The organism is Hyalangium gracile (assembly GCF_020103725.1).
Lineage (GTDB): Bacteria > Myxococcota > Myxococcia > Myxococcales > Myxococcaceae > Hyalangium > Hyalangium gracile.
Genome location: NZ_JAHXBG010000044.1, coordinates 1 through 55,388 on the forward strand (window position 1 = coordinate 1; position 55,388 = coordinate 55,388).

Genomic DNA, 55,388 nt, shown 5'->3' on the forward strand with positions numbered 1-55,388 from the left:
GAGACGCCCCGCAGCGCGGGCACCACCACCTTTCCCAGGTGGTAGTCCTTGGTCACTTCATTGATGGAGACGATGGGATCTGAAGAGGGAGACATGGAAGGTGGCCTCTGGGTGAGGGAAGAGCGGGGGAGGAAGTGGGCTCAGCGCGTGTCCACGGTGATGTGGCTGGCTCCGCCGTCGACCCGGATCTCGTAGCGGGACGGCCGGTCCTCGAGGGCCGCGCTCGTCAGCCGGGTGAACCCGCCGACCGCGCCGAGCCGGTTCTCGTCGAAGGTCAGCCAGGCCGCGCCTCCGTCGATCTCCATGCGCGCCGCGGTGCCCAGGGGGCGGTGCAGCGCCACGTGACTGACGCCGCCATGGATGTGGATGGGGATGATGCCCGAGGGCCGAGGCAGCCGAAGGGTGAGCTTGCTCGCCCCGCCCTCCATGTCGATCGCGCCGAGCTTCAGCCCGCTCAGGTCCCCCGTGACGTCCGACACGCCCCCGCTGAACTCGAGCTGCCAGGGAATCGAGCCATTGAGCGTGAGGTCCACCCCGTGGTGCCCCCAGGGCATCGCGTACTTGAAGAGGTCCGACCAAGAGAAGTGGTACCGGAAGGTGACCGTCCCCTCGTGCACCTGGAGATGAGGTGCCGGGCCGACGAACCGCGCTCGGAACAGCTCCGGCATCGTCGGATCCACGTGCAGGGTGACGCGCGAGGCTCCCCCCGCGAACCTGAGCAGGCCCTGCGTCACCGTCCCCAGCGGCGCCGAGAGGTTTCCAGCCTCCTGGGAGGAACTCCCACCTCGTCCTTCATAGGGGATGTGGGTCTCACCTGACACCGAACCTTCGTGGCTGGATGCGTTCATATCGGTTTCCTCTGGGTTTTCTTGGAGAGTGGTTGTGTGTAATCTGCCGTTGTGGCTGGTCCCGAATGCTCAGTGGGAAGATGTCTTAGTGACTAAGATGTTCTGAGGGTAAGAGGACGGGTGCGTCATGTCAAGCGTTCAGGGCGCGCGATCGGCCATGTTCGAGGCCGTGCGCCGGGAGCTGAGGGACTTCAGCGACCAGGACATCCTTTTCAGTCAGGCGATCGCGGACCGGCTGGGCGTCACGCTGACGGACCTGAAGTGCCTGAGCATCCTGGAGCGCACCGGAGCGGTGACGGCGGGGCGGCTGGCCGAGCTCACGGGGCTGACGTCCGGCGCCATCACCGGGCTCATCGACCGGCTGGAGAAGGGCGGGTGGGTGCGGCGGGTGCGAGATCCGAAGGATCGGCGGCACGTCATCATCGAGGCGGTGCCCGACAAGGGTGATGCCTTCGATGCGGCGTTCGGCACCTCGCGCGGTGCGCTGGACGAGCTCATCTCCAGCTACACCCCCGAGCAGCTGGAGTGCATCCTGGACTTCCTCCACCGGGGCGCGGAGATGCTGCGCGAGGAGACGGCGAGGATGCGGGCCGAGGCCGGGGCTCGGAGTGCGAGCACGCCCGGTGAGGTCTCGCTCCCGCTGCGCGGATTGACGAGCGCGCGCCTGAGGTTCGTCTCGGGCGCCTCGCAGGTCACGCTCCGGGCCAGCGCGGAGCTGACGGAGCTGATGGTGGCCCGCTTCGAGGGACGGCCGCCGGTCGTGCGGGAGGAGGCGGGCACCGTCTCCATCCAGTATCAGCGCTTCTCGCTGCTGGACTGGCGCAAGCTGGGTGCGGACATCGCGCTCAATGCCTCCATCCCCTGGAGGATCGAGCTGAAGGGCGGTGCATCGAAGCTGGATGCGAGACTGGAGGAGCTGCGGCTGGAGTCGCTCGAGCTGTCCTCGGGCGCCAGTCAGCTCACGCTGGCGCTACCGCCGCCCTCGGGGACCGTCCCCATTCGCATCGTGGGAGGCGCCAGCGACGTCACCTTCACCCTCCCTGCGAGGACCGCCGCGCGCATGCAGGTGAAGGGCGGCGCCAGCGCGCTGGCCTTCAACGAGCAGTACCTGGGAGCCGCCGGTGGACAGACGAGCCTGGAGACCTCGGACTACAGGAGCGTGGCGGACCGGTACGACTTCGAGGTGATGGGCGGCGCCAGCAACCTGTCCATCAAGAGCCGCTGAGCGAGCCGAGCGCCTCCACCACCTGGGGCCACTCGCGGGCCAGCGGGTTGATGACCTCGAAGTGGCCGGCGCCCGGCAGCGGGATGAGCCGGACGTCATCTCCGAGCGCCCTGGCCCGCGCGTGGTAGTCGGTGCTGAGGGAGACCGGGACGGTGTCGTCCTCGGTGCCGTGGATGAGCACCTGCCTCACGCCGATGGGCGCCAGGGCCGACGGAGAGGCCAGGCGGTAGCGCTCGGGGACCTGGGCGGGCGTGCCTCCGAGGAACTCCGTCACGATGTCATCGCTGAGCCGCAGCTCGTGAGCGCGCACCAGGTCCACCACGCCGGCGAGCACCACCACCCCGCGAGGGATGAACGGGTCCGCGCTGGAGAGGGGTGAACCGGAAGGCTGGCGCCTTCGCCCGGCCAGCCAGAGGGCCAGGTGGCCGCCCGCGGAGTGCCCCATGGCCACCACGCGAGACAGGTCCAGGGGTTGGCTCTTTCCGAGCGTGCGCAGGAAGTCCATGCCGCGCGCGACATCCTCGAAGGTGCCCGGCCAGCCTCCGCCCTCGTGGCCTACGCGGCGGTACTCCAGGCTCCACGTGGCGTAGCCGCGCCGCGCGAGGTCCGCGCACAGGTGGCCCGCGTGCTCGAGGTTGTACCGGGCGCGCCAGAAGCCCCCGTGCACCATGACGACGACGGGGTGGGGGCCCGGGCCCGGAGGCAGGCGCAGATCACCGAACTGAAAGGTGAGCTCCCCGTACGGGAGGCGGGCATCCGCGGGCGGGGAGGGCGTCTCGAGCATCCAGAGCGGGTTCATGGAGCGCCCTCAGCTGGTGGCTCCCTCGAGCCCCGAGAGCCTGCGGTCCTTGACCTTCAGCCAGGCCTGCTGCCGGAAGAGGTACGTGGACTGGACGCGGCGCCAGGTCCACACGTCCTCCAGGGTCCACCACTTCGCGGGCGGCTGGATGCCCTTGTCTCGCAGCATGCCGATGCCGCGGTAGCCCACGCCGTTCAGGCCGTAGGCGGAGTTGGACTCCAGCATGAGGACCTTGTCCGTCGCGGCGTGGTGGTCGACGATCAGGAAGGTGTGGCCGGAGCGCCACTGGTTGCGCCAGCCCTGGATGATCGTCCACGGGTGCGGAGGCACGTCCGGAGACGGGGTGTGGAGCCCCATCCCGCTCTCGATGGCGGCCGTCACCGGCGAGAAGTAGTCCTCCGTGGAGACGATCATCATCTGCCGGTGGCGGCTGGCGTTCCACTCGAACGCCGCGCCGTGCTCGTCGGCGAAGGCCTTCACGATCAGCGCCTCGACGAAGGTGCAGCAGTTGTTCACCTTCGGGGGCGCCAGCGGCAGGCGGATGCCCGGCAGCTCCCAGGGGTAGCGACCCTGGTCGGGATCATAGTGGTAGTCGAAGAAGGCCTCGAGCAGGCCCGTCAGTCGGCTCTCGGGGATGGCGAGCGGGTCGTCATCGAAGGGGAGCCGCGGGGTGGGCGGGGGCGTCTCCTCGTCGACGAGCTCCGCGTACTTCTGGGTGCGCCAGCGCACGCAGATCCACGTGTCCATGGCGCCCAGGGTGGGCACCTCGAGCCTCGCGTAGTCCGTGTCCGAATTGGGGTAGTTCCGCTTCTCCTCGAGCACGAAGTAGTCACCGGCCTCGACATAGCCCTCGAACTGGGAGCTGGTGCTGGGGAGGATGAAGCCACGCAGGCGGATGGGGAGCCGAGCGACGCGATAGGTTTCAGCCATGGAGCCCTCCGGGGCGGACGGACCCCGCAGCATGGCACGTCACCCGGACGCTGACATGCTTCCGGAGCGCCCCCTCCAGGGCCGCAGGACTGCTCAGAAGCGGGAGATGGCGAAGAAGGCCTTGATCTTGTCGCCTGTCTCGCGAAGCCGCCCGGAGAGCGTGCGGACGAACGTCCAGAGCAGCACGTAGGCCAGCTCCTTGTCCGTGAACATCAGCTGGTCCAGCTTCGTGCGCTCGATGGCCCACAGGGTACACGGGGTGTGCGCGATGGCATCCGCCGAGCGTGGGTGGTCGTCGATGACGGCCATCTCCCCGAAATACTGGCCCTTTTCGAGGATCGCGAGCGCCTCCTCGCCGATTCCCGGCACGTTCTTGGAGATGCGCACCCGCCCCTCGGCGATGACATACATCTCCTGACCTCCGTCTCCCTCCCGGAAGATGAAGGCCCCTCCCTCGAACTGCTTCGGCTGGGCGATGGAGGCCACCTTGGCGAGCTGGCCCTGGGTCAGGCCCTCGAAGAGCGCAACCTTTTTGAGGAAGGAAGCATCCATGCAATGAGCTTCGTACCACGCGCCCGAGGCGCTCTGGTACTTTCCGGCCCCCTTCCGACAGGAGTACCGCCGTGGCGGACGAGAAGATCAACAAGGTGACCATCATCGGCTCTGGGCCCGCGGGCTACACCGCGGCCATCTATGCGGCCCGTGCCAACCTGGAGCCCGTGATGTTCGCGGGCGGCCCCACGCTCGAGGACCCTCAGCGCGTGCCGGGCGGCCAGCTCATGATCACCACTGATGTCGAGAACTACCCGGGTTTCCCCGAGGGCATCACCGGCCCGGAGATGATGGAGCGCTTCCAGAAGCAGGCCGAGCGCTTCGGCACCCGCATCCACATGGAGAACGTCGTCAAGGTGGACCTCTCCTCGCGCCCCTTCCTCATCCAGGGCGAGAGCGTGAGCTACCGCTCGGAGACGGTCATCATCGCCACGGGCGCCAGCGCCAAGTGGCTGGGCGTCAAGGGCGAGGACACCTTCAAGAACCGGGGCGTGTCCGCGTGCGCCACCTGTGACGGGGCCTTCTTCAAGAAGCAGAACGTGCTGGTGGTGGGCGGCGGCGACACCGCCATGGAGGAGGCCACCTACTTGGCGAAGATCGTCGGCCACGTCACCCTGCTGCACCGCCGGGACACCTTCCGCGCCTCGAAGATCATGCAGGAGCGCGTGCTGAAGAACCCGAAGATCTCCGTCATGTGGAACAGCGTGGTGGACGAGGTGGTGGGCAACGAGAAGGGGATGACGGGCGCGGTGGTGCGCAACGTGAAGACGAACGACACCCAGCTGCTCAACGCCACGGGCCTGTTCGTCGCCATCGGGCACGTGCCCAACACCCAGCTCTTCCAGGGCGTGCTGGAGACGCACCAGAGCGGCTACCTGAAGACGGAGCCGGGCACCACCCGCACCAACGTGGCGGGCGTGTTCGCCTGCGGCGACGTGCAGGACAGCTACTACCGGCAGGCCATCACCGCGGCGGGCACCGGCTGCATGGCGGCCATCGAGGCCGAGCGGTGGCTCATCGAGCAGGGCCAGTGAGCGCGGGCGCCCTCCCTTCCAGAAGAGAGACATGAGCCAGAAGCGGCTGAGTCCCAGGACCGTGGCGGTGCACGCGGGCAGCCGGCTGGAGGGCAGCACCTCCCAGCCGCTCGTGCCCGCCATCCACATGTCGACCGTGGGCTGGTTCGACAGCAGCGAGGAGCTGGACGGAGCGCTGGACGGCAAGGACTACGTCTACTCGCGCATCAGCGCCCAGAACACCACGCTGCTGGAGGAGTCCGTCGCGGCGCTCGAGGGCGCGGAGGCGTGCGTCTCCTACGCCAGCGGCATGGCGGCGCTCCGGGCCGTCCTCGAGGCGCAGAACCTGAAGCCGGGGGACTCCATCGTCATGCCCGCGGACGGGTATGGGGTGTCTCGCCTGCTGTTCAAGACGCTCTGCGCGCGCACCGGCGTGGAGCTGCACCCGGTGGTGCTCAGTGAGCCCACGGCGCCCGAGCGCATCCTCGAGCTGCGGCCGAAGTTCGTGCTCGCCGAGAGCATCACCAACCCGCTGCTCTCCGTGCCGGACCTCCGCGCGCTGGCGAAGGCCTGCAGGCAGGTGGGCGCGGCGCTCGCGGTGGATGCCACCTTCCCGTCGCCGTACGGGCAGCGCGCTCTCTCGCTCGGGGCGGACTACGCGGTCCAGTCGGCGACGAAGTGGATCAACGGGCACAGCGACGCGCTGGCCGGCACGGTGAGCGGCTCTCACGAGCGGCTGGCTCCGCTGCGCTCCATGCGGCTGATGGCCGGAGACGTGCTCGGCCCCTTCGAGGCGTGGCTCACCCAGCGGGGCCTGCGCACCCTGCACGTGCGGATGAAGGCCCACTTCGAGAACGCCGCCCAGGTAGCCCGGCGGCTCGCGGAGTCTCCGCTGCTGGAGCGCGTCCTCTATCCAGGGCTGCCCTCGCATCCGCAGCATGCCATCGCCCGCGAGGTGCTGGAGGGGGGCTTCGGTCCCATGGTGGCCTTCGAGATCAAGGGCGCGGGCCGGCCGGAGGGCTACCGCTTCCTGGAGGCGCTGAAGGTGGCTCGGCCGGGGCCGTCGCTCGGGGACGTGTGCACGCTGGTGATGCACGCGGCCAGCGCCAGCGCCCGCCGGATGACGCCCGAGGAGCGCGCCGCGGCGGGCATCCGTGAGAGTCTCATCCGTGTCTCCGTGGGCCTGGAGGATCCCGACGACATCGTCGAGGACCTGCTCTCGGCCGTGGCGCAGGGGGTGAAGCGGTGAAGATGGTGGACGTCGGAGGCAAGCGGAAGACGGAGCGCGTGGCGGTGGCCACCGCGCGGCTGCACATGCTCCCCGCGACGCTCGAGCGTATCCAGCAGGGCAAGGTGGAGAAGGGCGACGTGCTCGCCGCGGCCCGGCTCGCTGGGATCATGGCCGCCAAGCGCACCCCGGACGTGGTGCCGCTCTGCCACCCCATCGCGCTGTCCGGCGTGGAGGTGACGCTGGCTCCCTTCGAGGCCGGGCTGGAGGTCCGCGCCGAGGTGCGCACCGTGGACCGCACCGGCGTGGAGATGGAGGCCCTCACCGCGGCGTGCGCGGCGGCCCTCACCGTCTATGACATGTGCAAGAGCGTGGACCGGGGCATGGTCATCGAGCAGGTTCAGCTCGAGCACAAGTCCGGTGGCCGCTCCGGCACCTGGAACCGCCAGGGCTCCAAGGGGGCCAAGGGCTCCAAGCGCTCCAAGCGCTGAGCGCGGCTACTCCTCCCACTGCACGCGGAAGCTGGCGCTGCCGCCCGAGCACGAGAGCAGCTCCACCCGGCCGCCCTGCGCTCCCGTCATGGAGAGGCACGCCTCCAGGATGCCCTGGTAGTAGGTGGGCTGGCCCATCACCTCGTTGATCCACACCTCGACGCACGTCGGGGAGCGCTCGGTGACGCGCGCCTCCACGTAGTTGTCCGCGCTCTGCAGGGTGTGCTCCAGCCGGCGCAGCGCGCGCAGCGGCCCGAGCAGCCGGGCCACTCCCACCGTGGCCTTGCCGATCACCGTCCGCGCCATGCCCTCCACCATCGCGCGGCCGATCTCCTGCCAGGCCTGGGGCCGGGTCAGGTGCGGGTAGAGGTCCGTGGCGACGATCTCCAGGCAGTGCTTCCACGTCTCGAACGGGTAGGCCGGCAGGAGCTTCTTCGAGAGATCCAGCCCGGCCCGGCGCAGGCTCGACTCCGCCGTCACCGACAGCCGTCCGCGCAGGGCCACCAGGAAGAGCCCCTCGACGGTGTGATCGAAGACGACCCGGCGCCGCTCCGCTCGAAGGGGCAGGGTCCCGCTCATGGAGTGTGTCTCGGCGAGACCGGTCATGACGCTTGGCTCCGGGGGGGTTCCTGAGACTCAACCTAAGGATGGGGCTCCCGCCTGCCGACCCCTGGATCAGCGAGCTGGCCGCGCACTGCTCGCTTCCCGACATCTGGCGGAGCTGTCCAGTGGTGGGCAGTGCAAGGCCCCGGAGGTGTCCACCTCACACGGCCCGGGGCCGCGCGGGCTCCCGCCCATCCACGTCAGACTTCGTTGAGGTGCTCGAGAATCTCTCCCGCCCGACGGGATTCGCCTGGGAGTATGGCGATGTCATCCAGGCTGATGATGCCTACCACCCTGCGCCAGGAGTCGAGCACCACGAGGCGCCGCACGGCCTTCTCCTCCATCAGCCGCTCGGCCTCCGCGACGGGGGCGTCCTCGCGGCAGGTGACGACGCTGCTCGTCATCGCCTCCTGCACGGGGGTCACCGTGGGGTCCTTGCCCAGCGCGGTGGCGCGCACGGTGATGTCACGGTCCGTGATCATCCCCACGAGCTGGCCCCCATCGATGACCGGGAGGGCGCCGATGCCGTAGCTGCGCATGCGCCCCGCCGCGGCCTGCAGGGTTGCCCCAGGCTCGATGGTCTCGACACTCCGGTTCATCAAATCGCTGATCAGCATGGCTTCCTCCGCGGGTCTTGCGCGCCCGCCCGTGCGTCCCGTGATTGAGCAAGCCTCATGCCGGAGCGGGAGCCGCGGCGGCCTGGAGCCAGTCGAAGTCTGGCAGGCGGTGGCGGAGGAACTCCCGGAGGCGCGCGATCAGGTCGGCCTCCACCTGGCGGGCTCGCTCGCGGCTGACGCCGAAGTGCTGACCGACGGCCTCCAGCGAGAGCGGGGCCTCGGACAGCAGCCGGTGCTCGAGGATGAAGCGTCCGCGCGGGTCCTCGAGCTGCCGGGTGAAGCTGGCGAGCTCGGTGCGCAGCAGCTGGGTGAGCTCGCTCTTCGCGAGCTGGTCGTCCACCGCCGGGGCGCCCGAGGGCAGCGCGTGGACTCGGGAGGACATCGTGCCTCCGGAGGGGAGGGCCGGTGCGTCGAGCCGGAGATCATCCTGCCGCAGCCGCTGATCCATCTCGATGACGTCCTGCTCGGGGACCTGGAGTCGCTCGGCCAGCAGGCGAGGCGAAGGCTCGACGCCCGAGGCGAGCAGGCGCTGCTGCTCTCCGCGCAGCCGGAAGAAGAGCTTTCGCTGCACGTCCGTGGTGCCGACCTTCACGAGTTTCCAGTTCTCCATGATGAAGCGCAGCAGGTAGGCGCGGATCCACCAGGCGGCATAGGCGCTGAGCGTCACGCCCCGCTCGGGATCGAACCGCTCCACGGCCTGCACGAGGCCCAGGTTGCCCTCCTGGATGAGATCCATCAGGGCCAGGGGGGGACGCAGGTGCTCGCGGGCCAGCTTCACCACGAGGCGGAGGTGTGAGCCCACCAGTCGGACCCTGGCGGCGCGATCTCCGTCCCTGCGCGCGCGGCGGGCCAGGGTCACCTCCTCGTCCCGGGTGAGGAACGGTTGGCGCCGGACCTCGGCGAGATAGCTCGCGAGCAGCTCGGTCTGGGCCGAGTCCATCGTGAGCGAGGCGGCGGGCCTTCGCGCACGCCGAGGGGGAGTCCTGGAGGGAAGGCGCCGCGAGGGCTGGCCTCGGGGACGTCCCGGGGCAGGCAGGACTCGAGGCGTTCGGGCAGGGAGGGTGGAGAGCTGCTCTAGCGGAGGCATGGGCACTCCAGGAGGGCGCGGCGATGGAACGCGCCGGCGTGCCTTTGCAGCGACGGTGCCAGCGGGGGAGCAGGCGCGCGCCCACCGTGGCGGGAATGGAGCGGAAGGCAGGAGGAGGGGCAGGTCACCGGAAAAATCTGCGTTGTGCGCCCTCCAGCCGAAAGCTTTGCGCGGGGACGCGGCAGACGGGCGCACCCGCGGTGGTTCTTCGAGGCTCCATGCCGCCGGCCGCAGGGGCTGGTGCGCCGAGCGATGAGAGAGCCGCACGGGCTCCGCGAACCGACCGGACCAGGGGCTTCCGGAGGGTGGTCTGCCCGCCTGCCTGCCCCCTTCCCTCTGACATCCTGGGGGGCCATCTCCCGGGCTGAAAGGGGGAGTCATGTCCATCAGATTACTGATGCTGGGACTGCTGAGCCTGGGGGCTGTCGGGCAGCTGGCGTGTTCCGCGAATGCCGAGGCTGCTCAAGAGAGCACCACCTCCGACTCCGAGACGGAGAAGAAGAGCGACACGCCGGCGGGAGGGCAGTTCTGCGGCGGCTTCGCGGCCATCCAGTGCCCGGCGGGGCTCATCTGCGTGGATGCTCCCAATGACGACTGCGATCCGAACGCGGGCGGGCGCGACTGTGGAGGCATCTGCGCCGACCCGGACAGCGGGAAGAAGCCCAAGTGTGACTACAACGATCCACAGCTGAGCTACGTCTCGCGCAACCCCGACGAGTGCCCGGCGATCCTCTTCCGCTGTCCCGAGGGCGCCACGGCGTTCTTCAACGACTGTGGCTGCGGGTGCCAGGCGTCGTCGGGCGCCTGCACGTATGACGACCCGAACAAGCGCTACATCTCGCAGGACCCCGCGCAGTGCGCGGCCATCCGGTTCACGTGCAACAGCGGGGAGCAGCCGTTCTTCGACACGTGCGGCTGCGGCTGCGAGCTCGCTCCGACGCCATAGGCGTGTGTACGCCCGAGGGTCGTGGCCTTCTGTCGGCCAGGCCACCATTCCACTCCCAGGGCCCACCGGCCCTCTCCTGATGGGGAGCCGGTGGGCGTGCTAGCGTCCGGAGGGATCGGAGCGCTCAACCTGCGGAGGGAGGAGCCATGGCCGGCAGCACCCATGCGAGTACGGCCCTCATCACCCGCCACCGAGGGGGGTTCCCGCGAGGGCTCACCTGGGTGACGCGAGAGGGTGAGGCCGAGTTGGATACGGGGCTCGATCTGGGCATCCATCGGATGGTCCGCGGAGAGCGCATCCAGGACAGCCCCTCCAAGGAGACGGCCTGGATCCTGTTCTCGGGCCAGGCGGAGGTGGAGCTCGAAGGCGCGCGGGCCTCCGTCACGCGGGCCTCGCTCTTCGAGGAAGCGCCGACGGTGGTTCATGTGCCGGCTGGCGCCCGTGTCCGGATCGAGGCCACGAGCGAAGAGGTGGAGTGGGCCGTGGTGAGCGCGACGAACCCGAAGGCGTTCGCGCCGCGCATCTTCTTCCCCCAGGACATCCAGGACGAGCTACGCGGCAAGGGGCTGGTGCAGGACGCGGCGGTGCGCACGGTGCGTCTGGCGTTCGATGCCAACAACCGCCCCGAGGGCGCGTTCGTCGTCGGCGAGGTGATCAACTACCCCGGGCGCTGGTCGAGCTATCCGCCGCACCACCACGCCCAGACGGAGCTCTACCACTACCGGTTCACGCTGCCGCAGGGCTACGGCCACGCGGAGCTCGGTGACGACGTCTACAAGGTGAAGCAGTACGACACGGTGAAGATCCTCGGGGGAGTGGACCACCCGCAGGTCTCCGCGCCCGGGTACGGCATGTATTACCTGTGGGTGGTGCGGCACCAGCCGAGCAACCCCTACCGGGGGTTCGAGTTCACCGAGGAGCACCGCTGGGTGCTCGATGCACAGCAGCAGGGGTGGAAGCCCGGCAACGCGGGAGGGCGGTGACATGGCTCGGACCGTTCGCATCACCCTGGCGCAGGCGGTGGTCCGGTTCCTCGATGCGCAGCGCGTCTCGAGGGATGGCGAGGTGCACCGCTTCTTCCGAGGCGTCTTCGGCATCTTCGGCCACGGCAACGTGACGGGGATCGGCCAGGCCCTCGAGGAGCATGAGGGCGGGCTGCCCTACTTCCAGCCCAAGAACGAGCAGGGCATGGTCCACACCGCCATCGCCTATGCGAAGTCCCGGCGGAGGCTGTCGACCTTCGCGTGCACGAGCTCCATCGGACCGGGCGCCACCAACATGGTGACGGGCGCGGCCACGGCCACCATCAACCGGCTGCCGGTGCTGCTGCTGCCCGGGGACATCTTCGCCAACCGCGCGCCTCAGCCGGTGCTGCAGCAGCTCGAGTTTCCCCACTCGATGGACGTGAGCGTCAACGACTGCTTCCGGCCGGTGTCGCGGTACTGGGACCGCATCCAGCGCCCCGAGCAGCTCCTCTCCGCGCTCCCCGAGGCGATGCGCGTGCTCGCCGATCCCGCCGAGACCGGGGCCGTGACGCTCTGCCTGCCTCAGGACGTGCAGTCCGAGGCCTTCGACTGTCCGGAGCTCTTTCTCCAGGAGCGCGTCCACGTCGTCGAGCGCCGGCCGTGCTCCCGCGAGCGTCTGGAGGAGGCCGTGGCGCTGCTGCGGAAGGCTCGGCGCCCGTTCTGCATCGCGGGCGGTGGGGTGCACTACGCCGCGGCCGAGGAGGCCCTCCGCCGCTTCTGCGACGCGACGGGCATTCCTGTCGGTGTCACGCAGGCGGGCATGGGCGCGCTGCCGGATGCGCATGGGGCGTGTCTCGGGGCGGTGGGCGTCACCGGGACGGGCGCCGCCAACCGCATCGCCCTGGACGCGGACGTCATCCTCACGGTGGGCACGCGCCTGTCGGACTTCACGACGGCGTCGAAGACCCAGTTCCAGGCGGAGGGCGTGCGCTTCATCGCGCTCAACGTGAACGCGTTCGATGCCGCCAAGCACGGGGCGGTGCCACTGGTGGCGGATGCGCGGGTGGGGCTCGAGGAGCTGACCCGGGCCCTGGAGGGGTGGCGCATTCCGGCCAGCTACGGGGCTGAGATCTCCACGGCTCGCGAGGAGTGGGCGAAGACCCGGGATGTGTTGACGCGCTCGACGGACGGCCGGCTCACGCAGGCCGAGGTCATCCGCGTCCTCAATGAGGAGGCGGGGCCGGGGTCCACGGTCGTTCACGCGGCGGGCGGCATCCCCGGCGACATCCACAAGCTCTGGCGCGCGAAGGAGCCGGACGACTACCACTCCGAATACGGCTACTCGTGCATGGGCTACGAGGTGGCGGGCGCGCTGGGCGTCAAGCTCGCGCACCCGGAGCGCGAGGTGTACGCGCTGCTGGGAGACGGCAGCTACCTCATGCTGAGCCAGGAGCTGCTGACGTCCATCCAGGAGGGGGCGAAGATCACGCTCGTCCTCCTGGACAACCATGGCTACCAGTGCATCCACAACCTGCAGCGAGGGTCGGGGAGCCGGGGCTTCGGCAACGAGTTCCGCGCCAGGCGGGGAGGGCGCCTGGAGGGAGAGCCGCTCGCCGTGGACTTCGTCCAGAACGCCCGGAGCCTGGGCGCCAGCACGTTCACCGCGACGACGGCCGCCGAGCTCTCCCGGGCGCTCCGGGATGCGCGAGCCGTGCCGACGAGCTGCCTCATCTACATCCCGCTGGAGAGCAGCGCGGGCCTGCCCGGGACATCCTGGTGGGATGTGCCCATCGCCGAGGTGAGCCCCTCCGCCTCGGTGCAGGAGAAGCGGGCGGCTTACGAGGAAGCGAAGAAGAAGCAGCGGTTCTACTACTGACGGAGCGCCCGCGGAGGACGAGCCATGCGCAGCGGTCTCGAGGTGGAGGTGGGCTCCCAGCCCATCAACTGGTGCAACGACGACTTCCGGGACCTCGGAGCGTCGATCACCCTGGAGCAGTGCCTGAGCGAGATGCGGCAGGCGGGCTACGTGGGCACGGAGCTGGGGCACCGGTTCCCTCAGGACGGCACCGCGGTCCGTGCGCTGCTCGAGAAGTACGGGCTGAAGCTGGCCTCCGGGTGGCACAGTACGTTCCTGGCCTCCAGGCCCTACGCCGAGGAGGAGAAGTCCTTCGACGCGCACGTGGCTCGGCTCCGGGCCGCGGGCAGCCGGGTGGTCATCGTCGCCGAGTGCACTGGCGCCATCCACTCGGACGGCTCGAAGCCGCTGCGCTTTGCGTCGGGTGTGGAACTGCTGGATGAAGGGGCCTGGACGCGCGTCTACGAGGGGCTCGACCGGTTGGCCGAGCGGGCCGCCGTCGCGGGGATGAAGGTGGCCTATCACCCCCATATGGGCACGGTGATCCAGGACCAGCGCGACGTGGATCGGCTGATGGAGCGGACGAAGGTGCTCTCGCTGCTGCTCGACACGGGACACCTGGCGTTCGCGGGCGCGGATCCGCTCGCGCTCCTGCGCGCTCACGGGCCGCGCGTCGCGCATGTCCACCTGAAGAACATCCGCCCGGCGGTGGTGGAGGAGGTGCGAGCGAAGCGGCTCAGCTTCGAGGCCGCCGTGCGCGCGGGCGCCTTCACCGTGCCGGGCGATGGAGGCATCGACTACAAGCCGATCTTCGAGCACCTGGCCTCGCTGCGGTACTCGGGCTGGTGGATCGTGGAGGCCGAGCAGGATCCCGCCAAGGCGAACCCGCTCGAGTACGCGATCCGGGGTCGGCGCTACATCCGGGAGACCGCGGGCGTTTGAGCCCTGCGGGTTCCCCTGGCATGGTGGAAGGAGGAGCCGTGTCCTCATCCCGGATGCAGCAGACCGTCGCGCTTGGGACCGAGTTCTGGAATGACTCCTGCGCGCTCCAGGAGCTGGCGGAGGCCATCGAGAACGGCGCGGTCGGCGCCACCTCGAACCCGGTCATCGTCGGCGCCGCCGTGAGTGGTGACAAGGCACGGTGGCTGCCCGTGCTGGAGCGGCTCCTGCGCGAGCACCCCGGCGACACGGAGGACGATGCGGCCTGGAGGCTCATCGAGGCCGTGGCTCGGGAGGCTGCCGCCCTGCTGGCGCCCATCCACGAGGCGACGAAGGGGCGTCAGGGCTACCTCTGCGTCCAGGTGAGCCCGAAGATCTACCGGTCCACGGAGCGGATGATCGAGCACGGGGTGGCGCTCGCCGCGCTCGCGCCGAACATCGCCATCAAGTGTCCCTCGACGAGGGAGGGCATCGCCGCGATGGAGGAGCTCACGGCTCGGGGGATCAACATCAACGCGACCGTGAGCTTCAGCGTGCCGCAGGCGCTCGCCACGGCGGAGGCGGTCGAGCGAGGCATGGACCGGGCGCTGCGGACGGGCGTATCCCGGGAGCGGCTGCACCCCTACGTGACGATCATGGTGGGGCGGGTGGATGACCACATGAAGCGGGTGGCGGAGCGGGACTCCGTGATGCTCGATCCTGGGTACCTGAACTGGGCGGGGATCGCCGTGTTCAAGAAGGCCCATCAGCTCTTCGTCCAGCGGAAGTTCCGGAGCACGCTGCTGGCCGCCGCTTACCGTCATCACCTGCACTGGTCGGAGCTGATTGGCGAGGGCGCGATCCAGAGCATCCCGTACGGGTGGTGGAAGCAGTTCAACGCCTCGGACATCACGCCGCGCAAGACGCTGAGCGAGCCCGTGGCGTCCGAGATCGTCGACACGCTCCGCCGGAAGCTCCCGGACTTCCGGCGGGCCTACGACGAGGAGGGGATGCGGCCCGAGGAGTTCGCCGGCTACGGAGCCTCGGTCCACACGCTGCGCCAGTTCCTGGGCGGCTACCAGCAGCTCGTGGAGTGGGTGCGGGACCGGATGCTCGCTTGAGCCGTGCGGCCGGAGAGCCGGCTCACTGTGGGATCGGAACGGGCTTGCCGAGCTTCAGGGACTGGAGCGCGGCATCCGCCAGGACGAGCGCCGCCCGGCCATCCCGGCCCGTCACGAGGGGCTCGGCGCCGGAGGTGGCCACCTCGAGGAAGTGCTCCAGCTCGGCGCGGTAGGCCTCTGGGTAGCGGTCGAGGAAGAAGTGGTACGGCTTGTCGGAGAGCACGGCCTCGCGCGTGTAGCGCGTGACGGTGGTGGGCAGCGGGTTGGCCGCCTGGAGCATCCCCTTCGAGCCGAAGACCTCGATGCGCTGGTCGTAGCCATAGGCGGCGCGGCGGCTGTTGTCGATGTGGCAGAGCGCGCCACGCCGGGTCTTGAGGATCACCATCGCCGTGTCGATGTCGCCCGCCTCGGCGATGCCGGGATCGACCAGACAGGAGCCGGTGGCGAAGACCTCGACGGGCTCCTCGCCGAGGAGGAAGCGCGCCATGTCGAGGTCATGGATCATCATGTCGCGGAAGATGCCGCCGGAGCCGCGGATATAGGCGAGCGGAGGCGGGGCCGGGTCGCGGCTGGTGATCTTGACGATCTCGACGTCACCGGCCTCTCCGCGACGGACCGCGTCGCGCAGGGCGCGGAAGTGAGGATCGAAGCGGCGGTTGAAGCCGAGCACGAGAGGCACTGCCGTGCGCGTGACTTCGGCCAGACAGGCATCCACCTTGGAGAGGTCCAGATCGATGGGCTTCTCGCAGAAGATGGGGAGCTTGCGACGGGCGGCCTTGAGGATGATCTCCACATGGGTGTCGGTGGAGGTGCAGATGAAGACGCCCTCCACGGCCGGGTCGGCGAGCACGGCGTCCACGTCGGTCGAGGACTTCGCGCCGAAGCGATCGGCCAGGGACTTGGCGGCCTCGGCGTTCACGTCGACCACGGCATGGAGCCGCGCGCGAGGATGGTGGTGGATGTTGGCGGCGTGAATCTGCCCAATGCGTCCTGCACCCAGCAGAGCGATCTTCATGGGGAAACCATACCACCGGGCTTCACTGGCAGGCTCAGTGACGGTCGCGGAGTGTCCGCGCGGCGTCACGGAAGACCTTGGCCAGCGTCGGGTATTCGGGGGAGTGGGCCTCCAGGAAGGGGGCGTCCTCGTGACGCCCGATGATCCCCAGCACGACCGCCGCCGAGATGGACGGGTTGGGGAAGGTGGCTCGAATGAGTCTCAGGGCTACGGTGCGCAAGGCCAGACGGGCATCTTCCGGAAGCGCAGGCAGCAGGCGCTCTCGATCACTGAGATGCATGCTGAGCAGGCACTCACAGTAATAGGCGGCGTCACGATCGTGACTCAACGCTTGTTCGTCGAGTGCCTCTGCCGAGGCGATGAACGCAGGGAGGACCGGTACCAGCTCATCAGGAACATCTTCCTCGAGCACCACGAGCACTCGAGTCTTGTGCCTGGTGGAAATCGTGGGGTCGCGAGCCCATGTGTCCAACTCAGGTGGAGTCTTTTCCAGCAATGGAACCAACCCGTGCAAGCCATGGGGGGCAGGCAGCGAAATCCTTTCCAGGCTGCGCCGCACGGCGGGAAGCAGATCCGGATGTCGTCGTCTCCAGAGGGCACGTGCCAGAGCGATGACATCCGCTGCATCGGGCTGACCTGCGGCAGCCAGACGCTCGAGTCTGCGGATCAGAGGGGCACGCGCACTGGCTTCCGCGATTCGTCCGAGTGCCCTGACGATGTCTTCCACGACTGCTTCGCCGTCGTAGCTCCTGCGTGCTTCTTCAATGGCGAGTTGTTCCTCCAGGCGTCTGGCGCTGGCTGCTCCACCCAGCTCACCGAGCCCAAACGCCGCTGCTTGTCGTACGAGCGAGTCCTCGCAGTTCAACATGGCCTCCAGCTCAGCCCTCACCTGCTTGGGACTCAAGCCGAGCTGCGGCAGCAAGGCGCGTACGCGATCCTCCTCGCCCCATTTGAAGGCCTGCACCAGCTCATCGCGAATCCGGGCCGTATCAATCGTGCGTGCCATCTTCCGTTGGTTCCTTGCTGCTACGAGCTCACGCTTGAGATCACGCACGTTGGAGACATAGTTGGTGTTGTGCCGTACCCCATCTGGCCGTAAGGACGCTGCGTCAGGCCGGCGGAAGCGAGGCCCCTCTCCCGGGGCCTTGTCGAGGGCGGGTTTGTTGTCAGCATCCAGCTGCGCTTTGTTCTTCAGTAGCTGGGTGTGCCTTGCTGACTCTCGGGAGGCGAGCTCCTCCTCGATGGCCTCGTTGTGTAGTGGGTTCTGCCGGGTATGAGGCGGGCCATAACGAGTGGAGAGCTTGGGGCCTGGGGGTGGGCCTGCCGTGCCGTCGTCCATGGTGGAGCAGAGGGTCAGGCCGCCACAGAGGCGTGTGGCCATTTCCCCCGTCGCCACTCCGCTGAGGATGAGGCTGCCATCGCCTGCCACCTGGGCGGTCGCCGCGGCCTCCACGGCCAGTCCGCCCCTTACGGTGTACAGGGGCTTGCCCAGCAGCGCTCCCAGGCCACCGGGGGGCAGCGTGGGCGCAGTCCTGGCCACCCCCATGCTCGCCACCATCACCAGCACCCGCAGCATTGTGCCGCCCATGGCTCTGCCGAAGTGCTCCGAGGCCGCCTCCACCTCCTTCTGCGTCCTGGCCGACTCGGACTCGCGGTAGAGCCGCAGGCACGCCAGGGCCAGGTTCACTACCTCCATCAATCCCACGGTGATGGCCAGCGCTGCCGTGAGCGTCACGGCGAAGGCCTTGGAGAAGAGGGGCTCGGGTACCAGCCACGCGCCGAAGTAGACGGCCACCGAGAGGAACACGCTGGCCACGAACACCGGGGAGCTGAACAGCTCCTGCGCGGCCTCGCGCACCCCCGCGCCCATGTAGCGCGGGGACAGCTTCAAGGCCTGGTAGAAGCGGCTCTGCCCCAGCACCTTCGGCAGCGGCAGCAGCGCCCCGCCAAAGCGGGACAGGAACTGTTCGCGTAGGTGCTGCTCCCACTGCCCACCATCATCCTCCTCCAGCAGCCGGAGCCGGGCCGGTGGGAGGACGCGAATCTCGGGCCGTTCCACCAGCAAGGCCGAGTGGAAGACGGTGAGCGCCGCCTGGGCTTCCGCCACGCTCAACACGTCGAGGCTGGGGTCGGCCGCCACCGGCTCGAAGGAGAGCCGGACGCGGCCTCCCGGCAGCTCGCTCACGCTCACCGCGCGAGGCTCTCCCTCGGATGCGCGAGAGGTGGCGCACGCCGTCAGCAAGCCGAGGCACAGCACCCAGGCCATGCGCACCCATGAACGGGCTTCGCTCATGGCCCGAGCATGCAGGATTGCCTCGCTACTTGGCAGCCTCGGCCCGCAGCCGCTCCAGGAAGAAGGCCACCACCACCAGCGAGTGGGTGATCTTCCCCTCCAGGATGAGCCGCGGCACCTCCGCTCGCGGGAACAGCTCCACGGTGATGTCCTCGCCGTGGTCCTGCCGTCCCTCGTGCCGCTTCACGCAGTCCAGCGCCAGGAACGAGTGGCACCGGTTACCCTGCAGCGCCGGGTTCGGATGCACCGAGCCCAATGGCACCATACGCCCCGCCTCATAGCCCGTCTCCTCCTCCAACTCCCGCGCCGCCGCCAGGGCCGGATCCTCGCCGTGATCCACCAGCCCGCCGGGGATCTCCAGCGTCGTCTCCTGCACCCCGAAGCGGTACTGCCGGATCAGCACCAGCTGATCCTCCGTCGTCACCGCGATGATGTTGCACCACTCCGGCGTGTCGAGGAACACGCGCGGGTGCTCCTGATTCGTGCGCGGATCCGCGTAGAGGTCCTCACGGACCTTCAGGATGGTGTAGTCATGCTCGAGCCCCCGGCGCAGCCGCGGCCAGGGACGGGGGGACTGGGACACGAGGCCTCCAGGGTCAGTTCAGGTTCGCCAGCCGCTCGCGCAGCTCCTTCGACATCAGCTCCAGCCGCTCGCGATCCGGTGCCTCCGGCGACAGCTCCAGGCACCGCTCCACGTCCTTGAGCGCCGCCCGGAACGCCCCCACCTTCGTCAGCAGCACCGCCCGCGTGCGCAGCTCGCCCGGGTGGTCCGGCGCCAGCAGGAGCAGCAGATCCACCACCGCCAGCGCCCGCTCCGCGTCCTCGCGCTCCAGGTACACCCGCTTGAGGTTGGACAGCATCCGGTAGGTGATGAGCTCCACCGGCGCCGGCGTCAGCTTGGCCGGATCGAACCGCAGCTGCGGCGCCACCCGCTTGAGCAGCTCCTCGCAGCCCGTCTCCGTGAGGATGTCCCCGTTGTGGAACGGATCGATGACCAGCTTGTGGTCCCCCGTGTTGCACGCCACCAGGAAGTGCCCCGGGAAGGCCACCCCGTACAGCGGAATCCCCGCCCGCCGCGCCACCTCCAGGTACACCACCGAGAGCGTGATGGGCAGCCCCACCTTGTGCTCCAGCACGTGGTCCAGGAAGCTGTTCTCCGGCGCGTAGTACTCCTTCTCGTTGCCGCGGAAGCCCTCGATGTCCGCCAGCACGTGGCGCAGGGCTCGCAGCCGCGCCAGCGAGGGGCCTTCCTCCAGGTGGCGCTCCACCTCCACCTGCACCCGGACCGCCAGGGCATCCAGGGTGTGCAGGCAGGCGGGCGCGTCCAGGGAGGGGTTGGCCAGCGTGGCGATGGCCAGCGCGGCGAGATCCAGCCGAGGCGGATCCGCAGCCAGCGCCGACACGAGCCGTTCCCGAGCAAGCGGGGAGCCGAATCCGGAGGGAAAGTTCACGTGCATGGACTAACCCACCCGAGGCCGAACGGCAAAGGCAGGCGACCGCTCGTCAGAATGCCGGCGGTGGATGGTTGGGAAGACGGCCCTTGATTTCCGCTCGGAGTGCGATCTGCGCCGAGATGAGTCCCGCCAGGATTCCATCCTCATATTCGAAGGTAGGATGCTCCTTGAGTTCCGGGAAGTCATGTGCGTTGCGCAGATCCTCCGGGCCGATGTTGGGCACCGCCTCGCGGGCCAGGCGGAGCACCTTGGCCTGCTGCTGGGTAATCATCCGCTCGAAGAGCGAGTGAGCCAGCTCCAGCATCTCCTGGGCTGTCTGTTCCGTCATGGGGCCTGCCTCGGCGTCTCCAGCTACTGCTGGGCGATGTCCCACTTCATCCGCTGGTAGCTGCGGCGGAAGGTGAGCGCATCCCTCTCGATAGCACCCTCCTTGTCCTCGCGCCCGTCCAGGAACGCCACGAAGTCCAGCTGCCGGTCCGCCTTGTCGTACTCCTGGTCGAACAGCTTGACGATCTCGTTGGCGGGCAGCGTGCGCCGGCCGGCCACGTTCACCAGATCGATCTTCAGCCCCTTCAGGTCCTTGGACGGGGCGTAGGACTTGTAGACGAGCTCCGTGCACACCAGCGTCTGGTCCGAGAAGAAGTCGAAGTTGAAGTCGTACGGACGGCCCTGGTAGGTGAACGCGCGCACGATGGCCTGCGCCTTGTCCTTCTTGGACAGCCGCGGCCGCATGACGCCCAGGTAGTCCACGCGCATGCCGTGCTCGGGGCCGGTGAAGGACACGCCCTCGCTGATGGACTCGATGATGCGGATGGGCTCGCCGTGCTCGTCCTTGCCCATGTACTGGGTCCACTTGGCGGGGAAGCTGCGCGACAGGTGCTCGGAGAGCGTCTTCGGCTGGCCGGGCAGGGTGGCCAGCCACGCCTTCACCTCCGCGTCCCCGTCGAAGTAGCCCGCGAGCATGTCCGGCGTGCCCACGTACAGCTCGGCGTGCGGCCAGAACCCCGGCAGGCCGATGTTGGACAGGTACCAGTTCTGCCGGGCGACGATGACGTCCCCGGGCTCCATCTTCTGGAGCACCTGGTCGACCTGCGCGCGGGAGATGAGCGGCTTGCCGATGCGCTTGACGCGGGTGTCGCCCATCCACTCGGCCACGGACTTCTGCACCGGGAAGATGGCGCGCGAGGTGGTGTCCTGGACGATGTCCTTGGCCGCGGTGGTGAAGAAGGAGGGCCCGCGCTTGAGCAGCTTGCCCCGGGCCACCTTGGAGTTCAGCTTCATCTCCTGGAGCACCCAGGCCGTCAGCTTGGAGTTCATCGCCCCCGACTTCGACAGCACCGGACGCAGCTGATCCCGGTAGGTGTCCCCGGTGAAGAGCTGGGTGGCGGTGGAGACGTGGATGACCTTCTCCTTGAAGTGGGCGAAAGCCCGCGCGGGGATGCCGTAGTCCGGGGCCGGCTCGTCCAGGAGCACCTCGAGCTGCTTGCGGCCGTTGGTGAGCTCCGCGTAGGTGAGCCCGTGCGACAGGATGGTGGTGAGCGCCCCGTGCGTGAGCAGGAAGCCCCAGGCGTGCTTCTTCGGCTGGGTGAGCGCCGGCACCTTCACGAAGTCCCAGTAGCGCTGGCGGATGACCTCGGTGGAGGCGAAGTAGTCGAAGAACGCCGCCCACGTGGTGAGCAGCGTCTGCTTCTGCTCGGGCGTGTAGGGGATGTCCTGCTTCTGGTTGTAGAGCGACAGGTTCTGCCGGATCCGCTCCTGCAGGCCGCGCAGGCCGTTGGCGTAGCGCTGGAGCGACTCCAAGTCCCTCTGGGCCTGGGCCACGAAGGCCTCGTCCTCCCAGTCATAGATGCCGGTGGCGGGCGCCTCGGGCGCGGGGGCCGGCGTGGCGACGGCGGGCGCGGCGGGAGCCTGAGCTTGGGGGGGAGGCGAGCTTGCGAGCGTGAGCTGGGCCAGGAGCAGGGAGGTGGCGAGCATCAGGTCTCCAGGAGGGAGCGGTACAGCGGGGCGCAATCTACCTCGGACCGGGGCGGGCATGGTTGCTTGGCTGGCCTGTGAGCGGTGCGGGCCGTGCCGCCCCGGGTGGTCCGAAGCCCCTTCCATCCCCAGGTTCATGAAAAGCGCCCGGACCGGAAACCCGGGCAGAAAGGCAGAGAGACGATGGCTTACGGACAGGCGGAGAACCCGGCGCTGTCGATCCCCACGCACCTGGACGCCGTGGACTATCCGGTGTGGCGTGAGCAGCTCGTGAGGGCGGCGGAGGACAATGGCGCCGACGTCGACGTCATCAACGTCCTCAAGTTCCTGCCGCGCTCGCGCTACGAGTCCAAGGAAGAGGTGATGAGGGACCTGGCCGAGGCGGCCCGGCGGTTCGCCAGCGGCGGCTTCCCGGGCGATGACGGGGTGGAGAGAGACCGGCGGAACATCGGCCGGGACATGGTGGAGAACGCCCCTCCGGGGCACAGCCGTCATCCTTGAACGGGGATGGTGGAAGAGGCTCGCGAGCGCTGGCGGTTTCTGCCAGCGTTCGCGGCCCTATGCGCGCTCGAAGACTGACCTGGCTCTGCTGTGCCGTGGCGCTGGCTGCCTGCACCAAGCCCGCCTCCTCGCTGGTGCCCGAGGCGGGGACTCCGCCACCGGTGCGGCTCGACTTCCGACCCCCGGTGGACCGAGCCATCACGGAGCGGGTGCAGAGCACGCGGACGATGGAGCGCGGCGGCACGCGGCAGTCCGAGGAGGTGGAGATGACCACCGTGACGCGCTTCACGCCGGCCGAGAACGGGTGGCAGCTCGTCCAGACGGTGTCGCAGGCGCGGATGACGCGCGGCGGCACGCCGGTGGAGACGGTGGTGGACGAGGTGCTCTCGCGCTTTGCGCTCCGGGTGCGGCTGGCGGCGGATGGAGCCTTCGTGAAGGTGCTCAACGCGGACGAGGGGCTGAAGGCGCTGCGCCAGGTGGCGGCGGGGCCGCAGGCCGGGGCGCTGGAGGCCTTCTTCGCGCCCGAGTCCGTGGAGTCGCGGACCCGCCGCGAGTGGGAGGCGAAGTACGGCGGGCTGCTCCAGCGCAACCTCACGGTGGGGCAGCACACCTGGGCGGTGGAGGCGTTCTCCACGGCCGAGGGCGAGGTGCGGTACGTGCTGCAGCGGACGGTGACGGGGACGGAGCTGACGGACCAGGGTAATGCGCTGGTGCTGGGCTTGAGGTGCCTGGACGCGCTGCCCGACGACGCGCCCCCGGAGCTGCGCGAGGTGCTGGAGGAGGCGGGCAGTCCGGAGCTGACGGAAGGCGTGACGTGTGAGGGCGAGCAGGTGGTGGCGCGGGGCTACTTCGTGCCGATGCGGCGCAATCTGACCGTGCGCGCGAAGGTGGGAGACGCTACATGGACGCTCGCGACGCAGACGAAGCTGGAGATGCTGGAGGAGGCGCGACGATGAACTTCCAGGAAAACCTGATCGAGAACGAGCGGGGCGTGGAGCGGGTGGTGAAGGGCTCGAAGCGGGTGGCGGTGCTGGGCATCAAGACGGAGCAGCAGGCGGGGCAGCCGGCCTTCTATGTGGCGGACTACCTGGCGAAGGCGGGGGTGGAGGTGGTGCCGGTGCCCGTCTACTACCCGGACGTGACGCACATCCTTGGCAAGCCGGTGTACCGGAGGCTGGTGGACATCCCGGGGGACATCGATCTGGTGGATGTGTTCCGGCGGCCGCAGGACATCGACCAGCACGTGGACGACATCATCGCGAAGAAGCCGAAGGCGGTGTGGTTCCAGTCCGGCATCCGCAACGACGCGGCGGCCGAGAAGCTGGCGAAGGCGGGCATCCAGGTGGTCCAGGACCGGTGCCTGATGGTGGAGCACCGGCGCTACTCGATCCTGGGGTGAGCGGGGGAGGGGTTATCCGCGCACGGTGGCTGCCGCTACGACCTTGCGTGCCCACTGGCGTTGCTCGTCTGAGGGCATGAACGAGTCGAAGTGTCCGGCCTGTATTCGCGCGACCAGCTTCGTATCGCGGCTGATGATTCCGGCGCATCCCAGGGGGAAAGCCAGCTTCGAAGAAGCGATCCACGTTGGATGCGATGGGGATCGCGTAGGGCTCCTCGTAGACGTCTACCCAGGCGACAGGCTGCCAGCCCTGCTCATCCGCAAGACCCGGAATCGTGGCGTAGTGGTAGGCCAGATGCGGCTCGCCCGCGAAGACGAGGGTCGGCAGGGCGAGTTGCTTCTGGGTGCTCTCGCTCCACCACCTGTTCTGTTTCTCGAACTGGCGGTCGTCGTCCTCCAATGGATGGAGCACGATGCCTGCCACGTCCGTGGCGAACGCGGCGAAGCCAAAGCGGGCATAGACGGCGGCGAGCACTGGATCGAAGGGGAGTCCCTCTACCAGTGCCCCAGCTTCCAGCGGGGCGCTCGCGGGGGGAGAGGTGCGCAGGTGCAATCCCAGGCGACGGCAGACCTCCCTCAGGCGCTCCAATCCTGGCAGTTCCATGCGCATCTACTCCAGGCCGGGAAAGAGTCGCTGCAGTCGAGCCAAGGCACCTTCCTCGGCCTCCTTCAGTGAGTATGGCACGTGGCCGGGTTCACTGGCCTGGCGGAAGCGGGTCCAGAGTGCGTCAATGCGCTTGTGCACGTTCTGGGTCACCATGGCCAGATTCTCCGCAGCGTTGATGTCCTTTTCAGGGAAGAGGTGTGCGTACTCCAGCGGGCATCGATGGTGGATGGGTAGGAGTGCGCCTCGTTGCTCCAGCAGTTCGGCGAGCTCGGGGTGAAGGGTCTTGTACGCCTGGCGGGCTTTCGCCCGAAGCTTGATCTTGGTCTCCCTGTCCAAGGGCTCCTGGATGAGCCGCTCGATGCCCACCATGAGCTCGCGCAGCTCCGTGCGCTCGGCGGTGATGAGCGAGCCTTTTCCCTCCAGCTGAACCTTCGTCCACAGCCGCTCGAAGGCCAGGCGCTCCTCCGCTGACAGCCGCGTCAGCGTCGTGCGCAGCCAGCTTGTGGCCTGAGCCCCGCCGCGCATCAGTGCGCGCACCACCGTGGGAGCCACCTTCCCACCCAGCCAGCCCAGGCCTCGCAGGGTGATGCCCCCCGCGTACCAGAGCGCCAGTTCCTCGGCGCCACGCCGTGCCACCCACTCTGCACCGGCCTTCGACTCCTCGCGCCAGCGCCGAAAGATGTCCTCGTGCATCGCGCGGTACTCGGCGACGAATCCGGCATCGAGCTCGACGGGCGGCAGGGGCCGCTCCACGACGGCCTCCTCTACCCACCCATGGGCCTGCCGGGCTCCGGGTGGGAGCGTGAGTCTCAAGCGCAGGCGCACCGTCCGTTCGCCGAGGCCCTGGGTGAAGAGCAGGAGGACCGCGGTGGCTTCGCCCCTCGCGGAGGGAGCCAGCCCCCGAGGAGCGCCTCCCGTCCCAAACGCTCGGATTTCAGCCTTGCGCTGATCCTGCGACACCACCCCACCGGAAATCGTGCAAAAGGGCCAGGGGGGCAGGCCTGAAAAAGTTACGCCCTTTCTGCCTTAATCATGCAGGGCTGCAGAGGCAAGTGGCTGTAATTCCTGGGAGTTAGCCCGTATCGAGCGTTGGCTTCCCCCTTGCTTAAGGGTCAGGGCACGCGGTTTCGGCGAAGTTCCCCTGTCGTCCTTGCCCCCGAGGATCACCATGCAGGCCTCCAACTCCCTGTCCTCCCCTGACTCTCTCTCCACCTACCTCGCTGAGATCAGCAAGTACCCGCTGCTCACCGTGCAGCAGGAGCAGGAGCTGGCTCGGCGCTTCCGCAATGGCGACTACCAGGCCGGTCACCAGCTCGTGACGGCCAACCTGCGCTTCGCCGTGAAGGTCTCCTACGAGTACCGCTCCTACGGCATCAAGGTGAGCGACCTCATCCAGGAGGCCAACATCGGGCTGATGAAGGCCGTGCAGAAGTTCGACCCCGACAAGGGCATCCGCCTCATCTCCTACGCGGTGTGGTGGATCCGCGCCTACATCCAGAACTACATCCTCAAGTCCTGGTCGCTGGTGAAGCTCGGCACGACCCAGGCCCAGCGCAAGCTGTTCTTCGCTCTGGCCCGTACGCGCCGTGAGCTCGAGAAGCTCGGCGGCGAGGGCAACATCGTCGACGCCGAGGAGATCGCTCGCAAGCTGAACGTGAAGGCCTCGGACGTGCGTGAGATGGAGCAGCGCATGGGCGGGCGGGACCTGTCCCTCGACGCTCCCATCGGCGAGGAGGGTGACTCCACCCACCTGGACTTCGTGGAGTCCGAGAGCGTCTCCCAGGTCGACGAGGTGGCCGACCGTCAGGAGGCCGACATGACCCGCGCCCGCGTCCGCCAGGCCCTGCAGCGGCTGGACCCGCGCGAGCGCTTCATCATCGAGCAGCGCATCATGGGCGACTCGGAGATGACCCTCAGCGAGCTGGGCGAGCACTTCGGCTTCTCGCGTGAGCGCGCCCGTCAGCTGGAGATCCGCGCCAAGGACAAGCTCAAGGCCGCCCTGGCCGAGCTGATGGCCCAGGAGAACGAGGGCCTGACCGCCGTCGCCTAGGCCCTCGCGGCGTCCCCGCCTTGCCTCAACCCTCCTCGAATCGCTGGGGAGGCCGTGCCAGCGCGCGCTCCGCGGAGAGCCGCGCCTGATCGAGCGCGTCGAAGCCGCGCTCCAGCGTCGTCGGCGTCACCGGCGGCAGGTTCGAGGTGACGACGTACACAGGCACCTTCCGCGCCTCCAGGATGTTGAGCTGCAGCCGGAAGTGATCGTGCCGCAGCGCTGCGGAGGCCGTCGCCAGCCCCTGCGCGTACACCAGCGGGCCGCCCAGCACCTTGCGCGTGCGGCTGGGCAGGTAGTGCACCAGGATGGCATCCAGGTCCTTGCCGATGGCGCTGTCGCTCAGCGCCAGCGCCGGCGCCTTGTCCACCAGCCCTCCGTCCCAGTAGTGGCTGTTGTCGATGGGCACCGCCCGGAACAGCCCCGGGTACGCGCACGTGGCGTGGACGCGCGGCGCCAGCTCGCCCGAGGTGAAGACGTCGTGCGTGCCCTCGGTGAGGTTGGCCGCCACCAGCAGCAGCGGGTGCGGCAGCTCCTCGAAGGTGGGCACCGGCAGGTAGTCCTCCAGCAGCTTGCGGAAGCGCTCGCCCTTCAGCAGGCCCGTGAAGCCGTGGCCGCGCCGCACATCCTTCACCGCGCCGATCGGATCCGGATCCCAGAAGTTCTTCCGCGTCTGCTTCAGCAGCAGCTCTTCCAGCTTGGCCAGCGGCATACCCGCCGCCGCGAACGCCGCCACCATGCCACCCGCTGAGGTCCCCGCGTACGCCGTCGGCTGAATCCCCGCGGCCGTCAGCCCCTTGAGGAAGCCGGCGTGGCCGTAGAAGCCGAAGTAGCCGGCGGAGAGAACGAGCCCGATGCGTTTGCCTTCGAGGTGCTGGATCAGAGTGGGTGGGGGCATGGCGCCCCCATAGACGAGGAGCGAGCGAGGGGCAACGCAATGCGTCGGGAAACCCCTTGGCTGCCGGTCCGGAATCGACATATGTTGATTCACCGATATGGACACTCTCTCCCAGTCCTTTCGCGTCCTTGGGGATGCGACACGGCTGCGGATCCTCCGCCTCGTGGCGCAGGCCCCGCTGAACGTGACGGAGCTGGTGTCCCTGGTGGGCGTGGCCCAATCCTCCGTGTCCCATCACCTGGGCAAGCTCAAGGGCCTGGGCCTCATTCGCGAGGAGCGGCAGGCCGGCTACAGCTACTACTCGCTCGCGCTGGACGGAGACGACTCGCGCTGGCCGCTCATCCGCCTGGCCCAGGAGGCCGATGACGAGTCGGGAGACTCGGCGCGGCTCAAGGATCTGCTGCGCGCGCGCGAGGATCGCCAGGCCCTCAACGAGCGCCTGCTCGAGCCTGGCCAGTCCTGGTTCCTCTGGGCCGGGGCGCTCGCGTCGCTGCTGCCTCCGCTGGACGTGGCGGACTTCGGCTGCGGCACCGGCACCCTGTCGGTGGCCATCGCCCGCTGGGCCCGCCGCGTCTGGGCCATCGATCAGAACCCCGAGGCGCTCGCGCAGGCCCGGGAGCGCGCCGCGCGCGAGGGCCGCACCAACATCCAGTTCCTGCGCGAGGACCTGCACCGGCTGTCGCTGCCGAGCGGCGAGAGGGATCTCGTCGTCATCTCGCAGAGCCTGCACCACGTGGAGTCCCCGGCGGCGGTGCTGACGGAGGCCGCGCGGCTGCTCAAGCCGGGCGGCAAGGTGGTGGTGCTCGAGCTGATGCCGCACGAGGAGCGCTGGGTGCTCGAGCGGCTGGGCCACAAGCACCTGGGCTTCGCGCCCGAGTTCCTCGAGGCCGCGCTCAAAGAGGCCGGCTTCCAGTCCATCACCCGCGAGGCCCACGCTCGCGACGGTGCCAGTCCCTTCCGTGTCTTCCTCCTCACCGGAGTCAAACCCGCATGAGCCACCTGCCTGCCCCCCTGCCGCCGCCCTCCGGTGAAAACGGCCGCCGTGTCGAGGCCCTCCGCTCCTCCATGCGCGAGCGCATCCTCGTGCTCGACGGCGCCATGGGCACCCTCATCCAGGCGCGCGACCTCAAGGCCGCGGACTTCGGCGGCGCCGAGTACGAGGGCTGCAACGAGCACCTGGTGCTCACCCGCCCGGACGTCATCGAGAAGATCCACGCGGACTACTTCGCCGCGGGCGCGGACGTGACGGAGACGGACAGCTTCGGCGGCACGCCGCTGGTGCTCAACGAGTTCGGCCTGGGCCACAAGGCGCTGGAGATCAACGCGGCGGCCTCGCGCGTGGCGCGCAAGGCGGCGGAGGACGCCGAGGCCCGGGACGGGCGGATGCGCTGGGTGGCGGGCTCCATCGGCCCCACCACCAAGGCCATCTCGGTGACGGGCGGCATCACCTTCGAGGAGCTGGTCGACAACTTCGCGGTGCAGGCCGAGGGGCTCACCATCGGCGGCTCGGACTACCTGCTGGTGGAGACGTGCCAGGACACGCGCAACATCAAGGCGGCGCTGCTGGGCATCCAGCAGGCGTTCCGCAAGCTGGGCTGGGCCATCCCCGTGGCGGTGTCCGGCACCATCGAGCCCATGGGCACCATGCTGGCCGGCCAGTCCGTGGAGAGCCTCGCCGCGTCCCTGGAGCACGTGGAGTTGCTCTACCTGGGGCTCAACTGCGCCACCGGCCCCGAGTTCATGACGGACCACATCCGCTCGCTGGCCAGCATGAGCTCCTTCGCGGTGTCCTGCGTGCCCAACGCGGGCCTGCCGGACGAGAACGGGCACTACCTGGAGTCGCCGGAGATGCTGGCCCGCTCGCTGCGGCGCTTCTGTGAGCACGGCTGGCTCAACGTGGTGGGCGGCTGTTGTGGCACGCAGATGGGCCACATCCGCGCCATCGCCGACGCGGTGAAGGGCGTCAGGCCGCGCAGCGCCACCGCGCGCCCGCGCTCCACGCTGTCCGGCGTGGACTACCTGGAGGTGAAGGAGGACGAGCGTCCCGTCATCGTCGGCGAGCGCACCAACGTCATCGGCAGCAAGAAGTTCAAGGAGCTCATCGTCGCCGGGAAGTTCGACGACGCCTCCGAGGTGGCTCGCGCCCAGGTGAAGCGCGGCGCCCAGGTCATCGACGTGTGTCTGGCCAACCCGGACCGCGACGAGCTGGAGGACATGCGCCAGTTCCTGGAGGTGGTCGTCAAGAAGGTGCGCGTGCCGCTGATGATCGACTCGACGGACGAGAAGGTCATCGCCATGGCGCTCACCTACAGCCAGGGCAAGGCCATCATCAACTCCGTCAACCTGGAGGACGGCGAGGAGCGCTTCGAGAAGGTGGTGCCGCTGGCCCGCCAGTTCGGCGCCGCGCTGGTGGTGGGCTGCATCGACGAGAAGGGCATGGCCGTCACCCGCCAGCGCAAGCTGGAGGTGGCCGAGCGCTCCTTCGAGCTGCTCACCAGGAAGTACGGGATGAAGGCGGAGGACCTGTACTTCGATCCGCTGGTGTTCCCGTGCGCCTCGGGCGACGCGCAGTACACCGGCAGCGGCGTGGAGACCATCGAGGGCGTGCGCCTCATCAAGCAGCGCTTCCCGCAGTGCAAGACGGTGCTGGGCATCTCCAACGTGTCCTTCGGCCTGCCCACCGCGGGCCGCGAGGTGCTCAACTCCGTGTTCCTGTACCACTGCGTCCAGGCGGGCCTGGACATGGCGCTGGTGAACTCGGAGAAGCTGGAGCGCTACCCGTCGCTGCCGCTGGAGGAGCGCAAGCTGTCCGAGGATCTGCTCTACAACCGGGGCGCGGATCCGGTGACGCCCTTCGCGGCGCACTTCCGCGAGCGCAAGGCGCAGAAGGCGGCCACCTCTTCGCTGCCGCTGGAGGAGCGGCTGCAGCGCTACATCATCGAGGGCACGCGTGACGGCCTCTTCGCGGACCTGGACCTGGCGCTGGAGAAGTACACGCCGCTGGAGATCATCAACGGCCCGCTGATGAAGGGCATGGACGAGGTGGGCCGCCTCTTCGGCGCCAACGAGCTCATCGTCGCGGAGGTGCTCCAGAGCGCCGAGTCCATGAAGGCGGCCGTCACCCACCTGGAGCCGAGGATGAGCAAGGCCCAGGCGGCCTCGCGCGGCAAGGTGGTGCTCGCCACGGTGAAGGGAGACGTGCACGACATCGGCAAGAACCTGGTGGAGATCATCCTCGCCAACAACGGCTTCCAGGTGGTGAACCTGGGCATCAAGGTGCCGCCCGAGCAGCTGGTGCAGGCCGTCAAGGAGCACCGGCCGGACATCCTCGGGCTGTCCGGCCTGCTGGTGAAGAGTGCCCACCAGATGGTGGCCACCGCGGAGGACTTGAAGCGCGCCGGCGTGGACCTGCCCATCCTGGTGGGCGGCGCCGCCCTCAGCCGCAACTTCGTGGACCGGCAGATCGCCCCCGCGTACCAGGGCACCGTGGCCTACGCGCAGGACGCCATGAGCGGCCTGGAGCTGGCCAAGCAGATCGTCGATCCGTCCGGCCACGAGAAGCTCAAGGAGGACCTGTCCGCCCGCCGCCTGAAGCTCGCGCAGGAGGTGAAGGAGCGTCCCAAGTCCGCGGCTCCCGTGGCGCCGTCCACGCGCAGCAAGGAAGTCCAGGTGCTGGCGCAGGTGCCGCCCGCGCCGGACTACGAGCGGCACGTGCTGACGAACACGCCGCTGGACCACATCTGGAAGTTCATCAACCCCGTCATGCTGTACGGGCGCCACCTGGGCCTGCGCACGGCGTCTCGCCAGCTGGGTACGCCCGCCGAGGCGGAGCTGGCGAAGACGGAGGAGGGCCGCAAGGCGCTGGAGCTGAAGGAGGCGGTGGAGGGCATCAAGGCCTTCCTGCGCGGCGGAGCCATGCAGGCGCGCTCCGTCTTCCAGTTCTTCAAGGCGGGCAGCGACGGCAACAAGGTGCTGCTCTTCGACGGGCTCACCGGCCAGCAGGCCGCCGTCTTCGAGTTCCCGCGCCAGGAGAAGGAGGACGGCCTGTGCCTGGCGGACTACGTGCTGCCACTGGAGGGCGGGGTGCCTCGGGACAGCCTGGCCATGTTCGTCACCACGGCGGGCAAGGGCATCCGCGAGCTGTCCGAGGAGTTCAAGGCCAAGGGCGAGTTCCTCAAGATGCACGCGGTGCAGGCGCTGGCGCTGGAGACGGCCGAGGCCTACGCGGAGCTGCTCCACACGCAGCTGCGCAGCATGTGGGGCTTCCCGGACAAGCCGGACATCACCATGCTGGAGCGCTTCCGCGCGGAGTACCAGGGCAAGCGCTACTCGTTCGGCTACCCCGCGTGCCCGCGGCTGGAGGACCAGGCGGGGCTGTTCGCCGCACTGCGTCCAGAGGAGATCGGCGTGCAGCTGACAGATGGCTGCATGATGGAGCCCGAGGCCTCGGTGTCCGCCGTCGTCTTCCATCATCCTCAGGCGCACTACTTCTCGGTGACGTAGAGTACGGGGCCCTATGAGCGCGCCGATCATCCGCCGTGCCGTTCAGCTCCTGCCCGCCTGTGCCTCCACCGGAATCGGGAGCATGCCCCACACCCAGGTGGAGCTGGGGCTCCAGGCCGCGCTGGCGCTGGACATTCCCTTCCTGCCCCAGCTGCCGCTGCGCCACCCCTCCGAGTTCATGATTCCCTCGGCCATCGAGGGCCTGCCGGGCCTCAGCTACGACGAGGAGGGCATGTGCACGGTGGACCTCGGCCAGTGGGAGGCCGGGCGAAAGGCCTTCGAGGCGAAGCTCGACGAGGCGCTCTCCTCCGGCCAGCTCGAGGCCTTCGAGCCCTCGCCCGAGGGCTGCCGCGCGTGGCGGCCCTTCCTCTGGGAGGTGGAGAACCGGAAGCTGGCGCTGTCCAAGGCGCAGATCGCCGGCCCCTTCACGGTGCTCTCGGTGGCGCGCACCAGCCAGGGCACGCCCACCATGGACGTGCCGGGGCTGGACAAGGCCCTGTACCGGCTGGTGATGGCGCGCTCGCTGGCGATGGTGAAGGCGCTGCGGCGCACGGGCACCACGCCCCTGTTCTTCCTGGATGAGCCGGGGCTGTTCGCCTTCCAGCGCTCCCAGCCGCGCCACCTGCTGGCGCTGCAGGAGGTGAAGCTGCTGGTGCTGGCGCTGCAGCGCGAGGGCGCCCTGGTGGGCATCCACTGCTGCGGCAACACGGACTGGGGCGCGCTGCTGGACGTTCAGCCGGATGTGCTGTCGCTGGACGTGCGCCTGTCCCTGGACGCGATGCTCGAGGAGACGGACGCGCTGGCGCGCTTCCTGGCCTCGGGCGCCACGCTGAGCCTGGGCATCGTCCCCACGGATCTCACCTCCACGTACGACGTGGGGGAGCTGACCGACTCGGTGGAGGCCTCGCTCAAGGCGGCGCTGCCCAGGGGGCGCACCTTCACGCAGGTGCTGGCGCACGTGCTGCTCACGCCCGCCTGCGGGCTGGCCATGCGCACGGTGCAGGACGCGGAGCGGGTGCTCGGGGAGTTGCGGACCGCGCAGCGGCGTCTGCACGAGACGCTCGACACCGAGCGCGGTCCGGAGTTCTACGTCATCTGAGACTGGCTACTGCCGGCCGAGCAGAAGCTCGCGCTCGGCCTGGTGCCAGTCGTGCTCGGGGTTACCGGGCTGGCCACCGCGCGCGAGGAAGATCTCATAGGCGCGGCGGGCGATCTGCTCATGGGTCGGGCCAGTGCGCGTCTGGTTGGGGGCCGGCGTGCTCGGAGCCTTCCCAGTCTCCTTCTCGGTGGGGGTCGAGGTCTTGGCGCTGGTGCGGGCCATGCGTGCTCCTGAATGGTTCCTGCGTGAGAGGGGAGAACAGCCGGCGAACCATCGGCTGAACCTCCGGCTCGATGGAATCGCACGTCGGTCCAGAGGTCCTGATGTGAACAGGACAGATCAGGCGATGTTCACGGCGCCACATTCGCCAGTTCGGGTGGCAGCCAGTCGTGCTCGAGCCGTGTGGCTGCTCCCTCAGGAGTCGAGCACGCCGGAGTCGAGCACGCCGGAGCCGAGCACTACGTCGAGCGCGCGCTGCATGGCGGTGCTCATGCCCAGCTCCTCGGCCTGAGCGGGCGTGCACCAGCGCAGCTCATGGAAGCCCGGAGCACGGGTGGGGCGCTGCCGGCCGGCCACGCGCAGCAGCCTCAGGGTGAGGGTGCGGTGGGTGAGCTGGCGCTGCACCGTCCCGAGCGCGGCCCTCGCGGTGACGGACACGCCGAGTGCGTCCGAGAGCCGCGTGGCGGCGGTGGCGTCGGGAGCCTCGGGCTCCACCTCCGCGGCGGGCAGCTCCCACAGCCCGCCGAACAGCCCCTTCTCCGCGCGCCGGGCGAAGAGGAGCGTGTCCTGGTGAGTCCACACCGCCAGTGCCAGCGTCAGGCGCTTGGGGGCAGCCCGCACCTTGGCGGGAGGCAGCTCCGCCACCCGGCCATGCTGGAAGGCCAGACACGCGCCGCGCACGGGGCACAGCAGACACAGCGGGCTCTCCGGTCGGCAGACCGTGGCGCCGTGCTCCATGAGGGCCTGGTTGAGGTCCCCCGGCCGCTCTCCCTTCACCAGCGCGTCGGCCAGCTCCCACAGGCGGGCCTCGCGGGCCCGGTCCCCCGGAGCGCCCTCCACCTCGAAGAGGCGGGAGAGGACGCGGGCCACGTTGCCATCCACCAGCGGGGCCTCTTCTCCGAAGGCGATGGAGGCCACGGCCCCCGCGGTGTAGCGCCCGAAGCCGGGCAGGGTGAGCAGGGCGTGCGCGGAGGAGGGGAGCCGTCCACCGAAGCGAGCCACCACCTCCTGGGCGGCGCGGTGCAGGTTGCGCGCGCGAGAGTAGTACCCGAGCCCCTTCCACGCGGCGAGCACGTCATCCAGCGGAGCCCGGGCCAGCGCCTCCACGGTGGGAAAGCGCGCGAGGAACCGCTCCCAGTAGGGGATGACGGTGCTCACCTGGGTCTGCTGGAGCATCACCTCGCTCAGCCAGATGGCGTACGGGTCCTTCGTGCGGCGCCAGGGCAGATCCCTTCGCTCGCGGTCGTACCAGGCCAGCAGGGGCTCACGGATGGAAGTCAGTCGCCTGGCGTCGGGCGCGGGCTCCGGCGCCGGCACGGCGGATGCGCGCTTCCTCATGACTCCTGCCGCTTGACCATCTTGCCGATCATTCGCCGCGCCACGCGATCGAACAGGCCCGGCGCGAGGCGGTTGGCGAGCACCATCACCCGCCCTGGCAGGGTGAGGATGGTGTCCCGGCGCTGTCGGCGGCTGGCCTTCACCATGGCCGCGGCCACCTCGTCCGCGCTCATCTGCTTCAAGGGCGGTGCGCTCTGCCTCCAGCCCTCCGCGTTGAGCCGGTGCTCGCGGAACTCCGTCTCCGTGAAGCCCGGGGACACGAGGAGCACGGAGATGTTCTCGGCCGCCAGTTCCGCGCGCAGGGACTCGGTGAGCGCGTTCACCGCCGCCTTGGCCGCGCCGTAGCCCCCGAGCAGCGGCAGCCCCCGGTGCCCCAGCACGGAGCTGACGTTGACGATCTGCGCTCCCGGGCGCCTGCGCAGCAGCGGCAGGGCGGCGCGCGTGACGCGCACCAGGGCGAAGAAGTTCACCTCGAACACCTGGCGGAGCTGCTCCTCGGCCAGCGCCTCCACCGGGCCGAACAGCCCGATGCCCGCGTTGTTGATGAGGATGTCCAGGCCCCCGTGCGACGCCTGCGTCTCGCGCATCAGCCGCTCCACGTCCTCCGGGCGGGTGATGTCACAGCGCACCGCGAGCGCTCGGGCGCCCAGGCCCTCCACCTCGCGCACCACCTCTCGCAACAACTCCTCGCGACGCGCGGCGAGGACCAGGTGGGCTCCCTGGGCGGCATAGGCACGCGCGGCGGCCCGGCCAATCCCGCTCGACGCTCCGGTGATGAGGACGACGCGTCCGACGAAGGCTCCAGAAGGCATGGTGAGGTGTACCTTACCTGCCTGGTAGGCCCTGGCGCATCTCCTTCCTCATGTCGGATTCGTCGGCGCGGTGGCGGCGGTCTCCGCCTGCTCGCTCTCGGGCAGCGCGAGCAGCCGCACCCGGAAGCACGTGCCGCGGCCCACGGTGCTCTCCGCGGAGATCTCCCCGCCCATGTTGTGGATGATGCCGTGGCTGATGGACAGCCCCAGCCCCGTTCCGGCTCCCACCGGCCGGGTGGAGAAGAAGGGCTCGAACACGTGCTTCAGCATCTCCTCGGACATGCCGGCGCCGGTGTCCCGGATCTCCACCACCACCTTCCCCTGCTCCGTGAACAGGCGCACCCGCACCTCGTTCCGCTCCGGCGCTCCCTCCGGAATGGCCTGGACCGCGTTGATGAGCAGGTTGAGGAACACCTGCTCCAGGCGAGCCTCGCTCCCGCTCACCTCGGGCACTTCCTCCAGATGCCGCACCAGGCGCGCCCGGTAGCTCAGCTCCCGCTGGGTGATGCCCAGCGACGCCTCGAGCGCTCGCCGCACGTTGGCCCGTCCTCGGGCCTCGGTGTTGCCGCGCGCGAAGGTCCTCAGGTTGCCGGTGAGGCGCTGGATGCGCGAGGCACCCTCCTGCGCCTCGGAGAGCGCCTCCACGCAGTCCTCCATCGTCTCCTTCAGCCGCGCCAGCTCCGCCGCGCCGAGCGGCCCCTTCAGGCCCTGCCGGAGCAAGGCCACTCCCTCCGCGATGAAGTTGAGGTTGGAGGAGATGTAGCTCAGCGGGTTGTTCACCTCGTGCGCCACCCCGGACGCCAGCGTGCCCATGGCCGCCAGCCGGTCCGCCTGGAGCAGCCGCTGCTCCATGAGCTTGTGCTGGGTGATGTCGCGAATGAGGAACACCACCGTCCGCCGGTTCGGCACCCGGACCGCGTCCGCGCTGAACCAGCGCAGCCCCATGGCCACCTGCAGGTTGTATTCGAAGCGATCGGGCTTCCCCGTCTCCAGGACGCCCCGCAGCCGCTCCATGAAGGGCTCGGCGGCCTGGGGACCGAACACCTCGGCCAGGGTGCGCCCCAGCGTCAGCTCCCGAGGCGCCGCCAGCAGCTCCTCGGAGCGCGTCCAGATCTCCAGGTACCTGCCGTCCGCATCCAGCTCGAAGACGATGCCGTCCGTGAGCGCGACGGCGAAGCCCAGGCGCGCCTCGGCGGCCTCCAGCAGGGTGTCCAGGGATTCGGCGATGTGCGAGGGCCTCCACCCCCAATCATGGGCCAGCCACGTGGGGCTCGGGCAGCTGGGTCGGCTTCTACCCTAGGGTGGGGAAGGAGGCGGAGGAGGAGGCGGCTCCTTCCTGCTCACGTCTCCCACGTCGACCGTCTGGCCTTCACCGACGGTGAAGGGAATCCGCTTGCCCTCGAGCTCGATGCTCAAGTGCTCGGGTCTGGGAACCGTGAGCCCCAGCTCCTTGCTGGCGTGGCCCGGGGCGTCGACCTGGAGCCGGTAGGTGCCCGGTTCGAGCTCCGTGGTGCGGAAGGCTCCCTGGTCGTCGGTGGTGAGGGTCGTCCCGTCCTGGAATGGGAGTTCTTGTCCAGGACGTGGCCGATGAGCGGATGGCCGGGCTGCAGCTGGAACCGGGCCAGTGGTGGGGCGCCAGACTCGGGCTCGATGATCTCCAGGATCGCGCACCGGCCTGGACACACCGCCAGTGTACCGCTCCCTGGGCGTGGAGTGCCCGGGCCGGGGCTCCTCCTGGGAAGGTCGGAGGGGCTACTTCTTGCTGGAGCGGCTCCGGCCGCCGCTGCTGCGCTTGCCACCCTTGCGGCTCGCGGACTTGCCGGAGTTGGCGATCTTCGCGGCGCGGGCCTTGGGCATCCCCTTGCGCTTGAGCGCCTTGTACTGGCGCGGGTTCTTGGTCGCGGCGCCGCCCTTGCGGCTGCTGCTGCTCTTGCTGCGGCTGCTGCTCTTGCTGCTGCTGCTGCTGCTGCTCTTGCTCCGGCTCGATGCCATGGGCTCTCCTCTCAGGGAGTGCTGCCCGAAAGCGGGCAACATCCTCAACCAAGCTAGGGAGCGCCTCTGTGGGTGGAAAGTCCCTGCACTTCGCTCCAGGTATGCAATCGGACACCTGTCCAGACGTAGCTCCCGGTCGTCGTCCGGGAGGAAGGTGTCATGCAGCGATCATTGAGCTGGTGGGGAGTCCTCGCGTTGGCCTGCGCGGGGTGCGCGCATGTCGAGGCGCGGGAGCGGTTCGAGCAGTCCTTCGAGCAGACCGTGGAGGGGCCCATCTCGCGCGTCGAGGTGGATACCTCCTCGGGGGATGTGCGCATCCGGGGTGTCCCGGGGGCGAGGCTCACGGTGACGGGGCAGATCTCCGCTCGCGCGGGCAGCACGGAGAAGGCGCGCGCCATCGCCGAGCAGATCGTGCGGGCACCGCCCGTGGAGCGCTCGGGGGATGTGCTGTACGTGGGCCGGCATCTGGAGGTGGACTCGGGCCTGCTCCAGTGGGTGTCCATCGACTATGAGGTGGTCGTGCCCCCCGAGGTGGCGGCGTCCATCGACAGCGCCTCGGGGGATGTCGAGGTTCAGGGGGTGCAGGGCGCCGTGAAGGTCGACAGCTCCTCGGGGGACGTGAGGCTGACCCAGGTGGGCTCGGCTCGCATCAACAGCTCCTCGGGGGACGTGGTGCTCGAGGAAGTCGCGGGAGACCTCGAGGTCGACAGCTCCAGTGGCGACGTGACGGTCCGGGCAACGCCGCGCCGCCAGGCTCGGTGGGACCTCGACGCGAGCTCGGGGGACATCTCCCTGGCCGTGGAGGCCGACGCTGCCTTCCACCTGGATGCGTCGACGTCGTCGGGCGGTGTGAAGAGCGAGCTCCCCATCCGGATCCAGGGGACGTTCGAGGACGACGAGCTGCACGGCCAGGTGGGCGAGGGCGCCAGCGAGGCGACCGTGAAGGCCAGCACGTCGAGCGGCGACATCACCCTCCGCCAGCAAGGGCCGGCGAGGCCTGGCGCTGCCCGCTAGAGCCGCTGGAGCGCGGCCTCCAGCTCCGGAGTCTCCGGGAGCTTCACCCGGAAGTCCCGCTCGAGCGTCTCGCGGAGCTCCGCGGCGCTGGTGAGGTGGCGCTGCTCGGTGGCGCCGCTGAGGTGGTGGATGGAGAGCTGGGTGTTGCGCAGGGCGTAGCGCCGATCCGGCTCTACCCGCGCGGCGATGAGGCCCGTTCGGAAGTGCGAGCGGGGGTGGGTGGAGAGGTAGTAGTTGGTGACCTCGTAGTCCGGCTGGAACTGCTCCTGCAGATCGAAGCGGTAGAGCGTCTTCCACTCGCCGCGCACCTGGGCCTGCAGCCGGTAGTCGCCGGCAGCCTCGACGAAGCGGAAGGGCTCATGCGGGGTGGCCTGCTCCACGCCGGGCTCCAGGCGCAGCACGCCGGTCAGCGTCATCCCTCCGAAGCCGACGTCGACGATGGAGGGCTGACCGTCGAGGTTCACGCGCAGGAGCATGTGCCCGCGCGCCGTCACCGCGTCCTCGGGCTGGTTCCAGAGGACGCGGGCGGCCAGGCCATGGACGTCGAACCCGATGGCCTCGAGCGCGTGCTTGAACAGCAGGTTGTGCTCGAAGCAGTAGCCCCCGCGCCGCTCGAGGATGAGCTTGCGCTCCAGCGAGGCCGGATCCAGCGGCACGGGCAGGCCCAGCAGCGGGTTCAGGTTCTCGAAGGGGATGGCGCGCGCGTGGAGGAGGACGAGCGCCTTGAGGACCTCCAGCGTGGGCCGCACCCCCAGGGTGAAGCCGATGCGGCGCAGGTAGGCGTTCAGATCGATGGTGGCAGTCATGGCAGCGATGGCGTGGACCTCACCGGCCCTTCTTGGCCGTCCGCGACTTGCCCTTCGCGGCAACTGGCGCGGACGGGTGCCTGGCCATCCAGTCGGCGATCTCCTTCGCGATCTCGGTCTCCTTGACGCCGTGGAACGCGTCCCACGCCTTCTGGGCGTTCGCCAGCACCTCGGGATCCTTGCGCCCCATCGCGTCCATGGCCCGGGCCAGCCCGAAGTAGGCGTCGCCCTGGGTCCGCGGATCGTGGGTAATCTTCAGGACGCGCTCGAGCAGCGGGAGCGCCTTCGCGGACTCGTCCAGCTCCAGGTAGGACAGCCCCAGGCCCAGGGCCGAGTAGCTCACCGTCTCGTCGTCCTTGCCGACCGTCTTCTCCTTGATGTCCAGCGCCTTCTGGTAGGGCTCCAGCGCCTCGCGGTACCGCTTGCTGGCCAGGTACACCTGGCCCACCACGTCATAGGCGTCCCCCGTCTCGGGGTGCTCCGGGCCGCGGGCGGCGATGTGGATCTCCAGCGAGCGCTTCGCGTCGGCCTCCGCCTTCTCGAAGTCCTCCAGGCGGAGCCGCGACTGCGCGCGCCCGTAGTAGAGGTAGCCGACGATGGGGTGGGTGGGGCCGCTCAGCCGCTCGCGGATCTCGATCGCCTGGGTGTAGACGCGCACCGAGTCCTCGAACTGGCCCTCCTGGCGGTAGGCGTTGCCCATGTTGCCCAGGATGTTGGCGCGCCGGACGTGGTCCGGGCCCAGGGAGCGCTCCACCAATTGGAGCGCCCGCTGCAGCGAGGCGAGCGACTCGGTGTTCTTGCCCAGCCGCGTGTACGTCACCCCCAGGTAGTTGAACAGCTCGCCCTCCAGCTCCTCGTTGCCGCCCATGCGCGCCAGCGAGGCCTTGGCGAACTCGCTCCACCGCAGCGCCTCCTCCAGCCGCTCGGGGTTGAAGCCGATGGCGAACAGGAGCGTGGAGGCCGAGCGCGTCATCACCGGATCGTTGTGCGAGGCCAGCGCCGTGCGCAGCGCCTGCGTCAGGTTGCGCTCGGCGTCCTCGGGCGCTCCGGCACGAGCCTCCGCCGCGCCCTTGAAGAACAGCGCCTCGGCCTCCAGGGGACGGTAGCCCAGCGCGCTGGCCGCCTGCACCGCGGGCTCGGCGACGTCCCGGGCCTGCTTGTACCGGCCCGCATCCGTCAGCGCCTTGGCCTGCGCCAGCTGGCTGGAGATCCGCTCGATCTCCTGGCGGGCCTGGGGTGAGTCGGGAGGGGGCTCCACCTGGCTCAGCGTCGTCACGTCCGCGCAGCCCTGCAGGGACGGGAGCAGCGAGACGGTGTCCGCCGCCTTCGGCAGCAGCTCGGGGTCCGCGGAGGCCAGCAGCCCGGTGACGGCCTTCACGTCCTTCAGGCGCCGCTCCAGGCACACCACGCGCAGGGACAGGAGCGCCTCGGTCTGCTCGCCGCGGATGCGCGTGGCGCGGCAGGCCTCGGTGCTGGCCTCCACCCAGTCGCGCGTGTAGCCATCCAGCAGCCCCGTGACGCGGGTGGCCACGTCCGCCGCCTGCGGATTGCCCGTGGCCACCAGTCCGTCCGTCACCTGCTTGCGGACCGCCGCATCCCAGATGCCCGCCAGCTTCTGCTCCGCGCCGCTGCACACCAGGGCCTGCCGGGCCGCGGCCCCGTGCGCGTACCACGCATAGCCGCCGACGCTCGCCAGCAGCACCATGGCCGCGGCGCCCGCCGCCAGCCGCACCTGACGCGGCCGGTACTCGAGCTGCGTCAGCAGCGCCTCCATGGAGGGGAAGCGATCCTTTGGATCCGGAGCGAGCCCGCGGAGGATGGCGCGGCGCACGAAGGCGGGGACGCGCGGCTCGCGCGGCGGCTCGAAGGCGCCCGTGGTCGGGTCCACCGGGCGCAGGTCCCCGGTGCGCTGGCTGGGCCGCGAGGTGCCCTTGTGGGACGAGGCCGGGCTGTAGTCCGCGTCCTTCGCCGAGCGCTGACGCTCGAACGGCCACACGCCGAACAGGGCCCAGTAGAGCGCCACGCAGAAGCTGAACTGGTCGGCCCGCGCGTCCGGCGCCTCGCCGCGCCGCTGCTCGGGGGACATGTACATGAGCGTGCCCACCGCATGGCCGTCCTGGGTGAGCTGCGCCAGCTCCGGGCTCTCGTCCACGGGCGCGCCCGCCGGGAGCGCGGGGCGAGGCGGCTCGGCGCCTTCCTCCGCCAGTCGGGCCAGACCGAAGTCGGTGACGCGGATGCGCCCGTCCTTGCCAATCAGCACGTTGTCCGGCTTGAAGTCGCGGTGCACCAGGCCCGCGGCGTGGGCGCCGGCCAGGCCGCGGCCCGCCGCCACGAAGGTGTCCAGCACCTCGTGCCAGGCGTGCGGCTTCTCCTTGATCCACTTCTTGAGCGTGGTGCCGTCCACGAACTCCATGGCGACGAAGACGCCCTCGCCTAGCGTGCCCACGTCGTAGACGGAGATGACGTGGGGGTGCGTCACTCGCGCCATGGCCTGGGCCTCGCGCAGCAGGCGGGCCTGTCCCACGGTGCGGCCCTCGGCGTGCTGCTTGTCCATGCGCAGCAGCTTGATGGCGACGCGGCGGCCGAGATCCGGATCCCACGCCGCGTACACCGTCCCCATGCCACCCTGACCCACCTTCTCCAGGATGAGGTAGCGGCCCACCTGCTCGCCGCGCTCCGGGGGGCGGCCCTCCTTGATCCACTGCGGCGTGACGGGCTCACGCGAGGGCGCCACGGCGCTGTCCCCGGTGCCGAAGGCCGCTCCGGTGGCGTAGCTCACCTCCTGCTGATCCGGGGGCACCTCGGTGACGGCCTCTCCCTCGGACGAGAGCCGCTCCGCGCACGGCCCGCACGTGGCCAGGTGGCGCTCCACCTGGGCGGCCCGCTCCGGAGAGAGCTGGCCCCGAAGGAAGCGGGTGAATTCGGCTGCGTCGAGGTGCTCCATGAGCGGATCTTCCCTGCGGTTGAGAAAAGGGTCGGCTCTCCATTATCGCGAGTCGCCGCCAGAAGACGCACAGGGGCTGGTACCCCGAGTAAATCCAATAGGTTGGGTGTCTAAAGCGCGGGAACGCAACTTTTCCCTGGGGGATCCGGAAAACCAGGATGACGTTGTACTTTTCGAGAAAGATCGAGGCTCACGCCATGCGCAGCCTGAAGCTCAACACCCCCAAGCTCTCCCGGCAGCCCCGCGTTTCCGAGCGGCCTGCGGCGACCACCCCCGCTCGTAACGGGGGGATCGTCCCCACGGCGCCCCGCCGTCCCGGGCTGGGGGATGGCTTCGAGAAGCCGGGCAGGGGGACTGTTGGCGGTCAGGGGGGCTCGGTGTTCGAGCCTGGCAAGAAGCCGCGGCTGCCCATCGATACCAAGCGGCCCACCGGCCCCACCACCCGGCCCACCCTGTCCGACGACGTCATCGACAAGCTGAAGAAGGCCGGTGAGGACATCGCGGTCCGCCTGGGCGGCGAGGCGAAGACGAAGGACGTCCGCCAGGAGGCGTGGACCGCCGTCCAGTCGCTCAACCTGGGGAGCAGGAAGCTGCAGCGTCAGGCCTTCAACCTCGTGATGAACAGCTACCGCTGCGCCATCTCGGGCAGCGGCGCCTCCGGCCCCCGCCACATGGGAACGGACTAGTTTCGCGGGCTCCTTGCCCGCCCCCCTTCTGGCCGGGCGGGCGAGATCGTAGGATGCGCCCCTCCGAATGCGGCGCACCACGCTCACCAATGACTTCTCCTGGTCGAAGAGTCGCCACGAGAAGTTCTCCGAATGCCTCCGGGCCTACTACCTCTACTACTACCGCTCCTGGGGCGGATGGGAGGCGGAGGCCCCCAAGGACGTGCGCGAGCTGTACGTCCTCAAGAAGCTGAACAACCGCTACAGCTGGGCGGGCAGCGTGGTGCACGAGTGCGTGCGGGACGTGCTGCTGGACTGGCAGGCGGGGCGCTCGGTGGAACTGGCCGACGTGGAGGCCCGGGCGCGGCGGCTGATGCAGGATGACTTCCGGCACTCGGTGAAGAAGGCCTACTGGACGCAGAAGCACCGCAAGCCGTTCACCGGGCTGGTGGAGCACGAGTACGGCGAGCCGGTGCCGGACGAGGCCTGGAAGCAGAACTGGGAGACGGTGCGCCAGGCGCTGGGGTGGTTCTTCTCCTCGCGGTGGCCGGCGCTGGCCCGCTCACTCAAGCCGGCGCAGTGGCTGGAGGTGGACGCGGGCTTCGACTTCTCCAGCTTCACCCTGGACGGGGTGAAGGTGTTCGCCATCCCGGACTTCGCCTACGTGGACGACACGGGCGCGCCGGTGGTGGTGGACTGGAAGACGGGCAAGGCGCGTGACGGGTATGACGAGCAGGTGCTGGGCTACGCGCTCTACGTGTCCCAGCGCTACAAGCTGCCGGTGGAGAAGGTGCGCGCCTCGCTGGTGTACCTGAACGAGGGGCTGGAGCAGGACGTCCAGGTGGACCTGGCGGCCATGGAGGCCTTCAAGGCGCGCTTTGCCCAGAGCGTGGCGAGCATGCGCGGCATGCTCACGGACGTGGCCACCAACACGCCGAAGGACGCCACCGCCTTCCCGATGACGGAGAACGTGGCCATGTGCGTGCGCTGTGCCTTCCGGCGGCCCTGCGGGCGCCTGGAGGCGGCGGCGCAGTTCCAGGCACAGCAGCAGCAGGCACAGGGCCCGGCGCCGACGCCGAAGGTGGCCTGAGCCCGGGTCATGAGATGACCTCCGGCTGGGAAGGCGCTCAAGGTTACCCTACATGCTACGGAGCCCGCGCCGGGCGCAGCGCCGCGAGCGTCCGAGCAATCCGCTCCACCTCGGCGGCCTCCAGCCGACTTGCCCCGAGCCAGTCCCGCGCCAGCTCCCGCACGGTGGCCTCCTCCAGATGAGCGGGCAGCCGCGCCACGAGAGTGGACATCCTCGCGGTGATGCGCGCCACCGCCGGCCGCAGCTCCGTCTCCAGGGAGTAGGTGGGGGCACTGGCCTCGACGGGCGTGCGCTGCTGCACGAGCTTGGCGACATCCATCTGCGCTTGGAAGAACGCGTCGAGCGCCTCATCGGACGGAGGTGTCTGTCCCGGGGGCGTCACCTTGCGCACCTCGTCCCGGAAGGCAGCCCGCACACGGGCCTCCTGAGCGGTGTCCTCCACGGGCTTGCCTGAGCGCTGCTTGGCCGCGGCGACCCAGGGCATGAGCGCCAGCCGCTCGGCCGTGGCCGCCAGGAGCGCCTGCACGGGCAGCGCGGTCGGTCCTCCCGCGCCAGGTCCCAGGTAGCGGGCGCGCAGCTGCCCCAGTCGGCCGCTCTCCTCCTGCGCCATCAGCCACGTGTCGAGCCGGGACGCCAGCTCGGGCTGATCCGCGCGGACATAGATGGCCACCACATCCCGCGTGAGCGGGCCCAGCAACTCGATGCCCGAGAGTCCCTCGGCCCAGCGCGGAGCCTCGAGGTTGTTGCTCAGCGCCGCATCCACCTTTCCGGAGGCCAGCGCCTCGCGCACCCCCGCGTTGTCGGGGATGGTCTGGACCTGGGCGTGCTGGAAGAGGGCTCGGGCCACACGCTCCAGGTGCCCACCCCGGTTCACGGCGACTCGGAGCTCGGGGCGGTCCAGCGCGCGCAGCTCGGACAGCGCCGTGCCCATGTCTTGCGGATAGCCCCGCGCCAGAGGCGGAGCCTGGCTCGGGCGCCTGAGCAGCAGCACGGCGCCATTGCGGAGCACCGGAACGGTGTAGCGCCCCACCACCGAGCGCTCCGGGCGCACGGTGATGCCGCTGTCCGCCAGCTCGAACTTCCCAGCACTCAAGTCCCCCGCCAGCTCGGGCCAGCGGAAGCGGACCCAGGAGGGCTCGAAGCCCGCATCGGCCGCGAACGCCTCCACCAGCGCCACGGAGAATCCGCTCGGGCGCTCCTGCCTCCAGTCGCTGAAGGGCGGGTAGTCACCGCTGGTTCCCACGCGGAGCGCGGGCCGCGAAGGCGCGGGGACGGGCCCCGAAGCGCACGCGGCCACCACGCCGAGCATCAAGGCCAACGTCAGCGCGGGGAAGCTCCGCTGCCACGGACGTCCAGGGTTCATACGCTCCTCGAGCCCCACGGTACGGCCGGAGGGCCAGCTCCAGCTTCTCCCGCAGGCTGAAGAATTTTCAAAGCCGCGCCCGCCGCTCGTGGGCCGGGGCCCCGGCTGGACTTCAATCGCCACCTCGTCTTAATTTCTGAAAATCCGGTTTTGAGCGTTGTTCCTTGTTTTTCGGAGATAACGGGCATGTTCGACGCAATTGTCATCGGGGCGCGCTGCGCGGGAGCGGCGACGGCGCTGCTGCTCGCACGCAAGGGCCACAAGGTGCTGGTGGTGGATCGCTCCACCTTCCCCAGCGACGTCATTTCCACGCACTTCCTCTGGCCTCACGGCACCTCGTACCTGAACCGCTGGGGGCTGCTGGACCGGGTGCTCGCCCAGACGCCGTCGCACACCGTCATCCACATGGTGAACGAGGGCATCCCGCTGAGCGGCAGCGTGCCGGTGGAGCTGGTGCGTCAGTACTTCCAGCAGCTGCACGGGGACGACTCGGGGGTGGTGCAGCGCTACGCCTCGGTGCGGCGGCGCGTGCTGGACAAGATCCTGGTGGACGCGGCCGTCGAGGCCGGCGCCGAGGTGCGTGAGGGCTTCGTCGTCGAGGAGCTGATCTCCGAAGGAGACCGGGTGGTGGGCATCCGGGGGAAGACGCGCCAGGGGGCTCGGGTGGAGGAGCGGGCGCGCGTCGTGGTGGGCGCGGACGGGCGCAACTCGTTCGTCGCTCGGACGCTGAAGCTGCCCAAGTACGACGAGCGCCTCAAGTGCACGTTCGCCTACTGGACGTACATCTCGGGCTTCAACCTCCAGGAGGCGCGCATCCACCGTCGAGGGCGGCTGGCCGCGGCGGTGGTGCCCACCAACTTCGGCCAGAACATGACGCTGGTGTGGGGGCCCAGCGAGTGGTCGGAGACGTTCCGCCGGGACGTGGAGGGCAACTTCCACCGGACCCTGGACTTCGTGAGCCCGGAGCTCGGGGAGATCGTCCGCACCCAGGGCAAGCGCGAGGAGCGCATCTACGGCACGGTGGACCAGGCCGCCTACCTGCGGCCCCTCTACGGCGCCGGCTGGGTGCTGGCGGGGGATGCGGGCTCCTTCAAGGATCAGTGCACGGCCACGGGGATGACGCACGCGTTCCGGGACGCGGAGCTGGTGTCCACGGCGCTGGACGCGGGGCTGTCCGGGCGACAGCCGCTGGAGGTGGCGCTGAAGAACTACGAGAGCCGCCGCCGCAGCCAGTCCGCCGCCGCCTACTACGACTACGTGTGCACGCTGGCGGAGATGCGCCCGCTGCGCCACGACGAGCTGCAGCTCTTCGTCGTCCTGCGCGGCAACCAGGAGGAGACCAACCGCTTCATCGCCACGTACGCGGACATCGCGCCGATGTCCGAGTTCTTCCAGGCCTCCAACCTGCTGCTGCTCAGTGACGCCGCGAAGGAGACCTCGCGCGACCACGCCATCTTCACCAACTTCGAGACCACGTCCCGGCAGTACCACCAGAACCTCTTCGCCGCCTGAGCCCTCCCGGAGAACCCACCATGAACCCGACGACGACACAGCCGCGCGAGGACGACGAGCTCATCGGCAGCATCCTCACCGCCGCGGAGAAGGCCTCCCAGAGCTTGAAGGGGCGCAGCCTCGAGGAGCTGCTCTCCACGCCCGAGAGCCGCGACACCCTGCGGCACTGCGCCACGGAGATGGGAGACGCCGCGCTGCAGGTCTCCGAGATGATGCGGAACTGGGCCAGCCACATCCCCTGGGAGTCCCTCATCGCGCTGCGCCCCGAGCCCCAGGCCCCGAGCGACGACGCCCCCGTGCGCGCCCTGTGGAGCTTCCTCAGCGAGCAGTTCCCGCACGTGCGCTCCTCGCTGGAGGAGATGTGGCAGCCGGCGCACCTGCGCCGCAAGGTGGACCCGGACGAGGAGTACGCGCTCGACAAGAACACCTATGACTTCTACCGGCCCGCGGGCAGGGACCTGCTCAAGCGCACGGAGGAGTACTACGGCTGGGTGGAGGCGCGCCGTCGGACGGAGACCTGGCACTACTCGCGGACGCTGGAGGTGACGCCCGGCAGCAACGCCATCATCACCAACGACACGGGGCGCCGGACGCAGGGCATCAACTTCTCCTCCCAGGACTACCTGTCCTTCAACATCCACCCGGCCGTGCGCGAGGCGGCGATCCGCGCCCTGCACGACATCGGTCCGCACAGCGCGGGCTCGCCGATGGTGGTGGGCAACACGAAGATCTCCGAGGAGCTGGAGCGGGCGCTCGGCGAGCTGGTGGGGCTGGAGCACGTCACCCTCTTCCCCACGGGCTGGGGCGCCGGCTTCGGCTCGGTGGTGGGACTGGTACGACAGGAGGACCACGTCGTCATCGACCGGCTGGCCCACGCCTGTCTCCAGCAGGGCGCGCGCGCGGCGACGAAGAACGTCATCCGCTACGAGCACCTGAACCTGGAGGCGGTGCGCCAGCACCTCAAGGACATCCGTAGCCACGACACTCGCAACGGCATCCTGGTGGTGACCGACGGCCTGTTCTCGGTGGACGCGGACTGGCCGGACCTGGAGCTGCTGCAGAACATCTGCCACGAGTACGAGGCCACGCTGCTGGTGGACGTGGCGCACGACCTCGGCGCCATGGGCCCCCGGGGCTCGGGGGTGATCGGGCTCCAGAACCTGCTCGGGAAGATCGATCTGGTGATGGGGGCCTTCTCGAAGAGCTTCGCCTCGAACGGTGGGTTCCTGGCCTCACGCTCGCCGGCGGTGAAGCAGTACGTGAAGATGTTCGGCGGCTCGCACATGTTCTCCAACGCCCTGTCTCCGGTACAGACGGCGGTGATCCTCAAGTGCGTCCAGATCATCCGCTCGCCGGAGGGGGACACGCTGCGCGCGAGCCTCATGGAGGCCGTCCACGCCCTGCGGGATGAGCTCACGAAGCGGGGGCTGACGTGCATGGGCTCGCCGTCGCCCATCGTCCCGCTGCTGATCGGCAACGAGAAGCTGGCGCGCACCGTGAACCGGCTGCTCTTCGACCGGGGCGTGCTGGCCTTCATGGTGGAGTTCCCGGTGACGCCCATCGGCGCGTCGCGCTTCCGGCTGCAGGTGCAGGCGGCCCACAAGCCGGAGGAGGCCCGCGAGGCCGCGCGCATCATCGACAAGGCCATCGCCGACGCGCGCGCCCACCTGTCGAGCGCCTTCGGCACCGGTCTGGTCTGACCCGGGCCCCAGGGAGGAGCCGGCTCGCTGGCTCCTCCCGTGCTGTCCTCGATTCGGACAGAAGGTGGTGCACGTCCAGTCCAGCGGGGACTCAGGTCCAGGACGAGCGCCATCTCGGCACCTGAGATTTCAAGGGTTTGGTTTATTGCTGGGTTGTCTGGGAGTTGGCCCGTTCCGTGCTTTGCGGGGAGGCACTGATCGGCCCTCCGGGCCAGGAGAGAACCCCCATGAAACGCTTTCACCGAACGCTGCTGACCGCGCTGTGTCTGCTGGCCGCTGCTGGCTGCGGCGAGCCTGCTGCCGACGAGGCCCCCCTCGTGGAGGACGGGCTGTCGACGGATGTGGAGCAGGACTCGTCCGTCAGCGAGGGCTCGTACCTCTTCCAGAAGGAAGTCTTCGCGGGCAACGGGCGCACCTGCGTGACGTGCCACACGCTGCGTACGGGCACCCTGTCGCCGGCGGACATCGCGTCGCGCCGCTCGAGCGACCCCATCTTCAAGATGCTCGACAGCGATGACGGCCGCAGCACCAACTATACGAAGCTGAAGGCCCACGCGACCGTCAACGTCACCATCCCCCTGCCTCCGAACGTGCGCCTGGCCAACAGCACGGCGCGCAGCATCACCCTGCGGCGCGGCATCCCGAGCACGCTCGACACCCCCGCGCTGGATCCCGTGCTGATGTGGGACGGCCGCGAGCCGACGCTGCAGCACCAGGCGCTGAGCGCCGCCCTGGGGCATGCGGAGGCGCGCCGGGCGCCCACCGCGGACCAGCAGGACAAGATCGCCCTGTTCGAGAAGACGCTCTTCTCCTCCGCGGCGCTCCAGAGCTACTCGCGCGGTGGGCCGCCGCCGCCGCTGCCCGCGGGCACCACCGCCTCCGAGCAGCGCGGCCGGGCGTTCTTCGCGCCGACGGGCCTGTGCGGCAGCTGCCACGGCGGCCCGCTGCTCAACACGATGACGGAGTTCAACCCGCAGGGCCTGCCCGCCGGGTCGCGCTTCTCCTCCGCGGCCGTCTCCGAGGGCAACCTGGGCGGCAACCCCGTCTTCCAGTTCCTCGTGAAGCTGCCGGACGGGACGGAGGTGCCGGTGGCGTCGCCGGACCCCGGCCTCATGCTCGTCACGGGTGACCCCGCGCACGCCAACGTCTTCAAGATGGTCTCGCTGCGCAACCTGAAGAACACGGCGCCGTACTTCCACGACAACTCGGCGAAGACGCTGGACGCGGTGATGGTGCAGTACAAGCTCCTGTTCGACTTCATGGGCATCCCGCTGTCGACTCAGGACATCGCGGACATCACCGCCTACATGAAGCTGCTCTAGCAGGCGGGCTCGGGAGGGCCCGTTCCCGGGGCGCGAACCGCGCCGCGACCCCGGGTAGGATGGCAGCTGAATGGGCCTTCAACCTGGAAAGCGGTTTGGCCGCTACGAGCTGGTCTCCCGGCTCGGCTATGGCGGCATGGCGGAGACCTGGCTCGCCCGATTGCTGGGCGAGGCGGGTTTCTCCAAGCCGACGGTGCTCAAGAAGGTCCTGCCCGAGTACTCGGACGACTACGCCTTCACGAGCATGTTGATCAGCGAGGCGCGCATCGCCGCCACGGTGTCGCACGACAACATCGCCCAGGTGTTCGACTTCGGGCAGGTGGACGGCGAGTACTTCCTGGCCATGGAGTACGTGGATGGCCAGCCGCTGCACCACCTGGTCCACCAGGCGCTGCACTCGGGGTGGACGGCGCTGCCGGTGCCGGTGGCCGCGTTCATCGGGATGAAGGTCTGCCGGGGGCTGCACTACGCCCACACCCGGAAGGACGAGAGTGGCAAGCCGCTGGGCATCGTGCACCGGGACATCTCCCCGGAGAACGTGCTCATCAGCTACGAGGGACAGGTCAAGATCGTCGACTTCGGGCTGGCCAAGGCGCGGGAGCTGAGCGTGCAGGCCACGGAGCCGGGGGTGGTGAAGGGCAAGTACCTGTTCTTCTCCCCGGAGCAGGCGCGAGGCCAGGAGGTGGACGCGCGCACGGACGTGTGGGCCACGGGCATCACGCTCTACGAGATGTGCTGCGGCAAGCTCCCCGTCGAAGGGCCCGAGTTCGTCGTGTTGCCCAAGATGAGCCGCGGGGAGTTTCCTCGGCCGCGGGCGCTCAACCCGAGGGTGCCCAGGCAGCTGGAGGACATCCTCATGACGGCGCTCGCGGTGCGCCGGGAGGAGCGGTTCGAGTCGAGCCGGGCCTTCGGGGATGCGCTGGCGGGCTTCCTGTACTCGGCCGCGCCCCGGTTCTCCTCGGTGACGCTGTCGTACTTCATCCAGGATCTGTTCCGCGACGCGATGACGCGCCAGGGCCGGGACATCCAGGTGCCGCGCTCCTTCCAGGACGAGCTCGCCGCGTGGCGGGAGGTGCCACGGGCTCCCCCCTCCGCGGAGGACGCGGAGTCGTTGGTGGCTCCGGAGCCGGAGCCCTCGGAGCCGGAGCCGCCCCCGGAGCCGGAGCCACCCTCGGAGCCGGAGGCCTCGGAGCCGGAGCGCTCGGAGCCGGAGCGCTCGGAGCCGGAGGCGCTGTCGGAGCCCACGGGGCCCACGGGGCCCATGGCCTCCTCGAGGTCTCCGGAGTTCGCCGAGCCCACGGTCGAGATGCGTCCTCGTGGGTTGGCTGCCGAGTCTCCTCGCGCCAAGGGGCCGCCGGCGCCGAGCGTTGCCCCCCAACCGTCCCGCACGCTGTGGATGTGGGGCATCGGGGGAGGTACGGCGGTGGGATGGGTCGCCCTGGGGCTCCTCTTTCTCCTCACGAGGGCGCCGTCGCCGACCGAGCCGGTCTCGACCACGCCGCAGGAGACACCCCCGAGCGCGCAGAAGGATCCCATGCTTCGGGGCACGAAGCCCGCGGGGCAGTCGGAGGAGTACGAGCGCTTCATGCAGCAGGCGAAGCAGGCCATCGGCAGCAGGCGCTATCAGGCGGCCGTGGACAACTACCGCGCGGCGTTGAAGGTCAACCCGGGCTCGCTCGATGCCAAGGAGGGGCTGGGCTTCTCGCTGGTGCTGGGAAACACGGGGGAGGAGAGCAACGAGCAGGCGGTGGTGCTGCTGCAGGAGGTCGTGACGGGAGACATCCTGAATGCCCGAGCGTGGTTCTCGCTGGGCATGGCGCTCCAGGAGCTGCAGCGCGAGGACGAGGCGGTCGAGGCCTACCGGAAGTACCTCCTCCTGGAGCCCACGGGGAGGTTCGCTACCGATGCCCGCCGCGCGCTGAAGCAGCTGGGCGCCGACTGATCCGCGGCCAGCTCATGGCCACGGTGACGTCAGGCCCGAAGTCTCAGGAGGCGAGCCACGCGCGACGGAGGGGATCGACGTAGGGCTCCATCTCGCGCAGGACGGCCTTGACGCGTGCCTCGGCGCCGGGCTGGGCGGGGCCTTCATCGAAAAGGACGATGTAGAGGTCATGCCGCTCGTCGAGCGCGGCCACGGTGAAGCCCTTCAGTGAGTCCCGGGCGAGGAAGGGCTTGGGACGGAGCGCCTCGGTGGCCTCGATGAGATTGAGCGCGTCGGAGAGCAGGTTCAGCTCCTCCGGGCGGACGGGGAGGCGAGCGGCCCAGAAGGGCTCGCCCTGGTGGCCGAAGAGGAAGATCTGGGTTCCACCGTATCGAGAGAGGATGCGGTGGCTGACAGCCGCCAGGAAACCATCGACGTCGTTGATAGAGACCATGGCCCGGACCTCCGGCGGAGGGACAGGGCCGCATCATAGCTGACACGGACCAGGTCTCCTTCACACGGAGCGGGCATCCCTGCTGAGTGCGGGGTAGGGTGGCCCGCCATGAGTCTGCCTCTGCGTGTGAAGATGGCTCCTGGAGGCCCCGAGACTCACTCTACTCCCCACAGCCCCACGGTGCCGTCCCCTTGTCCCCATGCAAGCAGCCGCCCGTCTGGAGACATCACTGCGTGGCTCGACTGCTCGTCTTCTTCATCCGTGTGCTGGTAGATGACCTGACCCCGGTGGAAGTCCAGCACGGAGAATCCCGTGCCTCCCGCGACCAGTAGCCCGCCGTCTGGGCTGAAGCTCACGCTGTCCGTCCCTACAGACTCCAGGTGCCGCACCTGCTCCCAGCGTGTGGTATCCACCACGAGGAGTTCGTTCGGCGGTCCTCCTACCACCACCAGTGGCTGCGTTGGGTGGAAGGCCACACTCCAAGCACAGGGCAGCGGCAGCGGGACCTCCCTATGGAGAGCCCCCGTTTCCACGTCCCAGACGCGTAAGGTGACGGGTTCGTCCACGTATCGGTTTCCCGCTCCCGCCACTGCCCATCGCCCATCTGGAGACAGCGCTCCTTCGTAGATTTGCAGGGGGCTTGCCTCCAACTCGCGCACCGCCTGCCATCGCGCCACGTCCCACAGCCAGACCTTTCCTTCTCCGCTCGTGAGCAGCAGCTTCTTGCTGTCGGCTGAGAGGCTCAGCCCCGCTAGACCCTTGAGAGAACTCTCCCGGAGCAGGCTGCCATCTCCTGCCGCCCACTCCTGCAGCAGGCCTGGAGACGACGTCGAGAGCACCCGCTCTGCCCCTGCCAACATCACCGCGTCTCCCCCGCGGTCAAATGGAACGGACGCCACCGGGAACGGTCCTTCCGCGGAGAGCCTCCACCAGCGCAACCGCTCTGGGCCCGATATCCTGATGGACACCAGCCACTGGCTGTCCATGCTGAATCTCAGCTTCTGCCCCCTTGGCCAAGGGGGGCCTCCGGGACCGAGGCTTCGCAGCTGCACCAGCCGCTCGGCGTTCCTGGGACTGAGCACTTGGGAATTCATGCGCTTCTCTTTAGCAGGATCTTCGAACCTCATGGTGCGAGACGAGGGCAGGCCGATCGCACTGCTGCCCTCATCTCTCTGTCCCAGCACTCAGGGGAGAAGTGGCAAGTGTGTCTCGCCTCCCCAGAAACTCACGAGATCCTCCAACTCCGCTGCCATTTCCGTCTCGACTTCGCGGACGGTCTTCCCCGTCTTCCTGGCAAGTGTCTGGGCGAACTGATCGCGCACATAGGATGTGCCAGGATGCGATATCTCATTATAGGGATATGCATCGTCCGGGTTCGTCGGCTCAGAGATGGCGGCTCTGTTGTCGGTCACCTTGGCCTTGACGCGGCTAGCGTCATAAGTACGCGGCGTATCCGAGATTTCCTTCTTGAAGTGCAGATACGGCTGACTTCTGGTGGCAGCGGCAATCCGGACGAGAGAGCCGTCATGCTCGTCCATCCAGATATCCTGGTACCAGGTACCGTCTTTCCTGAGCTCGCGGATGGGGTTTGGGGTCCACGTATAACTTCCATCCTCATGGATGATGGGGCTGCCAAAGCCTCGGCTCTGGAGCACAGATTCTACCTCTGCCCTGGTCTTCCCTTTGAGGGACGGGAGGCTCTTCACCTTGGCACCGAGGTGCCTCACGATATCCGACTGGGGCGGGTAGAATTTGGAGAAGCGGAATTCCATCAACTCCATGAGCCCATCGTTCTTGAGATAAGGAGCAAGCCTCTTGACACGTGCGTCGCCCATCCGGTCCAGGATTCGAAACATGTCCTGGCCACTGATATCGATCACATGCTCGAGTGTCTTGTCCCCAAGCCTTTGAAGGAGTGCCTCCTTCTCCGCGTGCGAAATATCCTCGAGGCGATCGAGCCACTTGGGCAAGTGATTGCTGATGATGACACCACCGATGGCGGAGACGTGCGCACCGACGAGCTTCCAGAATTTACCGCTGCCGATGATGAGCCCCGCGCCCGCGAACATTCGCTCGCTCACGCTCAGGTCGGCACCATCCGGGTTGCAGTTCTCCTTGCCAGTGACGAGCTCGCACAGGTCGATGAAGTCGCCCACTGGGGTGAATGACAAGCCGAGGAGGGCCACCTCTTTGGCGACGACGATGGCGCCATCGAGCATTCTGTCGAGGGTGGCGGGGATGGTGGGGTCCTCGAGTGCCACGCCCTGTTCCAGCGCCTCGTAGCCACCGGCAAGTGCATCGGTGCTATCGAGCACCGCCTTCTGGGCGGCGTCGTGATTCCCACGGCGCATGAGGTTGAAGCCATCCTTGAGAGCGTGGGCCCGTGCTTCATAACCGGGACGTTTCTCCAGGTAGGCTAGGAAGGCCTTGGTGGACTCACGCGCCGGCGAATCGTGGAACCAATCTCCCTCGCCCATGTATTCGCGCACAAGGGTAAGCACACGCTGCTGGGCCGCCAGGAAGGCGCCCCATTCCTCCTGAGAGACACCAATGCGAGACTTCAGCCCTCGCTCGAAGACGTCCTGGTTGAAGCGCCACAGTCGCACTGTGGCCAGGAAGCCCTGTCGGTCCACTACCTCGCCATTGACAAGGTTCTTGTTGAGTTCTGCCAGCATTTCATCGGCGAAGACCTTGTAGGGGTCCTTTGCCGGGTCCCACGGGTCGCCCGTGCTGACGTCCGGCACCTCCACCTCCGGTACTTCGTCCCTACCCAATTCTGGCGTGTAGGTGCTTGGGTTGCCTAGATCCACTCCTCCCGTGTTCGGAGGAGGTATCGTCCACCGGTCTACGGCATCCATCTGTCCACGGAACTCTGCGACGATGCGGTCAATTTCAGCCCGCAGTTCCTCGACGCTTTTCTGGAGGTCCGCCAGTAGTGCGAGCAACTTCTCCTTCACTCTGGGAGAGATGGCGCTGTATTTCGAGAGGATAGCATCGAGCTCCGCCTGGGTGATGGAGTCCAGCGGGCGTTGGCACAAATCCGTCATCTCTGCCAGCAACGCATTGAGCTGCGCCGCATACGCGCGCTGCTGCTCCAGGTCAGGGCCAATATAGTAGACGAGGCTCAGCTCGGTATTCACCGCCTGCTCGAGCGCCAGGAGACTCTGGCTGAGTGTCGGGTTGATTTCTCGCAGATGCAGCTCGAGTGGAGCCACGCCTGCGAAGGACTCACCATTTCGAGACACGAA

50 protein-coding genes and 1 pseudogene (1 of these 51 running past the window's edge) are annotated in these 55,388 nt (G+C 68.9%); 24 read left to right on the forward strand and 27 right to left on the reverse strand.

The window, feature by feature from the left end; translation table 11 throughout:
* Positions 1–140: 140 nt before the first annotated feature.
* Positions 141–821 carry a hypothetical protein gene (locus tag KY572_RS45250; RefSeq protein ID WP_224250021.1) on the reverse strand — a complete coding sequence of 227 codons (681 nt, stop codon included), beginning with the start codon at positions 819–821 and terminating at the stop codon, positions 141–143.
* Positions 822–975: 154 nt separating this feature from the next.
* On the opposite strand from KY572_RS45250, the gene KY572_RS45255 reads away from it, so the two are divergent.
* Positions 976–2,073, forward strand: a complete 1,098-nt coding sequence (locus tag KY572_RS45255; RefSeq protein WP_224250022.1) for a MarR family winged helix-turn-helix transcriptional regulator — start codon at positions 976–978, stop codon at positions 2,071–2,073.
* Here the strand turns inward: KY572_RS45255 and KY572_RS45260 are convergent.
* From KY572_RS45260 to KY572_RS45270, 3 genes are all read right to left on the reverse strand, one after another.
* A complete protein-coding gene (locus KY572_RS45260; protein ID WP_224250023.1) occupies positions 2,060–2,872 on the reverse strand; it encodes an alpha/beta hydrolase family protein in 813 nt (270 codons plus the stop codon). The genes KY572_RS45255 and KY572_RS45260 overlap by 14 nt on opposite strands.
* A 9-nt stretch (positions 2,873–2,881) precedes the next feature.
* Positions 2,882–3,802: a hypothetical protein gene (locus tag KY572_RS45265; protein ID WP_224250024.1), complete on the reverse strand. Its 921-nt coding sequence runs from the start codon at positions 3,800–3,802 to the stop codon at positions 2,882–2,884.
* 93 nt (positions 3,803–3,895) lie between these two features.
* The gene (locus KY572_RS45270) at positions 3,896–4,354 is read right to left on the reverse strand and encodes a cyclic nucleotide-binding domain-containing protein (RefSeq protein ID WP_224250025.1); all 459 of its coding nucleotides are present in this window, start codon (positions 4,352–4,354) and stop codon (positions 3,896–3,898) included.
* Positions 4,355–4,425: 71 nt separating this feature from the next.
* On the opposite strand from KY572_RS45270, the gene trxB reads away from it, so the two are divergent.
* Genes trxB through moaC form a run of 3 tightly spaced genes read left to right on the forward strand, consistent with a single transcriptional unit; the run spans position 4,426 to position 7,086 of the window.
* Positions 4,426–5,388, forward strand: coding sequence for a thioredoxin-disulfide reductase (gene trxB / locus KY572_RS45275; RefSeq protein WP_224250026.1), 963 nt, complete (start codon positions 4,426–4,428; stop codon positions 5,386–5,388).
* Between the two features lie 31 nt (positions 5,389–5,419).
* On the forward strand, positions 5,420–6,616 hold the full coding sequence (locus KY572_RS45280; protein WP_224250027.1) for a trans-sulfuration enzyme family protein: 1,197 nt from the start codon (positions 5,420–5,422) through the stop codon (positions 6,614–6,616).
* The gene (gene moaC, locus KY572_RS45285; protein ID WP_224250028.1) at positions 6,613–7,086 is read left to right on the forward strand and encodes a cyclic pyranopterin monophosphate synthase MoaC; all 474 of its coding nucleotides are present in this window, start codon (positions 6,613–6,615) and stop codon (positions 7,084–7,086) included. The genes KY572_RS45280 and moaC overlap by 4 nt, the downstream gene beginning before the upstream one ends.
* A gap of 6 nt (positions 7,087–7,092) precedes the next feature.
* Here the strand turns inward: moaC and KY572_RS45290 are convergent, their stop codons facing one another.
* From KY572_RS45290 to KY572_RS45300, 3 genes are all read right to left on the reverse strand, one after another.
* Positions 7,093–7,665, reverse strand: a complete 573-nt coding sequence (locus tag KY572_RS45290) for a DUF2378 family protein (protein WP_224250029.1) — start codon at positions 7,663–7,665, stop codon at positions 7,093–7,095.
* 224 nt (positions 7,666–7,889) lie between these two features.
* On the reverse strand, positions 7,890–8,306 hold the full coding sequence (locus tag KY572_RS45295; protein WP_224250030.1) for a CBS domain-containing protein: 417 nt from the start codon (positions 8,304–8,306) through the stop codon (positions 7,890–7,892).
* Positions 8,307–8,361: 55 nt separating this feature from the next.
* Positions 8,362–9,246: a sigma-70 family RNA polymerase sigma factor gene (locus tag KY572_RS45300; RefSeq protein ID WP_224250031.1), complete on the reverse strand. Its 885-nt coding sequence runs from the start codon at positions 9,244–9,246 to the stop codon at positions 8,362–8,364.
* A 526-nt stretch (positions 9,247–9,772) separates the two neighbouring features.
* Between KY572_RS45300 and KY572_RS45305 the strand changes: the two genes are divergently transcribed.
* From KY572_RS45305 to KY572_RS45325, 5 genes are all read left to right on the forward strand, one after another.
* Entirely contained in the window at positions 9,773–10,339 is a 567-nt protein-coding gene (locus KY572_RS45305; protein WP_224250032.1) for a hypothetical protein, read from the forward strand.
* Positions 10,340–10,485: 146 nt separating this feature from the next.
* The gene (locus tag KY572_RS45310) at positions 10,486–11,322 is read left to right on the forward strand and encodes a 5-deoxy-glucuronate isomerase (RefSeq protein WP_224250033.1); all 837 of its coding nucleotides are present in this window, start codon (positions 10,486–10,488) and stop codon (positions 11,320–11,322) included.
* Position 11,323: 1 nt separating this feature from the next.
* A complete protein-coding gene (gene iolD / locus KY572_RS45315) occupies positions 11,324–13,180 on the forward strand; it encodes a 3D-(3,5/4)-trihydroxycyclohexane-1,2-dione acylhydrolase (decyclizing) (RefSeq protein WP_224250034.1) in 1,857 nt (618 codons plus the stop codon).
* Positions 13,181–13,204: 24 nt separating this feature from the next.
* Positions 13,205–14,101, forward strand: a complete 897-nt coding sequence (gene iolE / locus KY572_RS45320) for a myo-inosose-2 dehydratase (RefSeq protein WP_224250035.1) — start codon at positions 13,205–13,207, stop codon at positions 14,099–14,101.
* A 38-nt stretch (positions 14,102–14,139) separates the two neighbouring features.
* Entirely contained in the window at positions 14,140–15,198 is a 1,059-nt protein-coding gene (locus KY572_RS45325) for a transaldolase family protein (RefSeq protein WP_224250036.1), read from the forward strand.
* A gap of 22 nt (positions 15,199–15,220) precedes the next feature.
* Here the strand turns inward: KY572_RS45325 and iolG are convergent, their stop codons facing one another.
* Genes iolG through KY572_RS45355 form a run of 6 tightly spaced genes read right to left on the reverse strand, consistent with a single transcriptional unit; the run spans position 15,221 to position 21,934 of the window.
* Entirely contained in the window at positions 15,221–16,213 is a 993-nt protein-coding gene (gene iolG / locus KY572_RS45330; RefSeq protein ID WP_224250037.1) for an inositol 2-dehydrogenase, read from the reverse strand.
* Between the two features lie 34 nt (positions 16,214–16,247).
* Positions 16,248–18,506 (reverse strand): HEAT repeat domain-containing protein, encoded by a 2,259-nt coding sequence (locus KY572_RS45335; protein WP_224250038.1) that lies wholly within the window; start codon positions 18,504–18,506, stop codon positions 16,248–16,250.
* A 25-nt stretch (positions 18,507–18,531) separates the two neighbouring features.
* A complete protein-coding gene (locus KY572_RS45340; RefSeq protein WP_224250039.1) occupies positions 18,532–19,089 on the reverse strand; it encodes an NUDIX hydrolase in 558 nt (185 codons plus the stop codon).
* Between the two features lie 13 nt (positions 19,090–19,102).
* Complete coding sequence (locus tag KY572_RS45345) at positions 19,103–19,963, reverse strand: SirB1 family protein (protein WP_224250040.1); 861 nt, start codon at positions 19,961–19,963, stop codon at positions 19,103–19,105.
* Positions 19,964–20,009: 46 nt separating this feature from the next.
* The gene (locus KY572_RS45350; RefSeq protein ID WP_224250041.1) at positions 20,010–20,288 is read right to left on the reverse strand and encodes a hypothetical protein; all 279 of its coding nucleotides are present in this window, start codon (positions 20,286–20,288) and stop codon (positions 20,010–20,012) included.
* Between the two features lie 23 nt (positions 20,289–20,311).
* A complete protein-coding gene (locus KY572_RS45355) occupies positions 20,312–21,934 on the reverse strand; it encodes a YiiX/YebB-like N1pC/P60 family cysteine hydrolase (protein WP_224250042.1) in 1,623 nt (540 codons plus the stop codon).
* 183 nt (positions 21,935–22,117) lie between these two features.
* Here KY572_RS45355 and KY572_RS45360 point away from each other — a divergent pair, with 183 nt between their 5' ends.
* The 4 genes from KY572_RS45360 to KY572_RS45375 all read left to right on the forward strand — a co-directional run bounded on the left by KY572_RS45360 (position 22,118) and on the right by KY572_RS45375 (position 24,510).
* A complete protein-coding gene (locus KY572_RS45360) occupies positions 22,118–22,435 on the forward strand; it encodes a DUF2795 domain-containing protein (RefSeq protein WP_224250043.1) in 318 nt (105 codons plus the stop codon).
* Positions 22,436–22,494: 59 nt separating this feature from the next.
* Positions 22,495–23,391, forward strand: a complete 897-nt coding sequence (locus tag KY572_RS45365; RefSeq protein WP_224250044.1) for a hypothetical protein — start codon at positions 22,495–22,497, stop codon at positions 23,389–23,391.
* Entirely contained in the window at positions 23,388–23,834 is a 447-nt protein-coding gene (locus tag KY572_RS45370; RefSeq protein WP_224250045.1) for a CoA-binding protein, read from the forward strand. Before KY572_RS45365 ends, KY572_RS45370 begins: the two co-directional genes overlap by 4 nt.
* Before the next feature lie 76 nt (positions 23,835–23,910).
* Entirely contained in the window at positions 23,911–24,510 is a 600-nt protein-coding gene (locus KY572_RS45375) for a hypothetical protein (RefSeq protein WP_224250046.1), read from the forward strand.
* Here KY572_RS45375 and KY572_RS45380 read toward each other — a convergent pair.
* On the reverse strand, positions 24,445–25,194 hold the full coding sequence (locus KY572_RS45380) for a hypothetical protein (protein WP_224250047.1): 750 nt from the start codon (positions 25,192–25,194) through the stop codon (positions 24,445–24,447). The genes KY572_RS45375 and KY572_RS45380 overlap by 66 nt on opposite strands.
* A 415-nt stretch (positions 25,195–25,609) precedes the next feature.
* On the opposite strand from KY572_RS45380, the gene KY572_RS45385 reads away from it, so the two are divergent.
* Positions 25,610–26,491 carry an RNA polymerase factor sigma-32 gene (locus KY572_RS45385; RefSeq protein ID WP_224250048.1) on the forward strand — a complete coding sequence of 294 codons (882 nt, stop codon included), beginning with the start codon at positions 25,610–25,612 and terminating at the stop codon, positions 26,489–26,491.
* Positions 26,492–26,516: 25 nt separating this feature from the next.
* Here the strand turns inward: KY572_RS45385 and KY572_RS45390 are convergent, their stop codons facing one another.
* A complete protein-coding gene (locus KY572_RS45390; RefSeq protein WP_224250049.1) occupies positions 26,517–27,386 on the reverse strand; it encodes a patatin-like phospholipase family protein in 870 nt (289 codons plus the stop codon).
* A 97-nt stretch (positions 27,387–27,483) separates the two neighbouring features.
* Between KY572_RS45390 and KY572_RS45395 the strand changes: the two genes are divergently transcribed.
* From KY572_RS45395 to KY572_RS45405, 3 genes are read left to right on the forward strand one after another with little or no spacing between them, the layout of a single operon-like run.
* Positions 27,484–28,380, forward strand: coding sequence for an ArsR/SmtB family transcription factor (locus KY572_RS45395; RefSeq protein ID WP_224250050.1), 897 nt, complete (start codon positions 27,484–27,486; stop codon positions 28,378–28,380).
* Positions 28,377–31,889, forward strand: a complete 3,513-nt coding sequence (gene metH / locus KY572_RS45400) for a methionine synthase (RefSeq protein WP_224250051.1) — start codon at positions 28,377–28,379, stop codon at positions 31,887–31,889. Before KY572_RS45395 ends, metH begins: the two co-directional genes overlap by 4 nt.
* Positions 31,890–31,902: 13 nt before the next feature.
* Positions 31,903–32,988 (forward strand): uroporphyrinogen decarboxylase/cobalamine-independent methonine synthase family protein, encoded by a 1,086-nt coding sequence (locus KY572_RS45405; RefSeq protein WP_224250052.1) that lies wholly within the window; start codon positions 31,903–31,905, stop codon positions 32,986–32,988.
* A gap of 6 nt (positions 32,989–32,994) precedes the next feature.
* On the opposite strand, the gene KY572_RS45410 is transcribed toward KY572_RS45405, so the two are convergent.
* The 6 genes and pseudogenes from KY572_RS45410 to KY572_RS45435 form a co-directional block, all read right to left on the reverse strand.
* On the reverse strand, positions 32,995–33,210 hold the full coding sequence (locus KY572_RS45410) for a DUF2934 domain-containing protein (RefSeq protein ID WP_224250053.1): 216 nt from the start codon (positions 33,208–33,210) through the stop codon (positions 32,995–32,997).
* 192 nt (positions 33,211–33,402) lie between these two features.
* Entirely contained in the window at positions 33,403–34,545 is a 1,143-nt protein-coding gene (gene mutY / locus KY572_RS45415) for an A/G-specific adenine glycosylase (RefSeq protein ID WP_224250054.1), read from the reverse strand.
* The gene (locus KY572_RS45420; RefSeq protein ID WP_224250055.1) at positions 34,542–35,357 is read right to left on the reverse strand and encodes an SDR family oxidoreductase; all 816 of its coding nucleotides are present in this window, start codon (positions 35,355–35,357) and stop codon (positions 34,542–34,544) included. The genes mutY and KY572_RS45420 overlap by 4 nt, the downstream gene beginning before the upstream one ends.
* 48 nt (positions 35,358–35,405) lie before the next feature.
* Positions 35,406–36,617, reverse strand: coding sequence for a sensor histidine kinase (locus KY572_RS45425; RefSeq protein WP_317987989.1), 1,212 nt, complete (start codon positions 36,615–36,617; stop codon positions 35,406–35,408).
* A 159-nt stretch (positions 36,618–36,776) separates the two neighbouring features.
* Positions 36,777–37,040: pseudogene (locus tag KY572_RS47995) on the reverse strand (carboxypeptidase-like regulatory domain-containing protein); the annotation flags it as partial.
* Positions 37,041–37,109: 69 nt separating this feature from the next.
* On the reverse strand, positions 37,110–37,349 hold the full coding sequence (locus KY572_RS45435) for a DUF7218 family protein (protein ID WP_224250057.1): 240 nt from the start codon (positions 37,347–37,349) through the stop codon (positions 37,110–37,112).
* Positions 37,350–37,508: 159 nt separating this feature from the next.
* Here KY572_RS45435 and KY572_RS45440 point away from each other — a divergent pair, with 159 nt between their 5' ends.
* Entirely contained in the window at positions 37,509–38,363 is an 855-nt protein-coding gene (locus tag KY572_RS45440; RefSeq protein ID WP_224250058.1) for a DUF4097 family beta strand repeat-containing protein, read from the forward strand.
* On the opposite strand, the gene KY572_RS45445 is transcribed toward KY572_RS45440, so the two are convergent.
* Positions 38,360–39,169 (reverse strand): arylamine N-acetyltransferase family protein, encoded by an 810-nt coding sequence (locus KY572_RS45445; RefSeq protein ID WP_224250059.1) that lies wholly within the window; start codon positions 39,167–39,169, stop codon positions 38,360–38,362. The two genes, KY572_RS45440 and KY572_RS45445, sit on opposite strands and share 4 nt — an antisense overlap.
* Before the next feature lie 19 nt (positions 39,170–39,188).
* Positions 39,189–42,113 (reverse strand): tetratricopeptide repeat protein, encoded by a 2,925-nt coding sequence (locus KY572_RS45450; RefSeq protein WP_224250060.1) that lies wholly within the window; start codon positions 42,111–42,113, stop codon positions 39,189–39,191.
* 197 nt (positions 42,114–42,310) lie between these two features.
* Here KY572_RS45450 and KY572_RS45455 point away from each other — a divergent pair, with 197 nt between their 5' ends.
* Positions 42,311–42,799, forward strand: coding sequence for a hypothetical protein (locus KY572_RS45455; RefSeq protein WP_224250061.1), 489 nt, complete (start codon positions 42,311–42,313; stop codon positions 42,797–42,799).
* Between the two features lie 67 nt (positions 42,800–42,866).
* Positions 42,867–43,868, forward strand: coding sequence for a PD-(D/E)XK nuclease family protein (locus KY572_RS45460; protein ID WP_224250062.1), 1,002 nt, complete (start codon positions 42,867–42,869; stop codon positions 43,866–43,868).
* 55 nt (positions 43,869–43,923) lie between these two features.
* Here the strand turns inward: KY572_RS45460 and KY572_RS45465 are convergent, their stop codons facing one another.
* The gene (locus KY572_RS45465; RefSeq protein ID WP_224250063.1) at positions 43,924–45,231 is read right to left on the reverse strand and encodes a transporter substrate-binding domain-containing protein; all 1,308 of its coding nucleotides are present in this window, start codon (positions 45,229–45,231) and stop codon (positions 43,924–43,926) included.
* A gap of 186 nt (positions 45,232–45,417) precedes the next feature.
* Between KY572_RS45465 and KY572_RS45470 the strand changes: the two genes are divergently transcribed.
* From KY572_RS45470 to KY572_RS45485, 4 genes are all read left to right on the forward strand, one after another.
* Positions 45,418–46,743 carry an NAD(P)/FAD-dependent oxidoreductase gene (locus KY572_RS45470; RefSeq protein ID WP_224250064.1) on the forward strand — a complete coding sequence of 442 codons (1,326 nt, stop codon included), beginning with the start codon at positions 45,418–45,420 and terminating at the stop codon, positions 46,741–46,743.
* Positions 46,744–46,763: 20 nt separating this feature from the next.
* Complete coding sequence (locus KY572_RS45475) at positions 46,764–48,443, forward strand: aminotransferase class I/II-fold pyridoxal phosphate-dependent enzyme (protein WP_224250065.1); 1,680 nt, start codon at positions 46,764–46,766, stop codon at positions 48,441–48,443.
* Positions 48,444–48,670: 227 nt separating this feature from the next.
* Positions 48,671–49,765 (forward strand): cytochrome c peroxidase, encoded by a 1,095-nt coding sequence (locus KY572_RS45480; protein WP_224250066.1) that lies wholly within the window; start codon positions 48,671–48,673, stop codon positions 49,763–49,765.
* A 70-nt stretch (positions 49,766–49,835) separates the two neighbouring features.
* Positions 49,836–51,707 (forward strand): serine/threonine-protein kinase, encoded by a 1,872-nt coding sequence (locus KY572_RS45485; RefSeq protein WP_224250067.1) that lies wholly within the window; start codon positions 49,836–49,838, stop codon positions 51,705–51,707.
* A gap of 43 nt (positions 51,708–51,750) precedes the next feature.
* Here the strand turns inward: KY572_RS45485 and KY572_RS45490 are convergent, their stop codons facing one another.
* The 3 genes from KY572_RS45490 to KY572_RS45500 form a co-directional block, all read right to left on the reverse strand.
* Positions 51,751–52,140 carry a hypothetical protein gene (locus tag KY572_RS45490; RefSeq protein ID WP_224250068.1) on the reverse strand — a complete coding sequence of 130 codons (390 nt, stop codon included), beginning with the start codon at positions 52,138–52,140 and terminating at the stop codon, positions 51,751–51,753.
* 155 nt (positions 52,141–52,295) lie between these two features.
* Positions 52,296–53,234, reverse strand: a complete 939-nt coding sequence (locus tag KY572_RS45495; RefSeq protein ID WP_224250069.1) for a WD40 repeat domain-containing protein — start codon at positions 53,232–53,234, stop codon at positions 52,296–52,298.
* Between the two features lie 90 nt (positions 53,235–53,324).
* On the reverse strand, positions 53,325–55,388 hold the 3' portion of the coding sequence (locus KY572_RS45500) for a hypothetical protein (RefSeq protein WP_224250070.1). 411 nt of this gene lie beyond the right edge of the window; only the last 2,064 of its 2,475 coding nucleotides appear in the window; the start codon falls outside the window, past its right edge; it ends in the stop codon at positions 53,325–53,327.

What these genes read in the sequence shown, in the direction of transcription:
- KY572_RS45365 (WP_224250044.1), top strand. Translation starts at nt 22,495, where the DNA reads ATGCGCGCTCGAAGACTGACCTGGCTCTGCTGTGCCGTGGCGCTGGCT.
- KY572_RS45300 (WP_224250031.1), bottom strand. Translation starts at nt 9,246, where the DNA reads ATGGACTCGGCCCAGACCGAGCTGCTCGCGAGCTATCTCGCCGAGGTC.
- KY572_RS45360 (WP_224250043.1), top strand. Translation starts at nt 22,118, where the DNA reads ATGGCTTACGGACAGGCGGAGAACCCGGCGCTGTCGATCCCCACGCAC.
- KY572_RS45450 (WP_224250060.1), bottom strand. Translation starts at nt 42,113, where the DNA reads ATGGAGCACCTCGACGCAGCCGAATTCACCCGCTTCCTTCGGGGCCAG.
- KY572_RS45335 (WP_224250038.1), bottom strand. Translation starts at nt 18,506, where the DNA reads ATGAGCGAAGCCCGTTCATGGGTGCGCATGGCCTGGGTGCTGTGCCTC.
- KY572_RS45495 (WP_224250069.1), bottom strand. Translation starts at nt 53,234, where the DNA reads ATGAATTCCCAAGTGCTCAGTCCCAGGAACGCCGAGCGGCTGGTGCAG.
- KY572_RS45370 (WP_224250045.1), top strand. Translation starts at nt 23,388, where the DNA reads ATGAACTTCCAGGAAAACCTGATCGAGAACGAGCGGGGCGTGGAGCGG.
- KY572_RS45265 (WP_224250024.1), bottom strand. Translation starts at nt 3,802, where the DNA reads ATGGCTGAAACCTATCGCGTCGCTCGGCTCCCCATCCGCCTGCGTGGC.
- KY572_RS45465 (WP_224250063.1), bottom strand. Translation starts at nt 45,231, where the DNA reads ATGAACCCTGGACGTCCGTGGCAGCGGAGCTTCCCCGCGCTGACGTTG.
- KY572_RS45375 (WP_224250046.1), top strand. Translation starts at nt 23,911, where the DNA reads ATGAACGAGTCGAAGTGTCCGGCCTGTATTCGCGCGACCAGCTTCGTA.
- KY572_RS45355 (WP_224250042.1), bottom strand. Translation starts at nt 21,934, where the DNA reads ATGCTCGCCACCTCCCTGCTCCTGGCCCAGCTCACGCTCGCAAGCTCG.
- KY572_RS45485 (WP_224250067.1), top strand. Translation starts at nt 49,836, where the DNA reads ATGGGCCTTCAACCTGGAAAGCGGTTTGGCCGCTACGAGCTGGTCTCC.
- KY572_RS45445 (WP_224250059.1), bottom strand. Translation starts at nt 39,169, where the DNA reads ATGACTGCCACCATCGATCTGAACGCCTACCTGCGCCGCATCGGCTTC.
- iolG (WP_224250037.1), bottom strand. Translation starts at nt 16,213, where the DNA reads ATGAAGATCGCTCTGCTGGGTGCAGGACGCATTGGGCAGATTCACGCC.
- KY572_RS45475 (WP_224250065.1), top strand. Translation starts at nt 46,764, where the DNA reads ATGAACCCGACGACGACACAGCCGCGCGAGGACGACGAGCTCATCGGC.
- KY572_RS45420 (WP_224250055.1), bottom strand. Translation starts at nt 35,357, where the DNA reads ATGCCTTCTGGAGCCTTCGTCGGACGCGTCGTCCTCATCACCGGAGCG.
- KY572_RS45470 (WP_224250064.1), top strand. Translation starts at nt 45,418, where the DNA reads ATGTTCGACGCAATTGTCATCGGGGCGCGCTGCGCGGGAGCGGCGACG.
- KY572_RS45405 (WP_224250052.1), top strand. Translation starts at nt 31,903, where the DNA reads ATGAGCGCGCCGATCATCCGCCGTGCCGTTCAGCTCCTGCCCGCCTGT.
- iolE (WP_224250035.1), top strand. Translation starts at nt 13,205, where the DNA reads ATGCGCAGCGGTCTCGAGGTGGAGGTGGGCTCCCAGCCCATCAACTGG.
- KY572_RS45310 (WP_224250033.1), top strand. Translation starts at nt 10,486, where the DNA reads ATGGCCGGCAGCACCCATGCGAGTACGGCCCTCATCACCCGCCACCGA.
- KY572_RS45305 (WP_224250032.1), top strand. Translation starts at nt 9,773, where the DNA reads ATGTCCATCAGATTACTGATGCTGGGACTGCTGAGCCTGGGGGCTGTC.
- KY572_RS45280 (WP_224250027.1), top strand. Translation starts at nt 5,420, where the DNA reads ATGAGCCAGAAGCGGCTGAGTCCCAGGACCGTGGCGGTGCACGCGGGC.
- iolD (WP_224250034.1), top strand. Translation starts at nt 11,324, where the DNA reads ATGGCTCGGACCGTTCGCATCACCCTGGCGCAGGCGGTGGTCCGGTTC.
- KY572_RS45350 (WP_224250041.1), bottom strand. Translation starts at nt 20,288, where the DNA reads ATGACGGAACAGACAGCCCAGGAGATGCTGGAGCTGGCTCACTCGCTC.
- KY572_RS45290 (WP_224250029.1), bottom strand. Translation starts at nt 7,665, where the DNA reads ATGAGCGGGACCCTGCCCCTTCGAGCGGAGCGGCGCCGGGTCGTCTTC.
- KY572_RS45395 (WP_224250050.1), top strand. Translation starts at nt 27,484, where the DNA reads ATGGACACTCTCTCCCAGTCCTTTCGCGTCCTTGGGGATGCGACACGG.
- KY572_RS45255 (WP_224250022.1), top strand. Translation starts at nt 976, where the DNA reads ATGTCAAGCGTTCAGGGCGCGCGATCGGCCATGTTCGAGGCCGTGCGC.
- KY572_RS45270 (WP_224250025.1), bottom strand. Translation starts at nt 4,354, where the DNA reads ATGGATGCTTCCTTCCTCAAAAAGGTTGCGCTCTTCGAGGGCCTGACC.
- mutY (WP_224250054.1), bottom strand. Translation starts at nt 34,545, where the DNA reads ATGAGGAAGCGCGCATCCGCCGTGCCGGCGCCGGAGCCCGCGCCCGAC.
- metH (WP_224250051.1), top strand. Translation starts at nt 28,377, where the DNA reads ATGAGCCACCTGCCTGCCCCCCTGCCGCCGCCCTCCGGTGAAAACGGC.
- KY572_RS45295 (WP_224250030.1), bottom strand. Translation starts at nt 8,306, where the DNA reads ATGCTGATCAGCGATTTGATGAACCGGAGTGTCGAGACCATCGAGCCT.
- KY572_RS45440 (WP_224250058.1), top strand. Translation starts at nt 37,509, where the DNA reads ATGCAGCGATCATTGAGCTGGTGGGGAGTCCTCGCGTTGGCCTGCGCG.
- KY572_RS45455 (WP_224250061.1), top strand. Translation starts at nt 42,311, where the DNA reads ATGCGCAGCCTGAAGCTCAACACCCCCAAGCTCTCCCGGCAGCCCCGC.
- KY572_RS45385 (WP_224250048.1), top strand. Translation starts at nt 25,610, where the DNA reads ATGCAGGCCTCCAACTCCCTGTCCTCCCCTGACTCTCTCTCCACCTAC.
- KY572_RS45435 (WP_224250057.1), bottom strand. Translation starts at nt 37,349, where the DNA reads ATGGCATCGAGCCGGAGCAAGAGCAGCAGCAGCAGCAGCAGCAAGAGC.
- KY572_RS45345 (WP_224250040.1), bottom strand. Translation starts at nt 19,963, where the DNA reads ATGCACGTGAACTTTCCCTCCGGATTCGGCTCCCCGCTTGCTCGGGAA.
- KY572_RS45260 (WP_224250023.1), bottom strand. Translation starts at nt 2,872, where the DNA reads ATGAACCCGCTCTGGATGCTCGAGACGCCCTCCCCGCCCGCGGATGCC.
- KY572_RS45460 (WP_224250062.1), top strand. Translation starts at nt 42,867, where the DNA reads ATGCGGCGCACCACGCTCACCAATGACTTCTCCTGGTCGAAGAGTCGC.
- KY572_RS45480 (WP_224250066.1), top strand. Translation starts at nt 48,671, where the DNA reads ATGAAACGCTTTCACCGAACGCTGCTGACCGCGCTGTGTCTGCTGGCC.
- KY572_RS45410 (WP_224250053.1), bottom strand. Translation starts at nt 33,210, where the DNA reads ATGGCCCGCACCAGCGCCAAGACCTCGACCCCCACCGAGAAGGAGACT.
- KY572_RS45490 (WP_224250068.1), bottom strand. Translation starts at nt 52,140, where the DNA reads ATGGTCTCTATCAACGACGTCGATGGTTTCCTGGCGGCTGTCAGCCAC.
- KY572_RS45390 (WP_224250049.1), bottom strand. Translation starts at nt 27,386, where the DNA reads ATGCCCCCACCCACTCTGATCCAGCACCTCGAAGGCAAACGCATCGGG.